Raw genomic sequence first — 57,671 nt, forward strand, 5'->3', positions numbered from 1 at the left:
CGTCCTTCAGACGCGCCCAGCACAGACCGCGCCAGGCGTTGGCCCAGCCGAAGCTCTCCATCCCGCGCGCGGTGAGCAGTGCCGTCGCGCCCTCGACGATCTCAGCGGGCGTCGAGCCGTCCGGGCGGATCCGGTCTCCGGGGAACAACTGGACGAGCGGGGACAGGTGACGGTGGGTGGTCTCCCCCAGGTTGTCGGGGGACATCCACTCCTCCAACCAGCCGGTCTTCGGGCTCACTTGGGGCAGGTAGAGCCGTTTCTGCAGGCCGGCGACGGTCCGGGCGTACGTGCCGTCCTCGCCCAACACGGCACACGCCGTGCGGTAGTTGTCGAACAGGGCCCAGACCAGTTCCTGGGCGTAGGTGATGCCCTTGGCGTCGAGCGGGCCGTGTTCGGGCGACCAGTCGCTGTCGGCGACGAGGACCTCCTGCTTCTCGCCGGTGACCGGGTCCGTGACCGTCGTCGTCAGCAGTCTCGCCTCCCAGAACTCACAGGCGCCCTTGAGCATCGGGTGGATACGGGCGAGGTGGGCACGGTCCTGGGTGAACTCGTAGTGCTCGTAGAGGGAGTTGCACAGCCAGGCGTTGCCGGCGGGATGCCACCACCAGCCCATGCCGCCGTGGATGCCGGTGGAGATGGCGACGGTCCAGCCCGCGATCCTCCCGGTGGAGTTGCGGTAGCGGTTGCGGGGGTCGTTGAAGTGGGTGCGGGTGAGTTCGGTCCACGAGGGCAGCTGGGCCAGGCAGTAGTCGGTGAAGGCGTCGAAGCAGTCGGAGAGGGCGGCCCGGTCGGCCATCCAGTAGTTCATCTGGAGGTTGATGTCCGTGTGGTAATCGCCCATCCAGTCGGGGTCGTTGCCGTCGAGCCACAGACCCTGGAGGTTCAGGGGCAGACTGCCGCGTGATCCGGCGATCATGAGATAGCGCCCGAACTGCAGGTAGGACGCCTCAAGTTCGGGATCGGGGGTGTCGTCCGTGTGACGCGCCCGGATCCGCTCCCAGGTGTCCATGCCCCGTTGCTGCGCGGTCGAGGTGCCGAGCGACACGTCCATGCGCTCGAACAGCCTTCGGTGGTCGGCGACATGGGTGTGCAGCAGGGTGGTCGCGGAGTGCCCGGCGGCATCGAGGACCTTGGTGCGGGCGAGCTTTCGGGGGTCGAGCGCCGGGTCTCGGTAACCCTTGGCCGCGTCGGGCGCGTAGTCGGTGCCGCCCGTGACGATCACCGTGAGGCGTCCGCAGCCGCGGAAGGAGATCCGCGACCCGTCGACGGCGACGGTTCCCCCGCTGCCGTAGGCGGTGACGGCCGCCCCGTACCGCAGTCGGTTGGGCAACTCCGCGCCGAAGGACGCGTATCGGAGCGCCGGTACTCCCGTGGTGGTCTCGCCGTGGGTGCCGTCCAGGCTGATCTCGCCGGTGTAGTGTCCGCCGCCGTCCTGGGTGAAGTGCAGGACGAGGACGTCGTCGGGGGCGCTGGCGAACACCTGCCGCCGGTACGTCACACCGGAGCGCACATAGGAGGCGGTGACCAGTCCCTGATGGAGGTCGAGGGCGCGTCGGTAGCCGGAGACCGTCGAGAGGTCGTGGTCGGGTATGTCGACGGTCAGCTTGCCCAGCAGGGTGAACGACCCGAAGTTCTCGCGGGCGTAGGGGAATTGGCCGTCGTCGTCGAGGGTGGCGTTGGTGCCTCCGGTCCACATGGTGGCGTCGGTGATGAACAGCCGTTCCCGGCCCGGGTCGTTGCTCACCAGCGCCCCGAGCCGGCCGTTGCCGACCGGGAGGCCCTGAGTGATCATCGAGCCGTCGTCGGCGGGGGCCTGCCACCACAGTTCGCTGGAGGCGCGGTCCGGCAGCATCGGGGAGTCGGCAGGTCTCGCGGGTGCGGCGGAGGCGGTGAAGGCGGGCGCCCCGCCGAGGGCGGCGAGGGCTCCGGAAACCGTGGCGAAGGAGAGAAGGCCGCGTCGGCTGGGGAGGGTTCGCGGCGAATCGGGGCGTGGGGTGTCCATGGATGCGCTCCCTTGCGAGTCGGCCGTCAGGACAGGTTCGGTACGGCGATCCGGTCGATGTCCGGGGCGTAGCCGTCGCCGCTGTCGAAGGTGACGGTGTTGGCGCCGGCCTTGAGGCTGAGCGGCACACTCACCGTTTCGACGGTCCCCCAGTCGCCGGTGGAGGGGAACTTGTGGCTGGTGGCACCTCCACCGTTCGCGGAGATCCGCACGGATCGCGCGTCGCCGCTGACGTAGGCGATGTCGACGACGTATCGTCCCGCCTTCGCGACCCTGACGCCGTTCACTGTGAGCTTTCCGCCGACATAGAGGTTGCCGACCTTCTTGCCTCCGGAGCAGGCGCCGCAGTCGGCCACCGAGGCGTTGCCGCCGAGGGTGTTGGTCCCCGACTCCGCCTCGTAGACCGTCTTCGTCAGGGCCGGGCCCTGCGGGACGACGGTGAACAGCCGCGAGCCGTGCGTGGGCAACGCCTGGGTGACCTTCTCCTTGTACGTGCCGAGGTTCTCGTGGTTCCACAGGTCGCGGACCTTGGCCTTGCCGGAGAACCCGAGGGTGGACCAGTCGGCGGTCACGGACGCGGGCGCGTTCCCGAGGTTGAACAGGGCGACCGTGAAGCTGCCGTCGGGGTTCCCGGCCGCCCAGACCTGCTGGTCGTCGGAGGGTGTGAGGGGCCTGGCGGGCGGGGTGGTGCCCTGGTTGACCGCGATGACCTCCTTGTTGGTGAGCAGGGAGAGCCCGTAGGAGTCGAGGCGCGTCAGGTCGTCACCGGTGTACAGGGGTGACTTGGCGATGGCCCACAAGGTGGCGTAGCTCTGCCGTTCGGCCTTGGTGAGCCCGTCCATCTCGCCGTTTCCGACGTTGAGGGAGTCCAGGTCGTTCCAGCCGCCGGGACCGGCGTGACGGGTCCAGGCAGGGGTGTCGTCCCAGCGGTCCTCGACGGAGTTCTCCCAGGTGACCAGCGTGTTGCAGTAGCACTCGACGTCGGTGTCGATGCGCCAGCCGCCCGAGTACCGCTTCCAGTCGGCGACATGGCCGATGTCGAGGGACCAGGACAGTTCGAGGCGGATCGGCCGACCGGTGGCGGCGATCGCCTTCTGCCAGGCGGCGACGTCGGCAACGTTGTCGTAGTTGTCCCCGCTCTTGAACGAGCCGGGACCGACGCCGTCCAGTTTGAGGAAGTCGTAGCCCCAGTCGGCGAACAGACGGGCCTGGGAGTCGATGTACTTCTGGGCGCAGGGACGGGCGAAGTCGATCTTGTACGCGCTGTCCCACCCGTTGGTGGTGCGCAGATCGCCGTGGACGATGTCGGCGGTCGTGCAGCCGTCGGCGTTCCAGAGAGGCACCTTGCCCCCGCCGTACGCCTCCTTCTCCAGCCCGACCGGCAGATAGATGCCCGCCTTGAGTCCCTTGGCGTGGAGGTCGTCGGCGACGGCCCTCATCCCGCGCGGAAAGCGCCCGGGGTCGGCGGCCTGTCTGCCGTACTCGTCGAAGCGGGGCTTCCAGTCCATGTCGCGCCACCAGCCGGCGTCGATGTTGACGTACTCGTAGCCGTACGGCTTGAGCTTGGCGGCGAGGGCGTCGGCCTGCTTCAGGACGTTCCTCTCGGTCAGGTAGCTGTAGTCGCCGTCCGGGTTGAGCCCCGGATACCTGGACGACTGCATGCTCCAGCTCGTCCAGCCCATGTACGGCTCGGCCGCGGGCACCGGGACGGCGTCCACGGCCGGGGTGGAGTCGTCGGCCGTGGCGGCGGGGGTGAACGCGGCGAGGCTCGCGGTCAGGGCGAGAACGAGCAGGGTGCTGGTGGTGCGACGGACACGGCGGGGGGACAACCGCATGGGGGCAAACCTCCGGATCAATGAAGGGGCGTTGAAGGGCCGTTGAAGGGTTGTGGGGGCGATAGAGATTTATGGCGTGCGCGAGATGCATGGCGTGCGCATGACATGCGAAAGGTGTGGTCGGATCTCAGCCTGTTGCGGCTCCGCGGCGTCATACCCGCTCCATGGGAGTGTCGGATCGGGTTCGCGAGATGAAGGACTGGATGGCGGTGGCCGCCGCACCACGGGCCCACTCCTCGAAGGGCAGCGGACGCGTTCTGACGTCGCACCGCGCGGCAGCCCCGAAGGCGGAGGCGGCGAAGGAGTCCCTGATCCGCTCGGCGAACAGGTCGTAGGCGGCGAGCCCTTCGCCGGAGATGATCACACGTTCGGGTCCGAGCAGATTGACCACGGATCCGATGGCCCGCCCGATGGCCGCGCCCGCGCGTGCGTACACCTCACGGGCTCCGGGGTCGCCGCGGTGGGCGAGTTCCAGGGCCTCGGCCGCGTCGGCCACGTCGATCCCGGTCTCCGCCCGTACGTCGCGCACGATCGCCGAGTCGGAGGCGATGGCCTCCACACAGCCCCGGTTGCCGCAGTGGCACAGCGGGCCCGCGGGGTCGAGGGAGAGATGCCCGATCTCACCGGCCACACCGTGCGCACCCGAGACCACCCGGCCGCCCACGACGAGACCGCAGCCGATACCGGCACCCACCGTCACCAGCGCGAAGTCGGACAGGCCCACGCCCGCGCCGAACCACTGCTCGGCGACGGTGAGCGCGCGGACGTCGTTGTCGACGGTGACCGGCAGACCGATGGTCATGGCGGCGAGGCTGGCGAGCGGAACGTCCCGCCAGTCGAGAAACGGGGAGTACCGCACCATGCCCTCCGCGCGGTCCACCTCACCGGAGACGGCGATTCCCACGCCCCTGACCGGCACCCCGAACCCTTCGGCGTCGGTGAGCAGTTCGAGGACGAGACCGCCCAGGGTGGCGAGAACACCCCCGGGCCGTCGGTCACCGAGCGGGGTGTGCCGGGCGACCCTGATACGGCAGCACAGATCCGTCAGCACGGCGATGATCTCGTCGCCCGTCACTTTGACCCCGATGAACAGCGCCCGGTCGCCGTCGACCCGCACCGGGTTGGCGGGCCTGCCCAGCGCCCGCCTGTGCTCCTCGTCGACGTCCTCCAGCAGGTATCCCGTCTCGATCAGCGGCCGGACGGCCTTGGTCACCGCCGCGGGAGACAGTGCGGCCCGCCGTGCGATCTCCGCCCGCGTGAGCGGACCGTGGGAGAGCACGATGGTGAAGATCTGGGCAGCGGCGGGCGTATGGGCCGGAAACGTCTCGGAGGCCGGGAACTCCTCGGAGGGCAAGGGCGAGCGCATGGGCGGAACGTACGGTTCATTCTTTTCTGTTGTCAATAAAAGAAGCACGATTGCTGTGAAGTCGCTGTACGCCCTGTGGCGAGAGTGCTGGCCGCGCCGTTCAGGCACACCTGGGCCGCGTCGCATTGTCAGTGGTCTGCTGCATGATCGGCACATCAGTTCGTCTACCGGGTTGGGGAGCTATGCCGATCACGAACAAGCAGGTGGCGGGGCACGCGTTTCTGCGGCTGCTGTACGCGGACACGTACTACCCGGATCACGTCGTCGACAGAGGCACGGCGATTCTGCTGCGGCTGTGCGAGCGGATCGAGGCTGAGCAACCGTCGGATCTGACGGCCCTGTACGTGCTCACGCAGGCCGCGACGGAGGAGTTCAACCTGCTGGAGGCGGAGTTCGATGCGGCCGGGAGCGAGATCGAGACGGTGGCGCGCGAGGAGATCGCCGAGGACTTCGGGTTCGTCGCGTCGGCCTACGGCTTCGCCGACGCGGACGTGGAGGAGCTGATCGCCACCCGGAATTGGTGAGCGACGATGCCGCGTTCGACCGTGTGGCGCTCGCGCTGGTCGCCTTTGCCGAACTGCCGAACCCGTCAAGGGACGGCATCTCCCGACAGCCCATGACTGTCATGGACCTCTCGGGTGCCCCGAAGCAGCGAACGGTGGGTAGCTCCACGGCGGAGGTCGCATCGCCGCCCGCCCCCTGGTGCGGGCCGTGATCGCTGGGACAGTCCCTACGACCGACGGCATCCGCGACCTGTGGACCGTGCCGGCGAACGGCGGGGGCAGCCCCCGGCTGCTGATCGCGGGGGCTTCTCGCCGGCGCCGCTGTGGCCGTCGAGGAAGGGACCACAGACGTGTTCGTCCGGTTCGAGGGATGCCGCGATGGCAGGAGCGGTCCTTCGTCCGCCCACGGCGGCGGTGCGGTTCAGCCGAGGAACGACAACCGCACCTTGTGGTTCGCGTTGCCGACGTCCGTGTCCGCCAACCTCCGCAGGACAGTCTTCACCGTGGTCGAGCGGTTCCGAGCACGGATGTCCGTCGAGGGGCACATAGGGGCGCATAGGGACCTCGGCGGTTATCCGATGAAGTTGTTGACGACGGTGGCCTTCCCCGCTTCGAGTGCTCGGTCCATCACGTAGCTGCCGACCGCGATGTCGAGCACGCCCAGTCCGAACGGGGAGAAGATGACGGGCTTCCCACTCGGGACGTCGACCGTCCCGTTCAGCAGTCCGCCCAGCGTGCCGCGGATGAACTCCCGGCTGCCGGTCGCCTGTTCGGCCAGGTGCGGGGAGGTGTTCGCCTTCAGGCAGTGCTCGACGTCATCGACGATATTGGTCGAAGCCAGGATGACCTCGGGCGGCAGGTCGCGCAGCGAGATGTTGAGGACTGTCTGGTCCGGCGTGAACCGGTGATCGGTGTCCACGTACGGCTCGCCCGCTGTGGTGGCGAAGACCACCAGGTCCGCCTTCAGGACCGCGTCGAGTCCGACCGGGTCGACACCAAGGCCGGTGTCCGCGCGCACCCGCTCCGCGAATCCCGCGATCCGCTCGTGGTCGAGGTCGTGGGCGATGACGTTCGCGATGTCGACAGTGGAACTGTGCAGGTGGTCGAGGACGGTGGACGCGATCACCCCGGTGCCGACGACCCCCACCGTGATGCCGGCCCCCGTGCACAGCCGCTCCGCCGCCACCGCCGCCGACGCGGCCGTACGGGCGGCGCTGATGTGCGCGGACTCCAGGCACGCCAACGGGCGGCCCGTCTCGAAGTCGTTGAGGATCAGCACCGCCGAGGCCCGCGGGATACCGCGCGACAGGTTGTCCGGGAAGCTGGAGATCCACTTGATGCCCATCCGGTTGACATCGGCCCCGATGTAGGCGGGCAGAGCGATGACCCTCGAATTGGGCTTGTGCGGGAAACGGAGGAAGTAGCTGTCCGGGTTGATGGTGTCGCCGGCATCGTGAAGGCGGTAGGTCGATGCGACGATTTCCCGCACCTTCGCCTTGTCGCCGCCGAGGATGTCGGCGATGTCCGGGCCGGCGACGACGATGAAGTCAGACATTGCTGTGCTCCTTTATCAGGGTGGGGTGCGCCTTCAACCACTGTTCCGAGTAGATGGTGGAGAGGTACTTGTCCCCCAGATCAGGGGATATGACGACGACCCGGGAGCCGCGGGGAATCTCGTCCCGCATTCTTCGCACCGCCGCGAGCACCGTGCCGGTCGAACCCCCGACGAGAAGGCCGTACGCGCGGGCGGCGTGGTGGCACAGGGCAACGCTCTCGTGCTCCGGGATGAGCACCTTGTGGAAGCTGCCGTCGTCGGAGTAGATCTCCGGCAGCCGACTGGCGCCGAGGCCGGGGACATAGCGGCGCTTGGAACTGCCGCCGAAGGTTATCGATCCCTCGGCGTCGACTCCGACGACACGGTGGGACAGGCGGTTCTCACGGCGGTACTCCAGGCAGCCCATCAGTGTTCCCGACGTACCGACGCCAACGAAGAGGTAGTCAATGGGGCCGAGTTCCCGGTCGATCGACCGGGCCGTGGTGTCCTTGTGCGCCTCCACGTTGGCCCGGCTCTTGTACTGGTTCAGCCATACCAGGTGTGGATCGGCTTTCAGCATGTCACCGACGAAGGCCAGGCGTTTGTGGAGGAAACCCCCGTTCGCGTCGGGCTCCTCGATGATGACGACGTCCGCTCCCAGGGCCTCCATCGCCAGCACCGCCGACTCGACCGTGTTCACGTCGGCGACGATGGTCAGCGGATATCCCTTGATCGCGCAGACAATGCCGAGCGCGACCCCGAGGTTCCCCGACGAGGACTCGATGACCCGGCTTGTGCCGGGTACCAGGGACCCCTCTTCCTCAGCCCGCTCAACGAGGTTGAGCGCGGCCTTGAATTTTATGGAGCCCGCGGGGTTCAGTCCCTCGATCTTCAGGAAGACTTCCGAGCCGGGGAGAAAATCGGCGAGCTCCAGGAACACGTCATCATGGATGATTTCGTTCACGCTCCGATAAATCAATCGAATATCCTTCCAATCGGCGTCTGCAGAGTGACCGAACGGTCGGGCTTCAATAATTGACAAAGCGTCATATTCCATGCCACGCATGCCGAAGACCACGCGGTCGGAGATCTCGGGACTGCCGAGGAGAATGGACTCCGGTTCGACCGGAAGGGCCTTCTCGGTGACGGTCTGGTTCGAGTGGTGGGGTGTCCGAAGAACTGGGTCCTGTCCGCAACTGGAGCGCGCCGTCGACGATCCGGTACTCGGAGTCGTCGTCCTCGAACCGGAAGGGGCCCTTCGCTGGATTGAGGTGTCGAAGCCGGAGGGTGGGCGCCCGACGCTCAGGAGGTCACTTCGGGCGACGGCAAGCCGGCCTTGGGCGATCCCGCGGCGGGCGATCCGGGCGGCACCGCCGCCGTCGACTCGGAGCGCGCCAGCCTGCTGCCGACCGCCATGATCAGACCGGCCGCAACGGCGAAGAGCGATGCGAGGACGACCATTCCCGATGCTCCCCAGGTGATGAGTACGGCGACCAGAGCGGGTCCCACGATGTTCGCGATGGAGCCGCCGAGACTGAACACGGCCAGGTACTCGGCCTTCTTGGAGTCCGGCGCGTGGCGGATAGACAGCTCCCACGCGCCCGCGCCCTGGAGAAGCTCGCCGCAGGTGAGCAGGACGGTCGCCACCACCAGGATCGTGATGCTCAGCCAGACGTCGGTGTACATCGTCGGGATCAGCACCAGGCTGAAGAGGCCGAGCGCCAGGCCGGACCGCAGAAGGGAGCGGGTGCCGTCCGCGGTGCTCTTGATGTTCTTCGCGAAGTGCACCTGGAAGACGATCGCGAGGACGGTGTTGAGGAAGAGGAGCGCGCTGAGCAGGGCCTCGGGTGCGTTCGTCGCCTCGACGAGCCACAGCGGGATGGCCACGCCGAGGAGAACAGGGTGCAGGAAGAGGATGCCGTTGACGGCGGAGAGGGCCAGATAGCTGCGGTCCTTCGCGACGTCGACGAGCCCGGCGTACCACTTCTGCGTGGCCGGCTCCGAGGGCGGGGTGTCGACGTCCACGAAGCGGAAGACCACCGACGACAGCACGCTGCACGCGGCTCCGGCCAGGATGACCGACCGCAGCCAAGGCAGCCCGCCCATCGAGATCAGCGGTGCGGCGGCCAGGGTGCCGATCGACATCCCGACGTTGATGACGGAGCTGATCACGCCGAGCATCCGGGTGCGGTCGGCGCTGCCTGCGGTCGTGTTGACCAGGATCTGGACCATGGGAAAGATCGGCCCCTGCGACACCAGGACCATGGAGGCGCACAGGGTGAACGTGACCATGTCCTCGGAGAAGGCCAGCGCCACCAGCCAGGTCGCACGCCACAGTTGGAGCGACCGCAGCAGGGTGAGCGGGCCGAAACGCTTCGCGAGGAGCGTGACGGGGACCGTGGTCAGGAAGCCGACGAGACCGGCGATGGTCAGGCCGAGCCCGACCTGGGCCGCCGTCAGGCCTATGCCCTTCAGGAAGTACAGCGTGCTGCCGGCCAGGTAGAACCCGCTGCCGGAGGCGTTGACGACGACTCCGACGGCGATGACGCGGTGGTTCCGGCCGGGGAGCGAGTAGTCACTGACCAGTTTCTTGAATGAGTTCTTGATCATCACTCGGCCGCCGGTGACGAGAACGGGGTGAGCCGGATGTCGATGAGCGACTCCGCCTTGTCGAGGATGTGTCGGCACTCCTCGGGGCTGTCGCCGGTGACGATGACGGCAAGCACCCGTGGCTCCAGACCGCGTGGCGGCAGCCGGAGCGGAATGGGCGGTTTGATCAGGCGCACCACCTCCACGACCCCGTCGAGCAGTTCGGCGGCGGCGGTGTCGACGGACTCCACGGTCCCGTCCTCGGCCGGGAAGAGGAACCTGATCTCGACGCACCGGTCGCGTACCTGCTCGGTGTCGGGCCGGTGCCCCAGCGCGATCGACACCGCGGCGGACGTCAGGTCGACACCGATGGCGAGGTGGCCGAGGAGGGGGATGAAGTCGCCGCCGAGCCGTCCGTTGAGCTCGATCAGCTTCGGTCCCGACGGCGACAGCCGGACCTCGGCGTGCGTCACGCCATCGGTGATGCCCAGGTCACGGTGGGTCTGGACGAGCATGCTCCGCACCGCGTCCGCCCACTCCTCGTCGCGCCACGGGGCGACGAGGTGCCCCACCTCCTGGCAGTAGGGCTCGAAGCCGAGGCGTTTGCGCGCCACGTTCACCGGCTGCACCTCGCCCTCGAAGACCACGGAGTCGATGCTGATCTCCGGGCCGTCGACGTACTCCTCCACGATCGAGCCGCTGAGCGGGGTCAGTCCGGGGAAGCTGCTCGCCGAGGTCATGGCGAAGTGCTCGACGAGTTCGTCCCGGTTGTTGGCCTGGGCCACGCCCACGCTGCCCGCGAGCGAGCGCGGCTTGATGACGACCGGGTAGCCGAAGGACTCGGCGGCCTCCAGGGCCTGCTCCTCGGTTTCGACACGTGCGAACCGGACGAGGCCGGTGGTCTGCCGGGTCCGGGTGGAGAGCTTGTCCCGGCAGTTCGCGGCGGCCGCCGGCGACATGTGGCGCATGCCGAGCCGCGCGGCCGCGGCCGCGGTGTCCTCCAGGAGAACCTCGGCCCACGTCATGACGCCGACGTTGCCGTCGTGCTCCGCGAAGAGGTCGCCGATCGCCTCCACCAGCGAATCGGGCTTGGTGTCGGGAACCCTCCGGTGAGCCGTGATGTATTCGTGCTCCCAGGTCGCCTCCGAGGTGCTGACAAGGGCGATCCGGGTGCCTCCGGCGACCGCCTTGTACGCGTACTCCCGGTAGACGCGCTCACCGGAGCCGACGAAGACGACCAGCTCGGGGGCGGCCGGGTCGACGGGGCGGCAGCGGAAGTCGTAGGCACCGACGGTCCGTTCGACCTTCGCCAGCACCTCTGCGCTGGAGCGCCCGCGGAACCGGAAGCGCGCCCCGGAGTTCTCGTAGCCGTGCTCGTATCCGGGAGTGGCGACGATCGTCTGTCCGCGGATCGGGCTGACTGTCTCGTACGGGCCGTCCTCGGCGGAGAGGGCGAGCTCGGACGCGACGACGCGGCACGGCCGGACCTCCGGCGTCTTCATCAGCAGCCAGCCGACGCGCTCGGTCTCCTCGACGGGCGGCAGCGACCGCGCCTCATCGGGAACCGTGTCTCCGACCTGGAGCGCGAAGGTGACCTTCATGAGGTCGATGCCGTGGACCTCACGCCACAGGAAGGGGACTTCGGCACCTCCGGGGCGGGCTCCGATCTCCAGGAACTGCACCTCCGGCGCGTCCTGCGGCCCGGAGACGAAGAGTTCCAGGTGGAAGACGACGGGACCGGCGCCGAGGGCGGCGGTGGTCCGGGTGGTGAAGTCCTCGACGCGGGACAGGAGCACCGGGTCGTCGATCTCGACCGACCCCAGCGGCTCGCCCTTGGTGTAGCCGAAGCAGGTGTTGACATACCGCGACGCCCGCCAGGCCCCGAGCCCTGGCCCGCCCCCCAGGCTGACCCCGTCGACGTGCAGGATCTCGTACGGGAGGTAGGGCTGTATCAGGAGGATCTCGTCGGGCGGGAAGACGAACGCGGCGAGGTCGTCGGCGGAGTCGAGGCGTGTGACGCCGATGCTGGACGTGCCGCTCACCGGCTTGAGCAGGACGGGCCAGCCGTGCTCGTCGGCGAACGAGCGCACCACCTGGTGGTCGACCGCGTGCGCGGTCGCGGGCACGGCGACACCGGCTTCGGTCAGGCGTTCCGCCATGACCAACTTGTCGCGGAAGGGCGCGAGTTCCGGCGGGGTCTGACCGGGGACACCGAGTTCCTCGCGGAGGACGGCGGCGAGGTCGAGGTCCGATTCGTTGAGCGCGACTATGCGGTCGGGTACCCCGTACTGGGCGATGAGCTCATCGACAGCGCCCCTCAACAGAGGCTCGTCCTCCGTGCTGGCGATCTGCTTGACCGCGGCCGCCGTATCGGGAATCGAACCGAGCGACCATGGCGCGGCAATGTACGTGACCGTGTTGGAGGCGTGGTCGATGTACGACTCGTACTCCGCGAAACGATCGGTCCATTGATGCAGGATCATGACATGCTTCGACACTATTCCTCCAAGACAGCGCAACAGGTGAATTCACAACTGGCGGCTCGACCAGTCGGCGGTTCATCAGACGGGAGCGGGCGATTCGGCGCGACTGTCCAATAGCCAGGGATTCGCGCGAACTCCACCCGATCACGGCCGGAAGGGGTGCAGGGCGTGTCACCCGGCAACCCGGCGACAGAGGCCGCATGACCGGCGGCCGCATCACTCGATCCGGGAATCCGTCTCATGGGCGGCGGCGAGGAGGATCTCCTCGATCAGGCGGAGAACGCCGGTGATCCTCTTGTAACCGGTCGCCGAGGAATTCTCCTGGAGCGTCGAGGTGAGCACCTCGCCCTCCTGTACCTGGAGGTAGAGAGGCGCGCCGATGTTGCGGCCGGTGGTGCCGGTCTCCAGGCCCTCGGGGATGGACAACTGGTCCTTCTGATATTCACCCATGTAATTGAAGAAGTAGGTGAAGAGCCCGCTCACAGATCCATCGAAGCAGCCGTTCACCGTGCCCGTGAAGCCGTGTTCGGCCGCGATCTCCAGCATGTCGTCGACGTTGTGCTCGCCATGTCGGTAGGACCTGAACAGCTCCCAGTGGACCTTGGTGGCGAAGGCACCGAACGGCTCACCCGGCTCGGTGCGGACGACAAGGGGAATCAACTGGTCCTGCGTCGTGAGCAGCTTTTCCCAGCGCGGGTCACTGCGGTTGTTGGTGAAGACCGCGACCATGATCTCGTCCAGGCCGTCGTACTGCGCGGCGGCGCGGCAGTAGGCACTGAGGACGACCGAGGGAAGCGAGATCTGGTGGGCCCGGGCGATCCGGCGAACGGCGTCGGTCTGTTCCGCGGTGCCGTAACGGCCCCAACGCCCGTGGACCGACTCGGGCGCCTCGTCGCGGACCATGGCCGGCGCCCTGTCGAAGATTTTCTGCCAGTGCTTGCGGGCCGAGTTTCGGCGCGTCTCTTTGGCCGCGGACCACTGCTCCTCCGCCAGAGACCGGCACGTCGGAGCCTCACCCCCCAGGGCGCCCGCGGAGAGAAGTGTCAGGAACTCCCGCTGCAACTGATTGACCGACCAGCCGTCCGTCGCGATGTGGTGGAGACAGATGGCCAGCCAACGGAGTTCACCGTCCTTGGCCACCAGCGTCATCCGCCAGGGCGGTTCGGTCGCGAGGTCGAAGGGCTCGCGACCGAGGGAATCCGCCGCCTGCACCGGCTCGGTCTCCTGCGGCGGGCCGGCGACGACAACCGGTTGCGGGGGGAGAATGATCTGCGTGGGCTTCTTGCTGCCGAGGTCCTCGTAGCGTGTACGCAGAGCCTCGTGTCGCTCCTGCAGGACGGTCAAGGCCTCTTCGACCTGCTGGGAGGTGGTCGCTGCGGGCAGTTTCCACACCTGGGGGAGATTGGCAGCCAGCGGGTCAATGTTCTGGATGGAACGTAAAAGCGACAGTTGGCCAAAAGTGATGGGTGCCCTGGCGACTTCATTCGCTTGCATATGCAATAACCCATTCATGCCGTGACGTTGGTTGAACCTATCGCGATGCCAGTTACCGACTCGGCCGCCGTGATCGCGCTCTCGTCGCAGGCTTGACCGACCCACCCTGACACCCGTCGTGCAGGCAGCACCCCAAGGCCCCGGAGAGTCCTTCTCGAGATCTGAACAGATACCCGAGGCCTGACGTGGCGCCGTTGACACGTGAGCACACGTCACAGCAGGACCAGCCTCAAGGCATCACTAAAGCGAAGTAAAGTTAATCCCCCAGATTCGGCACTCACACGCGATCGCCATTGATCGGAGCCCTGGTCAAGGGTGCGCAGACACCGGTAACCGTTTCAATCCAGCTTCGTTGCATGACTCGATGGTGCGAAGAGAGTCAACATGAAATATGTCGCTGCCAATGTCCTGAACTTAAATCCACCAGCGGATTGCGGTCAAGGGGTGCTCACTTTCCGAGACAGTTGCCCGGTGGGCGCGGATAGCGGAACCATTCCCTCCAACCGAGGGCGGACATGTCCAGTTCGCATTCGGCCTGCGGTATTTGTTCCTTAGTACTCCATTCATAGTTCGCTATCACTGCTGGTCAGAGCCGCGTCTTGAGTGCACTCGGCTGACGTCACGTCAGGTTGTGTGACTGCTGCGCCGCGGGTGTGTCACTGAGGGACGGTCAGCTGCCAGGCGTAGCCCGGATTTCAGCCACGGTGAGCGGCGCGAGACCGCCGGAACCGTTTCTTCCACTCCCCTTTTCGGCTGCCGCTGAGGCCATGTTCGGCCGACTGCCAGCGGATCTTCCGGTCCACCGGATCGATCAGGCCGCACACGTGGGCGCGCGTCCTCCGCCGCGGATCCACCCGACCGACGCCTCGTTGTGAGGCGGTTCGATCAACGCCCACTCATCCCCCTGAGCTCCTTGCGCGCCATGCCCGACTTTCACCCACCACCGCGCAGCCCCCGGAACGGGCGTCCGGCGCCCTGGTCACGTCCCGTCCGGAGCGAAGAAGGCGGAGAGTGCTGCCGCGACCGCCTTGGCGTCGTTCTCCATCGGGATGTGGCCCGCGTTCGGGACGCGAACCAGGTCGGTGTTCAGCATCTCCTCGGCGAAGCGTTCGGCGTACGCGATGCCCTGGAAGGTGTCGTCCTCTCCCCACACCAGCAGCTTCGGCACCTCCGAGCGGCGCAGCGCCGGAACCAGGTCAAGGGTGTATCGGCTGTCCGCCGCGCCGGCCAGCGCCATCCAGGAACGGCCGACGCGCCGACTGCGCCAGGGATCGAGGTACTCGGAGATCTCCTCCTCGGCGGCCGGCCGTCCCAGCGCGGCGGTGATCGCCGTGCGCCGGGCAGCAAGGAGTCCCTCCACGCTCGTGGCGGCCACCACCTCGGGGTTCCGGAACCGCTCCACGCCCGGCACCGGCCACGAGTCGTAGGTCACCGAGTTGACCAGGGCCAGCCGGGCCACCTCGGTGTTCCCTGCGACCGCGAGATGCTGAGCAATGGCTCCGCCGATGTCATGGCCCGCCACCCTCAGCGGCTCATCGGCGCCCACAGCGGCGGCGAAGCGCCGCACCCAGTCGGCAAGCGCCGGCACGGTGGCGGATTCGGCGTCCAGCTCCCCGGCCGACCGGCCGAGTCCGGGCAGGTCGACGGCAATGGGCCGCAGCCCTGCCGCTGCCAGCTCCGTCAGCACCGGCAGCCATACCCGGCTCCAGTAGGTCCCGTGCAGCAGCAGGACGGGCGGACGGTCCGCGCCGGCGTCCGTTCCAGCCGCGGTGAGGTAACTGGCGGGCCGACCGTCCACGTCGACGGCCTTGCGAGTGATGGTTGTCGACGACATGCCGCCTCCGGAGTCGTGTCCTCAACATTGGAGGACACGACCTTCCTGCCCTGGAGACAGGCCCGTCAAATATCATTTCCGGCATGGGGGCATAGGTCGTCCGCATAGCTGCTGGTGAACGGCCGGGGCACAGGGGGTGGGCAGGTTGCGACTGTCGCAGTTGCGGGTCTTGCTGGCCGTTGCCGAGCACGGGGGGTTCACCGCCGCGGCGGAGCGGACCGGTATGTCCCAACCGCACGTCAGCCGGTCGATCGCCGCACTGGAGGCCGATCTGGGCGCGGTGTTGCTGGTGCGGCGCCGAGACGGTGTCACCCTCACCGAGGCCGGGCAGCGGGCCGTCTCCCGGGCCCGGGAGACGGTACGACACTTCGACCTGATCCGCCCGGACGTAGCTGCTGCCGTCGGGCAGGTGACAGGACCCCTGCGGCTTGCGAGTCTGCCGAGCACCACCGGGACGCTGATCGCCGCCCGACTGCGCACGTTCAGCGACCGTTACCCCCAGGTCAGCGTGCGTCTTCTGGAGGGCTACAGCCCGGAGATACGCGGATGGCTCGAGAACGGAGCCGCGGAGATAGGCGTGGTGATCCTCCCGGAATCCGGGATGCACACCGTGCCGCTCGGGGCGGACACGATGGTCGCACTGCTGCCGCGGGGGCACGCTCTCGCCTCGGCGGAGACGGTCTCCGTGCGAGCGCTGGCGCGCGAACCGTTCGTCCTGACGACCGGCGGGTGCAGGCCGGTCATCCTGGACGGTGTTCGCCGGGCCGACAGCGTCCTCGACGTCGCCTACGAGGCCGGCGAACTGTCAGCCATCATCGCGATGGTGGACGCGGGTCTGGGAGTCAGCATCGTGCCCACCCTGGGCCTGCCCACAGATCTCGGCAATGCCGTCACCCGCCCACTGGACGTGCCGATCTCCAGGGCCCTCGCCCTGGCTGTGCCCTCCCTCGACAGCTGCACTCCGGCCGCCCGTGCGTTCCTGGACCACGTGCCTGTCACGTGAGGTGGTGCGGGATTCCACACCGTCACCCAACTCGATCAGCCCAGGAAGCTCAATCGCACCTGACGGTTGGCGTTGTCCTTATTGGTGTCCACCAGGCACACCGACTGCCAAGTCCCCAGCTCCAGTTGCCCGCTCACCACCGGCAAGGTGGCGTGCGGTGGGACGAGCGCCGGGAGTACGTGGTCGCGGCCGTGGCCGGGGGTGCCGTGGCGGTGCTGCCAGCGGTCGTCGGCGGGGAGCAGGGTGTGCAGCGCGGCGAGGAGGTCGCTGTCGCTGCCCGCACCCGTTTCGATGACCGCGATTCCGGCGGTGGCGTGCGGGACGAAGACGTTGAGCAGACCGTCCCGGCCGCCCGCCACCTCCCTCAGGAAGGACTCGCAGTCATGGGTGAGGTCGACGACCGTCTCCTGGGTGCCGGAGACGATGTTCAGGACGTGAGTGGTGAAGGCATGGGACATGCGCCCCATCATCACCCGGCCGCCGGGAGCCACGCCCGGCAAGGCTCCCGCCCCTTGATACGAGTGGTCCATTCCGCGAGACACCATTGACCGTGGCCACGCCACCTGGCTACTTTCAGCGGCATGTTGCGTTCAGCCATGCTCACCACGCGCGGTCATATCGACCTGCTGCGGGTGGCCTCCGCCGCGTGTCGTCGCGGCTGCTGACGCCCTTTTCCCCTCCCTTCACGCCCGCCTGGGCACCGCCCAACCCGCACGTCCGCGATCTGCCCTGAACCGTCCCGGACGCGGCGGCGCCGAGGCACACCCCCACCCCGGTCGCTCTCCTCCTCGTGGAGCACTCATGAGCATCAGCCATGCCCCACCGGGCTCCTCCGAGCCCGATATATCGGTCAAATCCAGTTCTGGTACGTCCGAGGCCGCCGCCGGTGACGCCGAACGCACCCTTCCCGACCTCGAACCCATCGTCCCCAGCTCCACGCGCCGCACCCGTGTCCCCCGCTGGCTGCGCCGCACCTCGGGCCCACTGCTGCTCCTCGCGCTCTGGCAACTCCTCAGCAGTACGGGCGTGTTGACCTCCGACATCCTCGCCTCACCCGGCCGGATCGCCGAGGTCGGCAGTGATCTGATCGCCGATGGTTCACTGGGCAACGCGATGGCCACCTCGCTCCAACGGGTCGCCCTCGGACTGCTCCTCGGCACTGTCATCGGCACCGGACTCGCCCTCGTCTCGGGCCTGTTCCGGGTCGGCGAGGACCTCGTCGACGCGCCCGTCCAGATGCTGCGGACCGTACCGTTCGTCGGTCTGATCCCGCTGTTCATCATCTGGTTCGGCATCGGTGAGGCACCGAAGGTAGCGATCATCACCCTCGGTGTGACCTTCCCGCTCTACCTCAACGTCTACGCCGGAATCCGGGGTGTGGACGCCCAGTTGATCGAGGCCGGGGAGTCGCTGGGGCTGTCCCGGTGGGGTCTGGTCCGGCATGTCGTGCTGCCGGGCGCGCTGCCCGGGGCGATGACCGGGCTGCGCTACTCGCTCGGCATCGCCTGGCTCGCGCTCGTCTTCGCCGAGCAGATCAACGCGGACGCCGGTATCGGCTTCCTCATGGTGCAGGCACGGGACTTCCTGCGGACCGACGTGATCGTGGTCTGCCTCATCGTCTACGCGTTCCTCGGCCTGCTGGCCGACTTCGTCGTCCGCTCCCTCGAAAGGCTGCTGCTGCAATGGCGACCCACCTTCACCGGACGGTGACCTCACCGGCCGTACGGGTCGAGGGGCTGACCCGGTCCTTCGACGGCCGCGCCGTCATCGACAACCTCCATCTGGACGTCCGGCCCGGCGAGTTCGTGGCCCTGCTCGGCCGCAGCGGCTGCGGCAAGTCGACGCTGCTGCGCATCCTCGCCGGGCTCGACCGCGACATCGCCGGCACCGTCCTCGTACCGCGCCGCAAGGCCGTCGCCTTTCAGGCTCCCCGGCTGATGCCGTGGAAGAAGGTGTGGCGCAACGTCCTGCTGGGGCTGCCCGGCAAGCCCGGACGTGAGGTCGCCGAGCAGGCGCTCACCGAGGTCGGCCTCAGTCACCGTTCCGACGCCTGGCCCAAGACGCTTTCCGGCGGCGAGGCCCAACGTGCCTCGCTGGCCCGGGCGTTGGTGCGCGAGCCCGATCTCCTGCTGCTCGACGAGCCGTTCGGCGCGCTGGACGCGCTCACCCGTATCAAGGCGCAGCGCCTGGTCGGCGAACTCTGGCAACGCCGGGGCTGCGCGGTCCTGTTGGTGACGCACGACGTCGAGGAGGCGGTTCTGCTCGCCGACCGCGTCCTGGTGATGGACGAGGGAGTCATCGCGTACGAGACGACGGTCGACCTCGACCGCCCCCGCGACATCACCGACCCACGCTTCGCCGAACTGCGCGGCCGGCTCCTGGAACGCCTGGGCGTCGACACCGCCGCCGAGGCGGCCTGAGCCCGAGCCCTCGCAACTCCCCTTCCTCCTCCCCTGATTCGCCCTCCCCGCCGCACAGAAACGATCGGAACGAACGACCATGCGACGACACCTCGTCCCCGCCGCTCTGCTCCTCCCCCTCGCCCTCCTCGCCTCGGCCTGCGGCGGGAACTCGGCCGCCAGCTCCTCCATCGGCTCCGGCAGCGGTACCGACGGCAAGGGGTCCCTCACGCTCAACGTCGGTGACCAGAAGGGCGGTTCGGAGGCCGTGCTGCGGGCCGCAGGGGAGCTCAAGAACCTGGACTACAAGATCAAGTGGTCCACCTTCACCTCCGGCCCGCCGCTTCTCGAAGCCGTCAACGCCAAGGCCGTCGACATCGGCAGCGTGGGCAACACCCCGCCGGTCTTCGCGGCCGGCGCCGGTTCCAAGATCACTGTGGTGGGCGCCCTGCGCGGCGGATCCCAGGGTGAGGCCATCCTGGTGCCCAAGGACTCCAGGCTCAAGAAGGCCTCCGACCTCAAGGGCAAGTCCGTTGCCGTGGCGCAGGGTTCGTCCGCGCACTACCAGCTGATCGCCTCCCTCAAGCAGGCCGGGCTCACCCTCGACGACATCAAGGTCAAGTACCTCCAGCCCGCCGACGCCCTGGCCGCGTACACCAGCGGCAGCGTCGACGCGTGGGCGGTGTGGGACCCGTACACCTCACAGGTGCTCAAGGGCGGCCAGGGGCGCGTCCTGGCCGACGGCGAGGGTGTGGTCAACGGGCTCAACTTCCAGGTGGCCGCGCCCGCCGCGCTCAGGGACGCCAAGAAGGCGGCCGCCGTCAAGGACTTCGTGGAGCGGCTGCGGCGCGCCCAGGACTGGGTGTACGCGCACCCCGACGCCTGGGCCAAGGTGTGGGCGAAGGACACCGGGCTGCCGTACGACGTTGCGCTCGCGTCGGTGAACCGGTCCAACGCGACCCGTATCCCGGTGGCGATCGACGACGCGCTCGTCGCCTCCGAGCAGCAGATCGCGGACACGTTCACCAGCCTCAAGCTCATCCCGAACAAGGTCGACTTCGCGAAGTACGTGGACCGGCGCTTCAACGACGACCTGCCCCCGTCCACCACCGCCCCGCGACCCAGCAAGGAGTCGTGAACGCTCGATGAGCATCCAGCGCGTGGTCGCCCTGCACGGCGGCTCTCGCGACAAGCTGGAGATCTGTCCGAACCTGTGGGCGGGCGTCGGTCTCGTCCGGGGCGGCGCGGGCACGGCGCTCGTGGGCAGCCATGCCGAGGTCGCGGAGCGGATCGAGGAGTACCACGCGCTGGGGGTGGAGCATTTCGTGCTCTCCGGCCATCCGTATCTGGAGGAGGCGTACTGGTTCGGCGAGGGTGTGATTCCCGAGCTGGCGGCGCGCGGGCTGCTGGAGCGTACGCCGAGGGCGGCCGGGGGTTCGCCGCCGCTGGTGGCGAGCGGGCGCTGAACGCTTCGGCTGCGTCGCGGGAAGATCCTCGCCCCTCTCCCGGTTAGTAGAAGCGTGAACGATACCGGGATGCGCGAGGGCGTACGAGAAGTCGATGTCGTCGTCATCGGCGCCGGCCAGGCAGGTCTGTCCAGCGCCTATCACCTGCAGCGCACCGGCTTCGCGACGGAGCGTGACTTCGTCGTGCTCGATCACGCCCCGCATCCCGGTGGCGCCTGGCAGTTCCGCTGGCCGTCGCTCACCTACGGCAAGGTGCACGGGATGCACGCGCTGCCCGGCATGGAGCTGACGAACGCCGATCCGACGCGGCCGTCCGCCGAGGTCATCGGCGAGTACTTCGACACGTACGAGCGCGCCTTCGATCTGAAGGTACGGAGGCCGGTGGAGGTACGGGCCGTGCGCGAGGGCGACGGAGACGGGCGGCTGCTCGTCGAGACCTCGGACGGTGACTGGTCGGCGCGGGCGCTGATCAACGCCACCGGCACCTGGGACCGGCCGTTCTGGCCGCGCTATCCGGGCCAGGAGACCTTCCGGGGACGGCAGTTGCACACCGCGCAGTACCCGGGGCCCGAGGAGTTCGCCGGGCAGCGGGTGGTCGTCGTGGGCGGAGGGGCGTCCGGCACCCAGCACCTGATGGAGATCGCTCCGTACGCGGCCGAGACCACGTGGGTGACCCGGCGTCCGCCGGTCTTCCGCGAGGGGCCCTTCACCGAGGAGTTCGGGCGCGAGGCCGTCGCCCTCGTCGAGGAACGGGTCCGCCAGGGGCTGCCGCCGAAGAGTGTCGTGTCGGTCACCGGCCTGCCCCTCAACGACGCGATCCGGCAGGCACTCGCCGACGGCGTCCTCGACCGGCGCCCCATGTTCGACCGGATCACCCCGGAGGGCGTCGAGTGGGCCGACGGACAGCGCGTCGACGCCGACGTGATCCTCTGGGCGACCGGATTCCGGGCCGCGATCGACCATCTGGCACCGCTCAGACTGCGCGAACCCGGCGGCGGGATCCGCGTCGAGGGGACGCGCGTGGTCACCGATCCGCGCGTCCATCTGGTCGGCTACGGCCCGTCGGCGAGCACGATCGGCGCCAACCGCGCAGGGCGGACGGCCGTACGGGACATCAGGCGGCTGCTCGACCAGGAGCCGGCCACTGTCTGACGTCCCGTAGGGCCGCATGGCCCGTCAGTTCACTTGGCGGGCTGCCCGCTCCGCTGCCCCTGGCCCGGACTCTTCCGGTCCTTCTGCTCTTTCTGGTTCTGGTTGAACTCGGCGACGTTGCGCTGGTGTTCGGCGTAGTCGGCCGTGAAGCGGGTGTCCCCCGGCTTGACGGTGACGAAGTACAGCCAGTCGCCCGGCGTCGGGTTGATGGCGGCGCGCATCGCCTCCTCGCCGGGGTTGGCGATCGGCGTGGGCGGCAGGCCCATGCGCTGATAGGAGTTGTACGGGCTGTTCAGGCGGGTGTCGTTCGCCGTCGTCCTGAGCGTGGACCTGTTCAGCGCGTAGTTGATGGTCGAGTCCATCTGCAGCGGCATCCCGCGTTCGAGCCGGTTGAAGACGACCCGGGCCACCTTTCCCATGTCCTGCTTGCCGGCGGCCTCGGCCTGGACGATGCTCGCGATGGTGACGGCCTGGTAGACGTTCATGGCGTTGCGCTGCGCCCCGGCGGTGACCGGCGGACCGCCGAACTTCCGGTTGGCGGTGTCGACCATGAACGACAGCAGGGATTCCGGTGTGGCCTTCTCCTTCAGCGGATAGGTCGCCGGGAAGAGATAGCCCTCGGGGTTGCCCTCGGCATCGGTGGGGAGTTTCAGCCGGGCCTTGGCGAGCGACTTCTTCGTGCTCCCGGCCGGCAGGGCGAGGGCCTTGTCGACAGCCTCGTACACCTGCATGGAGCGCCAGCCCTCCGGGATCAGGAGGGAGGTCGGCCGGGGGTCCCCTTCGCTGTCGACGCTCAGCAGCGGCACCGCCACGGCGGTGGCCGCGACAACGGCACCGGTCGCGATGAGGACGGCCCGGCCACGGCGCGTCAGGCGAATCGTGCTCCGTGACGGAGTGTTCATCTGCATGCGGGCACGGTAACCCGCAGAACGTCACAAACCCGGCATATATTCATCTTGTCCGACCACACATGTCACCCGGTCGGCTCCAGTTGGGCATCACGGCGCACCAGCGCCGCGTACCGCCCGTCCTGCCGCAGCAGTTCCTCGTGCGTACCCCGTTCGACCGCGCGCCCGGAGTCCAGGACCACGATCTGGTCGGCGCCCCGAACGGTGGACAGCCGGTGCGCGATGGTGAGCGTGGTGCGGTTGGCCGACAGGGCGTCGATGGCTTCCTGGACGGCCGCTTCGGTACGGGTGTCCAGGGCGCTGGTCGCCTCGTCCAGGATGAGGACGGGCGGGTCGCGCAGGATCGTACGGGCGATGGCGAGGCGCTGTTTCTCACCGCCGGAGAAGCGGTGACCGCGCTCACCGACGACCGTGTCGTACCCGTCGGGCAGGGACGAGATGTGGTCGTGGATCTGCGCCGCCCGCGCCGCCGCGTGCAGTTCCTCGTCGGTGGCGTCCGGCTTGGCGAAGCGCAGGTTGTCGGCGACCGTGGCGTGGAAGAGGTACGTCTCCTGGGAGACGACGCCTACCGCGCGGGCGAGCGTGTCGAAGTCGAGGTCGCGGACGTCCACGCCGTCGATGGTGACCCGGCCGCCCGTCACGTCGTACAGACGGGGCACGAGGTGGCCCAGCGTGGACTTGCCGGCGCCGGTGGGGCCGACGATCGCCAGGCTGCCGCCCGCCGGGACGGCGATGTCGACCCCGTCGAGGATCGGGCGGCTCTTGTCGTCGTAGCGGAACTCGACGCCCTCCAGCCGGACTTCACCCTTGACCGTGTCGAGGTGGACCGGGTTCTCGGGCTCGGTGATGTCGATGGGCAGGTCGAGATACTCGAAGATGCGCTGGAAGAGCGCGAGCGAGGCCTGGATCTGGACGCCGGTGCTCAGCAGGCTGACGGCCGGCCGGAACAGGCCCTGCTGGAGCGAGACGAAGGCGACGAGCGTGCCGATCGAGACGGTCGGGCCGCCGAACTGGAGGGCGAGGCCCGCGGCCCAGTAGATGACGGCGGGCATGGCGGACATGACGATGCCGATGACGGCCATCCGCCAGCGACCGGCCATGCTGGAGCGCACTTCGAGGTCGACCAGCCCCTCGGACTCCGCGGCGAAGGACCGGGTGAGCGAGTCGGCGCGGCCCATCGTCCGGCCGAGCAGGATGCCGCTGACCGACAGCGACTCGGTGACCGTGGCGGCCATCGCGGCCATCTGCTTCTGGCGCTGGGTGGTGATCCGCTTGCGTTCGTTGCCCACGCGGCGGCTGATCCAGACGAACACCGGCAGCAGGAGCAGCGACACGGCGGTCAGGCGCCAGTCGAGGGCGACCATCGCGACGATCGTGGCGACGACGCTGGTGAAGTTGGAGACCAGGGAGGTCGCGGTGGAGGTGACAGTGGCCTGCATACCGCCGATGTCGTTGGCGATGCGCGACTGGACCTCGCCCGTGCGGGTGCGGGTGAAGAAGGCGAGCGACATGTTCTGCAGACGGCCGTAGACGGCGGTGCGCAGGTCGTGCATGACGCGCTGGCCGACGGTCGTGGAGATCAGCGTCTGCAGCACACCGAGGACGCCGCCGAGGACGGCGCTGACGATCATCCCGAGGGCGAGCAGGCTGAGCAGTCCGGTGCGGCCCTCGGGGATCGCGACGTCGAGGATCTCCTTCAGGAGAAAGGGGGTGGCGACGGACACGAGGGACGCTGCGGCCACCAGCAGGCCCACCACGGCGAGCCGGCCGCGGTAGGGACGGAAGAGCTTCAGGATGCGACGGACCTGGCGCGGCTGGTCCGCCGAGTCGGCGGACGGGGTCCAGGCGGGTTGACGGTCGGGTTTCATGGGCTCCTTCGGGAGACTTGGTGAGGACGACTGGCGGAGCATAGCTCATTGTTACCTATACTCACAATGAACTGCATCCTGATATTGTTCCCCCATGAGTTCCCCCGACGCCGACGGTCCGCTCGCCGACCAGTTGCTGAACCTGACCCGCCGTCTGCACCGCAGCCACAAGCACCAGCTGGAACAGCGCGGAGTCGGCATCACCCCGGCCCAGTCCCGGCTGCTGCGCACTCTCTCGCACCACCTCCAGCATCACGGTTCTCCGCCGCGGATGGCAGATCTCGCGGAGCGCCTGGAGGTCGTACCCCGGGCGGTGACGACACTGGTGGACGCGCTGGAGGCGAGCGGCAAGGTGCGCCGGGTGCCCGATCCCGACAACCGCCGGGTGATCCGGATCGAGCTCACGGACGACGGACGCCAGGCGCTGAGCGAGCTGCGCGGAGCGCGCAGGGCGGCGGCGGAGGAGATTCTCGCGCCGCTGACGGACGAGCAGCGCACACTGCTGGGCGGGCTGCTGGACACGCTGATGGACGGGGGCGGAGCGCCGCCCGAGCGGCGCTGCTGACCGGAGCGCCACTGTTTCTTCACATTCGACCGGGCCGTGGGTCCGCCCCCTGGAGCACTGGGGCGGACCCACGGCCCGGTCGAATGTCGGAGGTACCGCAGATCAGCTCGCGGGCTCCTTGGCCTCGGCCACCTGGGCCGGAACCACCACCTCCGCGGATCCCTCCGCGTCCGCCGCGTCGTCCTCCTCCGAGATCACGATCTCCCGGTCCAGCACCTTCTTCGCGCGCTCCAGATCCAGAGCCCCCTCCCAGCGGGAGACCGCGAAGACGGCGACGCAGTTGCCGAGCAGGTTCGTGACGACGCGCATCGAGTCCATGATGCGGTCGACGCCGAGCAGCAGTGCGACGGCCCCGGCCGGGATGGCCCCGAGCGAGGAGGCGGTCGCGGACAGGGCGAGGAAGGCCGAACCGGGGATGCCGGCCATGCCCTTGCTGGTGAGCATGAGCACCAGGATCACGGTGATCTGCTGACCGAGGCTGAGGTCCACGCCCACGGCCTGGGCGATGAACAGGGTGCCGATCGAGAGATAGAGCGACGCGCCGTCGAGGTTGAAGGAGTACCCGGTGGGCAGCACCAGACCCACCGCGTCGTCGCGGGCGCCGGCCTTGCGCAGCTTCAGCATCACGCGCGGCATCACGGACTCGGTGGAGGCGGTGCCGAGCGCGAGGAGCATCTCCTCACGGATGTAGCGGAGGAACTTCCAGAGGCTGAGCCCGGTGACCATCTTGAGAGCGACGGCGAGCAGCGCGATGAAGAGCGCGGCAGCCGCATAGCAGAGAATGATCAGCTTGGCGTACGTCTCGATCACGCCGAGTCCGTACTGGCCGATCAGGACGGCCATCGCGCCGAACACCGCGATCGGGGCGAGCCGCATGATGAAGCCGACGACCGCGAAGATGATCTCCTGGGCCTGCTCGATGGCGGGCAGCACCTTCGGCACCTTGGTGTGGCCGAGGTGGAGCAGCGCCGCGCCCACCAGGCAGGCCAGGATCAGCACCTGGAGGAGTTCGTTCTCGGCGAAGGCACCGATGAAGCTGGTGGGTATCGCGTTGACGATGAACTCGGTGGTCGAGGGCAGCGAGCCGCCACCCGTCTTCGCGTCGATCGCCGAGGTGTCGAGCGTGGACGGGTCGACGTTCATGCCCGAGCCGGGCTGGACGATGTTGGCGGCGAGGAGCCCGATGACCAGGGCGAGCGTGCTCGCCACCTCGAACCAGATCAGGGCCTTGAGCCCGATCCGGCCGAACGCCTTGAGATCTCCGGCCTTGGCGATGCCGACGACGACCACACAGAAGACGAGCGGCGAGATGATCGTCTTGATCAGCCGGGTGAACCCGTCGCCGAGCGGCTTGAGATCCGTGGCCACGTCGGGCCAGAGCTTGCCGACGACGATGCCGAGCACAAGCGCGACGGCAACCTGCGCGAACAGTGAGGTACGCAGTATGCGTGCGACGCGTCGCGGCAGGGACGGTACGGACTGCGGCACGAGCACTCCTCCAAGAAGCTTCTGGGATGCGGAAAAGCGATTCCGCGTCGCACACTATTGAGGAGTCGTGGATCCCGACTGCAACCTGCGTATTTCAGCGGTGTAAATCATCGGCCGTCCCCACCGCACGCACCGCTCTCTCAGCAGCGGTCGCGGTCCTCCGTGAGCACCCCCTGCACGGTCACCAGCGAACGGTCGTGGCATCCGGCCGAGCCGTACAGCCGGTGGCGCTCACTCGTCTTCCCGACGGCGTGACGCTGGTCGCGCGGCACGTTCGCCGTATACGTCGCGTCGCCCGTGTACGCGTCGTCGAGCCACGACCACGCCGTACGCCGCCCCCCGAACGTCTCGGCGACCGCCTCCCGGTCGCCGAGCGTGAGCACGGTCCGCAGCCGGTCGCCCGCGCCGAGTGTGGTCGTGCCGTCCATCGTGTACGTCCGCTGCGTGCGGACGGTCCTGGCCGGCCCGCGTCCGTCGACGGTGACGTTCTCGGCGTCCGTCCAGGTGGCGGTGAGGCCGTCGGTGTTCTCGCCGTCGGTCCAGCGGTGCACGGAGGTGTTGGCGAGGGCGCGGCCGACCGTGGTGACAACCCGGCCGTGCGAGGTGTCGACATACCCGGTGACGGTCAGACGGTGACCGCCATCGGTGTCGAGACGGTTCTGCCCGTCGGCCGAACCAGGTGTGTATGTCGAGGAGTTGGCGAGGCCACTCGCATGGCGGGAGGTGAGCCTGCCGGTGACCCGAGCGCGCTCGGCGTCCTGCCAGACGAGGACGTTGACGGGGGTGCTCCAGCCCGCCTGCCCTTCCGGCACGCCGACGACGGAGACCTCCACGTCGTGCGGCCGGCCGTCGTTGAGGAGCCCGGCGAAGGGGGTCAGATCGTATTCGATCGGTTTGATGTCGAAGGCGCGCGGTCCCGGAATCACGTACCAGAGAAAGGGGTTGGACCAGCCACCGGTCCACACGGTCGGGAACGGGGCGGCGATTCCGGCCAGTTGGCCGTCTACCTTGATCTGCACCTCGCGGTACGGGCCGTCCGTGGCCTTGCAGGAGTAGGGGGCCGCGTCGGGGACGGTGAGGTACCAGTACTCCTCGCAGCCTCCGCCGGAGCCGGTCGCGTACACCTCGGCGACGATGCGTTCACTGTTGCGCGGAGTGGTGAGGGTGCCGTCCTGGAGGGTGAGGACGCGGTCCGGAGTGTCCTTCGCAGCGGGGGTCCCAGCCGGCTCGTCGTAGAACGTCAGCGTGACCTTGACGTCGAGGATGCCGGTGTAGGTGTCGTTGACAACGTTTCCGATGAGCATCTCGACGGGCCGGGCCTTGCTCAGGGTGTCGCTGTAGCGCGTGACGTCCTTCTCGACGGACCAGGAGATGCCGTCGGGTGAGGGCTGCGGAGTGGAGGTACGGAGGACTTCGACGCCGCCGATGTGCAGGTAGCCGAGGCGGTCGTACTGACGTCCCTTCACCTTGCCGTCCATCCGCAGAACGACCTTGCCCCAACTCGTGCCGCAGCCGCTCGGGGGCTCGTATGTGCCCTGGTAGGGCGTGAAGTCCTTGAACTGGGCCTCGGCGACGACGACTTCGCAGGACTTGGAGCCCACCGGCCGCGTGACCGCGGGCGCGGCGGTGACCGGGTCGTGCCAGTCGGTGCCGAACTCCGCGGGGACATCGACGGACCGGGCCGCCGCCTCGGCCGACCGAGCGGGGTCCGCTCCTAGGAGGGTGCTCGCCAGGAGGGTCGCTCCGGCAAGCATGGACATGATGATCCGGCTTCTCATGGCCGGTGTTCTACGGGCAGTCGGCCCCACGCGGCAATGAGGCGATCAACCGCCAATCGGGCCGAAACCACGCCTCTCGCCGGAAAACCGTTTGCCTCCGACCACGCGGTGACGCGAACCTTTCACGGCCCGTTGTCGGCCTTCCCGGCCCCTCCCACCCCCACATCCACCCCCTCATGCGAGATGCGAGTCACTGGGACGTCATGAAGATCCAAGACCTTCCGTATCGAGACCCGGGTGTACCGGACGCACGCTCGGGCCCCAGATTTCTGTGGTGGCTCTTCCGCAACCAGCTCGGCGGGCAGCTCACCGCCCTCGCCTGGGGACTGGTGCACTTCGTGGCCGTCTCCGGGCTGCCGTTCGGCGTCGGGTTCGCCGTGCAGGCCGTCGTCGACCGCTCGGGCGAACGGCTGGCCCTCGCGGGCGGGCTGATGGTGCTGTGCGGTGTGGCCATCGCACTCGGCGACAGCATGCTGCACCGGGCCGCGGTCACCAACTGGATCACAGCGGCGGCCCGCGTCCAGCAACTGCTGGCCCGCAGGACCGCCCAGCTGGGCTCGGCCCTGACACGGCGGGTCGCGGCCGGCGAGATCGTCTCGGTCTCCACGGGTGACGTGGAGAAGATCGGCTGGTTCGTGGAGGCCCTCTCCCGGTTCACCGCCGCGGCGGTGACCGTCGTACTGGTCTGCGCCGGCCTGTACGTCTACCAGCCGGAACTCGGCATCGTGGTCGCCGTGGGCATCCCGGTCCTCGCCATCGCCGTGCTGCCGCTGCTACCGCGGGCCACCCGGCGGGCCGACTTCCAGCGTGAGAAGGCGGGCCGCGCGACCGAACTGGCCTCGGACACCGTCGCGGGACTGCGGGTGCTGCGTGGCATCGGCGGCGAGGAACTCTTTCTCGACCGCTATCGGCGGGCCTCGCAGGAAGTCCGCCACGCGGCCGTGCGCAGCGCCCGTATGTGGGCGCTGATCTCGGCGATCCAGGTGCTGCTGCCGGGTCTGCTGATGATCGCGGTCGTCTGGCACGGCGTGCACCTGGCCCGGCAGGGCCGGATCGCCGTCGGCGAACTGGTCACCGTGTACAGCGCGGTCATGCTGCTGACGTATCCCCTCCGGCACTTCGAGGAGATCGCCATGGCGTACTCCTTCTCCCGGCCCTCCGCGAAACGCGCCGCGCGGGTGCTGTCACTGGAGCGCGCCACGGACACGGCGGGCTCGCGCGAGGCCGTGGTGCCGACCGGGGATCTGTACGACCCCGCGACCGGGCTGCTGGCACCCGCCGGGTGTCTGACCGCCGTGGTGTGCGGCGATCCGGACACGGCGGGTCTGCTGGCGGAGCGGCTCGGCGGCCATCCTTCCGAGAAGGGCACATCGGCACTCCTCGGTGGTGTGCCGCTGGACGAACTGCCGCTCTCCAGCACCCGCACGGCCGTTCTCGTCCAGGACAAGGACCCGGTACTGCTCTCCGGTTCGCTGCGCGAGCTGCTCGACGTGCCCGCCTCGGGTGCGGTGAGCGCCACCGAGGCGCTGGCCGCGGCACAGTGCGGCGACGTCCTGGAGGCGCTCGTGCAGGGGTCGTTGGACGCCGAGGACCCGCTGGACGCGCGGATCACCGAGCGCGGGCGGTCGTTGTCGGGCGGCCAGCGCCAGAGGCTGGCGCTGGCACGGTCACTGATCACGGACCCCGAGGTGCTCGTGCTCGACGAACCGACCTCGGCCGTCGACTCGCACACGGAGGCCCGGATCGCCGACGGGGTACGGGAGTTGCGCACCGGCCGCACGACGGTCGTGTTCACCTCCTCGCCGCTTCTCCTGGACCACGCCGACCGGGTCGTGCTGATCCACGAGGGCGAGGTCGCGGCGGTCGGTGTCCACCGCGAACTGGTGCACAAGGAACCTCGGTACCGGGCCGTCGTGACCAGGGAGACCGAGGACGAGGAAGCCATCGGCCGCGAGCTGGACGACCTGGACGACCTGGAAGAACTGGAAGCATTCAAGGAAATCGGAGAGACGGCATGATCGGCGTGGCGCCACCGGCGTACGACCCGGCGGCCCCGACGACGGCGAGCACCCTGCCGGTCGGTGCCCCCGCGACCGTACGCGCCTACGTGGGCGAACTGTTCCGCAGGCACCGGCGTGCCTTCCTGCTCCTGGTCACCGTCAACACGGTCTCCGTGGTGGCCTCCATGGTCGGCCCGTACCTGCTGGGCGACCTCGTCGAGCGGGTCTCGGACGACGCCCGTGAACTCCATCTGGAGCTCACCGTCGGCCTGTTCGCCGTCGCGCTGGTCGTGCAGGCCGTGTTCGTACGGCAGGTGCGGCTGCGCGGCGCGATGCTCGGCGAGCGGATGCTGGCCGACCTGCGCGAGGACTTCCTCGTCCGGGCGGTCGGGCTGCCGCCGGGTGTCCTGGAACGGGCGGGCACGGGTGACCTGCTCTCCCGCATCACCACCGACATCGACCGGCTCGCCAACGCGATGCGCGAGGCGGTGCCGCAGCTCGCCATCGGCGTGGTGTGGGCGGCGCTGCTGCTCGGCGGTCTCGTCGTCACGGCACCGCCGCTGGCGCCGGCCGTGCTCCTCGCGGTGCCGCTGCTGGTGGTCGGCTGTCGCTGGTACTTCCGGCGCGCACCCTCCGGCTACCGATCGGAAGCCGCCGGATACGCCGCCGTCGCCGCCGTGCTCGCGGAGACCGTGGACGCCGGGCGGACCATCGAGGCCCACCGCCTCGGCGACCGCCGGATCGAACTGTCGGACCGGCGGGTCAGGGAGTGGACGGCCTGGGAGCGCTACACGCTGTGGCTGCGGTGTGTGCTCTTCCCGGTCATCAACGCCACCCATGTGACGGTGCTGTGCTCGGTGCTGATGGTCGGCGGGGTCTTCGTGCTCCAGGGCTGGATCGACGTGGGCCAGCTGACCACGAGCGCACTGCTGGCCCAGATGCTCGTCGACCCGGTGGGGATCATCCTGCGCTGGTACGACGAGCTCCAGGTCGCCCAGGTGTCGCTGGCCCGGCTGGTCGGGGTCCGGGACATCGAACCGGACGCCGGTGACCCCTCGCTGGCCCCGGACGGGCGGGACGTGCACGCGGACCAGGTCCACTTCGGCTACCGGGAGGGCGTGGACGTGCTGCGCAAGGTGTCCCTGGAGGTCGCGCCGGGCACCCGGCTGGCCCTGGTGGGCCCCTCGGGCGCGGGCAAGTCCACGCTGGGCAGACTGCTCGCCGGGATCTACGCACCCCGGACGGGCCGTATCACCCTGGGCGGCGCCGAGCTGTCCAGGATGCCCGCCGAGGAGGTCCGCTCGCACGTCGCGCTGGTCAACCAGGAGCACCACGTCTTCGTCGGTTCCCTGCGCGACAACCTTCTGCTGGCCCGCACGGACGCCGGGGACGCCGAGCTGTGGGCGGCGCTGGGCGCGGTCGACGCGGACGGCTGGGGCCGGGCGCTGGACGAGGGTCTGGACACCGAGGTCGGCTCGGGCGGCTTCGCGCTCACCCCGGCGCAGGCCCAGCAGATCGCGCTGGCCCGGCTGGTTCTGGCCGACCCGCACACCCTGGTCCTGGACGAGGCGACCTCGCTCCTCGACCCGCGCGCGGCCCGTCATCTGGAGCGGTCCCTGGCCCGGGTCCTGGACGGCCGCACGGTAGTCGCCATCGCCCACCGGCTGCACACGGCCCATGACGCGGACGTCATCGCCGTCGTGGAGAGCGGCCGGATCACCGAGCTGGGCAGCCACGACGAGCTGGTCGCGGCGGACGGGGCGTACGCGGCCCTGTGGCGGTCGTGGCACGGGTGACGCACCGGTGATCGGGCAGCGGGGCGGGGCCGGGTCGGCTCCGTCCCGTTGCGCGGTCCCGGCGGTGGGTGGAACGCTGGAGGCGGCTGCCCGCCCATCCGGGCGGCGCCGGGGCCGGTCCCCACCCACCTGGAGGTACCCGTGGACAGTGACGAGGGATGGGGAGACGACGTCTACCAGCCCGACGGATCCGAGGTACAGGACGACGCGGGCCTCCTGGACGCCGAGGACACCCTGGTCACCGACGGGGTGAGTGACCCCCTCGACCGTGGCTGGTCCCCTCCGGACCGTCCCTGGGCGGTGGAACGCACCGGTGTGACGGCGGCGGAGCGCCGGCAGGGAGAGACCCTGGACCAGCGCCTCGCCGAGGAACTGCCGGACATCGCGGCACCGGACGGCGACGGCATCGGCGACTGCGCGGGCACGGACGGCGAGCCACTGGACAACGAGGTGGGCACCGCCCGCTCCGGTCGTCTGGTGGCCCCCAACGAGGGCGCGCACGAGGACGGGGAGAGCGGGCTGATCGCCACCGACGTGGGTATCGACGGCGCTGCGGCCTCGGCCGAGGAGGCCGCGATGCACATCGTCGACGAGGACGCCCTGTCCGGCTGAACGTCCCCCTGACCGAGCGAGGAGAACACGCATGCAGCAGGACAAGCAGCTCGCCTACCAGCCGGTCGTCTTCCGGGACCGGACCGCCGGATACGCCTTCCTGACCCGGTCCACCGCGACGAGCGAGCAGACCATCGAGTGGGACGACGGCGAGACGTACCCGGTCGTGGACGTGGAGATCTCCTCGGAGAGCCACCCGTTCTACACCGGCAAGGCCCGGACGGTGGACACCGAGGGCCGCGTCGCCGCCTTCGAGCGGCGATACGGCGCCGGGGAGGGCCAGAACTGAGACGCCTGTCTCAGTATCCGGCCTCAGATGAGGTTGAGCGCCGCAGCGCAGCCCACTCCGCCGAGCAGCATGAACGCGGGCATGAGCACCTTCAGCTCGACCCAGCTGCCCGCCCGGAACCGCAGCGCCTTCGGCGGGCCGATCGGGTACCAGCGCTTGCGGCCGATCGGGATGGGCCACAGGACCGGGCAGCCCGACACCGTCAACGCGTCCCCGATGTCGTGCACCAGCGCGCCGAGCACGATCGGCAGCCCGAGCCACAGATACGTCTGCCCCGGGTCGGTGAACAGCCAGTCCGCGCCGTTGCCGGGCTTGTCCAGGACGCCGGCCAGGATCCAGGCGCTGGTCGCCGCCAGCAGCCAGACCAGGACGTCGGCACTGGAGCCACGCGTCGCCCGCCACAGCAGGCCTTCGATGGCGAGCACGATGTGCACGAAGAGGATCGCCAGCACCGCCCAACGGCCCCCGGCGATCGCCACCGCGGAGGCACCCCCACCGGTCAGAACCGCCCACAGCCAGGTGTGCGTCAGTGTCCGGTGCCCGCCCGAGCGGCGCGGGTCGCCCTGCTTCTTCGTCGCCTTGTAGACGGCATAGGAGAGCTTGTCGACGATCTCGCACAGGCCGCGCGAGATCGGGCCGAAGGCGTTCGAAATGGTCGCCGCCTTGTGGTCGAGGTCCGGGGCAAGCGCGGCACCTGCGCAGATCAGGGCACCGACCAGGAGCACCGGCCAGGGCATCGGCTTGCCCGCCGCGGCCGCGGCGGCTCCCACACCGAGCCAGGCTGCGGCCCCCGAGAGTGAGTGTGCTGGTCCCATCATGGCCGTGTTCCGCCCTATTCCTCGTACGCCGCTGTCCAGTTGACCGGGTGCGCTGACGCTCCGTCGGCGACACAGCGTAGCGGCCGTGATCTTCGGACGGGCATCCGATTCCCCCTTCACCTGGGATCACAGGCAAGATGGGGGCGTGACCCTCATCGATCAGCTGCCGCAGACCGCAGACCCCGACGCCCTCTACGAAGCCTTCGAGTCGTGGGCCCAGGAGCGCGGTCTCACGCTCTACCCGCACCAGGAGGAGGCGCTGATCGAGGCGGTCTCGGGTGCGAACGTGATCGTGTCGACGCCCACCGGCTCCGGCAAGAGCATGATCGCGGCAGGTGCGCACTTCGCCGCGCTGGCCCGGGACGAGGTCACCTTCTACACCGCGCCGATCAAGGCCCTGGTCTCGGAGAAGTTCTTCGAGCTGTGCAAGATCTTCGGCACGGAGAACGTGGGGATGCTGACCGGCGACGCCTCGGTCAACTCCGATGCTCCCGTCATCTGCTGCACGGCCGAGGTGCTGGCCTCCATCGCGCTGCGCGACGGCAAGCAGGCTGATGTCGGCCAGGTGGTGATGGACGAGTTCCACTTCTACGCCGAGGCCGACCGCGGCTGGGCCTGGCAGATCCCGATCCTGGAGCTGCCCCAGGCGCAGTTCATCCTGATGTCGGCGACGCTGGGCGACGTCTCGATGTTCGAGAAGGACCTGACCCGCCGCACCGGCCGCCCGACCTCGGTGGTCCGCTCGGCGATCCGCCCGGTCCCGCTGTCGTACGAGTACAAGCTGACCCCGATGACCGAGACGCTGACGGAGCTGTTGGAGACCCGGCAGGCCCCCGTCTACATCGTGCACTTCACGCAGGCGCAGGCGGTGGAGCGGGCTCAGGCGCTGATGAGCATCAACATGTGCACGCGCGAGGAGAAGGACAGGATCGCCGAGCTGATCGGCGGCTTCCGCTTCACCACCAAGTTCGGCCAGAACCTCTCCCGTTACGTCCGGCACGGCATCGGCGTCCACCACGCCGGCATGCTTCCCAAATACCGCCGCCTGGTCGAGAAGCTGGCCCAGGCAGGCCTGTTGAAGGTCATCTGCGGCACGGACACGCTCGGCGTCGGCGTCAACGTGCCCATCCGCACGGTGCTGTTCACGGCGCTGACGAAGTACGACGGCAATCGCGTACGGACCCTGCGTGCGCGTGAGTTCCACCAGATCGCCGGCCGGGCGGGCCGCGCGGGCTTCGACACAGCGGGCTTCGTCGTCGCGCAGGCGCCCGAGCACGTCATCGAGAACGAGAAGTCGCTCGCCAAAGCGGGCGACGACCCGAAGAAGCGCCGCAAGGTGGTCCGCAAGAAGGCGCCCGAGGGGTTTGTCGGCTGGACCGAGAGCACCTTCGACAAGCTGATCACCTCCGATCCGGAGCCGCTGACATCCCGTTTCCGGGTGACCCACACGATGCTGTTGTCGGTGATCGCCCGCCCCGGCAACGCCTTCGACGCGATGCGGCACCTGCTGGAGGACAACCACGAGCCGCGCAAGCAGCAGCTGCGGCACATCCGGCGCGCGATCGCCATCTACCGCTCGCTGCTGGACGGCGGCGTGGTCGAGAAGCTGGACGAGCCGGACGCGACCGGACGCATCGTGCGCCTGACCGTGGATCTCCAGCAGGACTTCGCGCTGAACCAGCCGCTGTCCACCTTCGCGCTGGCCTCGTTCGACCTCCTGGACCCGGAGTCGCCGTCGTACGCGCTGGACATGGTGTCGGTGGTCGAGTCCACGCTGGACGATCCGCGCCAGATTCTCGCGGCCCAGCAGAACAAGGCGCGCGGCGAGGCCATCGGGGCGATGAAGGCGGACGGTGTCGAGTACGAGGAGCGTATGGAGCGCCTCCAGGACGTCTCGTACCCGAAGCCCTTGGAAGAGTTGCTCTTCCACGCCTACGACACCTACCGCAAGAGCCACCCGTGGGTCGGCGATCATCCTCTCTCCCCCAAGTCCGTCATCCGTGACATGTACGAACGCGCCATGACCTTCACCGAGTTGGTGTCCCACTACGATCTGGCCCGCACCGAGGGCATCGTGCTGCGCTATCTCGCCGGCGCCTTCAAGGCTCTCGACCACACCGTCCCCGACGACCTCAAGTCCGAGGATCTGCAGGATCTGATCGCCTGGCTGGGCGAGATGGTGCGCCAGGTCGACTCCAGCCTTCTGGACGAGTGGGAGCAGCTCGCCAACCCGGAGGTGATGACCGCCGAGGAGGCCCAGGAGAAGGCGGACCAGGTCAAGCCGGTCACGGCCAACGCGCGGGCCTTCCGTGTCCTCGTCCGTAACGCCATGTTCCGCCGTGTCGAGCTGGCCGCCCTCGACCAGGTGGACGCCCTGGCCGAGCTGGACGCGGAAGCCGGCTGGGACGCCGACGCGTGGGGCGAGGCGATGGACAAGTACTGGGACGAGTACGAGGACCTCGGCACCGGCCCCGACGCCCGCGGCCCCCGGCTGCTGATGATCGAGGAGGAGCCGCAGAACAGGCTGTGGCGCGTCCGGCAGGCCTTCGCCGACCCGAACGGTGACCACGACTGGGGCATCAGCGCGGAGGTCGACCTCGTGGCCTCCGACGCGGAGGGCCGCGCAGTCATCAAGGTCACCGACGTCGGCCAGTTGTGAGCACAGGAGAATCGCACCCATGACGAACGCAGCCGAGAGACTTGTCGACCTGCTGGACCTGGAGCAGATCGAGGTCAACATCTTCCGTGGCCGCAGCCCCGACGAATCCCTCCAGCGGGTCTTCGGCGGCCAGGTGGCGGGCCAGGCACTGGTCGCCGCCGGGCGCACCACGGACGGCGAGCGTCCGGTGCATTCGCTGCACGCGTACTTCCTGCGCCCGGGCCGCCCGGGCGTGCCGATCGTGTACCAGGTCGAACGGGTCCGTGACGGCCGGTCGTTCACGACCCGGCGGGTCACGGCAGTGCAGCAGGGCCGCACGATCTTCAATCTCACCGCCTCCTTTCACAAGCCCGAGGAAGGCAGCTTCGAACACCAGCTGCCGCCGGCCCGGAAGGTCCCCGACCCGGAGTCCCTGCCGAACGTCACCCAGGAGATCAAGGAGCATCTCGGCACGCTGCCCGAGCAGTTCGAGCGAATGGCGCGCCGTCAGCCCTTCGACATCCGTTATGTGGACCGATTGCTCTGGACCGCCGAGGAGGTCCAGCAGTTGGAACCGCGCAGCGCGGTGTGGATGCGCACGGTCGGCCGGCTGGGGGACGACCCGCTCGTCCACACGTGCGCACTGACGTACGCCAGCGACATGACGCTGCTCGACGCCGTCCGCCTTCCGGTGGAGCCCCTGTTCGGCCCGCGGACCTTCGACATGGCCTCGCTGGACCACGCCATGTGGTTCCACCGGCCGTTTCGCGCGGACGAGTGGTTCCTGTACGACCAGGAGTCCCCCATCGCCACCGGCGGGCGCGGGCTGGCCCGCGGCCGGATCTACGACGTCGAGGGCAGACTGCTCGTCTCCGTCGTCCAGGAGGGGCTGTTCCGGAAGCTGGGCTGAGGAGCCTCGTCCGGTCAGACTCGTGCGGCGGCGCGCTTCCGGTCCCGTGCGGGGCGTGGGTTTCTGCCGCGCAGGCGGCTCAACAGACCGCGGGTTCGCTCAGGTGCCTCGGGGTGGCTGTCCTGCTGCGGGGGCAGGAACCGGGCAGCCTCCTGTTCGAGCTCTCCGCAGGAGGGTGGGGCCTGTTCCGACCTCGGGCGCGGTGCGGGACGGTGGTCGCGGGCCTCGGCCAGGGTTCCGGTCAGGTCTGCGCGGAGCCAGCCGATCTCGTCCGGGTCGTCCGCCGTCATGATCCGTTCCGCGAGACGGGCTGCGGGCGAACCCGGCACCCCATGGGCCGGCAACTCCGGCCGGAGTCGGTTCAAGTAAGCGCGTTCGTACGGGTCGTTGACGATTTCCGCGATATGGGCGGGGTCGAGGAAGGACGCCACCACTGCGGCCCGTGCCCACGGTTCGTCGGCCGGTCGGAGCAGGAATCCCAGTTGTCGTCCCCGCCAGTTGCGAGGCCGCAGGTCAAGGCCTGCTTCGAGTTGGTCCCGCAGGCTCCGGGTGGTGCGGCCGGTCAGCAGCGGGGCAGTGTCCTTGCCTGCGGCGAACTGCCGTAGTTCGTCGGCGAGATACAGCCAGACCACGGCCCTGTAGCGGTTGACATAGAAGGTCACCGGCGTCACCAGGCCCTGGCGCGCCAGGCGGGTGAACCGGGTGGGCGTCACGTCCATGAGCTTCGCGCCGTCGGCCGTGCCCACCGTCCGGACGCGTTCACGCAGCGTCTCGGGAAAGTGTGCGTCCTTGCGCAGCCGGTCGACCTCGTCACGACCGACGCGGCGGCCGCCGCCCCCTTCGTCGGGAACGGTCCGGACACACCCGAGTTGGACCGCGAGGTCGAACTCGCGCCGTTTCAGCCCCAGTTCGCGTGCGGCACGGCTCGATGCGAAGGGCGTGCCGGAGGGGTGGAGCGTGCCGGTGGCCGGTGCGGTGGCCGTCTGGGTGGGTTTCGCGATGCTGACGCCGGACATGGTCGGTCTCCCCCGTGGAGTGGTTGGCCCGCGCCGTGTGCGCCGGCCTCGGGAAAAACCGTAGCCGGTTCCGCGCCCGGACCTGCGAGCCTGTGGATAACTCTGTCCGCGAGGCAGTATCCGCAGGTCAGATATCTGATGCCGAATTCTGCTCCGGTTGCCTGGCATCCACGTCGAGGTGTTCGCCGACCCGGTTGACGAGCAGTGTCATCTCGTACGCGATCTGGCCGATGTCGGCCTCGGCGGCGCTGAGTACGCACAGACAGCTGCCGGTACCGGCCGCCGTGACGAACAGCACCGCATCGTCGAACTCGATCATCGTCTGACGCACCTTGCCCGCACCGAAGTGGCGTCCCGAGCCTTTCGCCAAGCTGTGCAGGCCCGAGGACACGGCGGCGAGGTGCTCGGCGTCCTCGCGTCGAAGTCCTGTGCTGGCGCCTGTCACCAGCCCGTCGTTCGACAGGACCATCGCATGCCGTATGTGTTCGACACGCTCGGTCAGATCGTCCAGCAGCCAGCCAAGTCCTTGGTTCTGCGCCATGTTTCAGATCTCCCCGTGCGGCAGGTCCTCCAAGCCGAAGGATCCGGTCAGCCACACTTCCCCACGGCCGCCCTCCGAGCAAGGAGGATGGGTGCATGGCAGAGAAGATGACTGACGAGGAATGGCGTGCCTTCCTCTCGCACGGCACCCGTACCGGAAAGCTTTCGACCGTCCGAGCCGACGGGAGCCCTCATGTGGCCCCGATCTGGTTCCTGCTCGACGGTGACGACCTTGTCTTCAACACCGGGAAGGACACGGTGAAGGGACGCAACCTGGCCCGTGACGGCCGGGTCGCCCTCTGTGTGGACGACGACCGGCCGCCGTTCGCCTACGTGGTGATTCAGGGCCGGGCGACACTGTCGGAAGAACTCGACGACGTCCGGCACTGGGCCGGGCGCATAGCCGCGCGCTACATGGGCGAGGAACGGGCCGAGGAGTTCGGCGCCCGCAACGGCGTTCCGGGGGAACTGCTCGTCCGCGTGCACATCGAGAAGGTGCTGGCGCAGACCGCCGTCGCCCACTGAGGGAGGACGCGGCTCAGCCGCGTCCTCCCTCGCGTCAGCTCACAGAGTCGAGCAGCCGGGCGGTGTGCATCCGGCCGGCGTACTCGACCAGCCGGATCAGCACTTCCTTGCCCGAGTCCCGGTTGCGGGCGTCGCAGAGCACCACGGGCGTGCCCTGGTCGAGGTCCAGGGCACGCGACACGTCCTGGGCGCCGTATGCGCGGGAGCCCGCGAAGCAGTTGACGGCCACCACGAACGGGATGTGCCGGTGCTCGAAGTAGTCCACAGCGGGGAAGCAGTCCTCCAGTCTGCGGGTGTCGGCGAGGACGACCGCACCCAGGGCGCCCTGCGAGAGTTCGTCCCACAGAAACCAGAAACGGTCCTGGCCCGGCGTGCCGAACAGATACAGGGAAAGGCCTGAGCGGATGGTGATGCGGCCGAAGTCCATGGCTACGGTCGTGGTGACCTTCTGGTCCACGCCGTCCGTGTCGTCCACCAACTGACCTGCCTCGCTCAGCAGTTCCTCGGTGCGCAGCGGTCTGATCTCGCTGACCGCGCCCACCATGGTGGTCTTGCCCACGCCGAACCCGCCGGCGACCAGTATCTTCAACGCCAGGGGCGACGTCTCGTCGTCCGTGGCGTCGGAGTGCTCGGAGACCATCGATCACTTCTCTCGGGAGGGCCGGCAACGGTCGACGTCGATAGGTGCGTGCCGCGTCCTCGCGGTGGGTCCGCGCGCGGCGTCGCTGCGTGTGTGCGAGGTCAGCATCATGACAACTCCCGGCCCCTTCCGGGGGTTTGGACCGCTAATAGACCGATGTGACCGGCTCGCACCCGTTCGGTGTCCGGAAGGATGCACAACTCGGCGGGGTCCGGCTGGTTCCGCGTCAATCATCTACAGCGCCCTCAGTCCTTCGATCACCTCGCGCAGAATGCGTTCGTCGGGCAGTTGTGCGGGCGGCACCGGACGACTGACGGTGACGCAGCCCAACTCCAGCAGGTCGCCGAGCAAAACCCTCACCACTCCCACGGGGAGATCGGCATCCGCGGCGAGTTCGGCGACGGACTGCGTCTCCGTACGGCACAGGTCGATGAGCGTCCGGTGCTCGGGACCGAGCGCGGTGTCGTCGTCCATACCGGGCGCACCCGGGTCGAGCGTGACGAGCGCGATCAGGTCGAAGCGCACCCCCGTGGGGCCGGATCTCGTGCGTCCGCCCGTCATGGCATAGGGGCGGACCAGGGGCCCGGCCTCGTTGTCGTACCACTGGCTGCCCGGCTCCTGCATGGTGCCTGTCGTGTCCTCGGTCATCTGTGCGGACCGCCCTCTCGCCTCATCCGGCGGCGGGCGGGCGGCCCGCTGCCCGCGGGGCCGTGTGGAGGTGCTCGCCCACTCGTTTCACCAGCCGCGCCATCTCGTATGCCACAAGGCCTATGTCGGCGGTCGCGGCGGTGAGCACCGCGAGGCAGGAGCCGTCACCCGCGGCGGCGACGAACAGGAAGCCGTCATCCATCTCCACCATGGTCTGACGCACGCCGCCGGCGCCGAAGTGCCGGCCTGTGCCCTTGGCCAGGCTGTGGAAGCCGGAGGCGACCGCGGCGAGGTGCTCCGCGTCCTCACGTCGGAGATCGGTGGAGGCGCCCACCGCGAGACCGTCGTTGGACAGCACCACCGCGTGCCGTACATCGCTGACGCGCAGTACGAGGTCGTCCAGCAGCCAGTCGAGTTCGCCGGACCGCCGATCCGCCCTCGTGCTCGGGTCCTTGATCATGCGGGGTCTCCTTCACTGCTGTCTCTGCCGGTTTCGGGCCCTCGGGTGACCCCGCTGCCGGGTGACCTGCCGCCACCGCGCACCCAGCCGTCGCGGTAGGCCACCATGCGGTCGCGTACGGCCTCGGGGGTGCGCTTCTCCTCGCTCCGCGAACCCTGCGGCCGGGTCGGCTCCTCGGGGCGCTGTTCGCGCAGTTGGGGGGCGAGGTGGGCCTGCCGCACGCGCCGTGGGAGGTCGTCGGAATCCTCCGCGTCGCCGGGTTCCTCGGGCGGGCGGTGCAGCCGCAAAGCGGTGACTCCTCGCGGTGGGGTTTCGGGGACGGTCTCCGCGGGGGTCTGTGTGTGAGCCACCAGCGCGGGGCGGTCCGCCGAGGCCTGGACAGGTTCCTGGTGCGGGACGGCGGCAGCGGGCACGCGCGCGTACTCGCGTTCGGCAGCCGGCTCCCGGTCCACTGCCGCGCGGGGGGAGCGTTCCGTCCCGCCACCGTGCAGCAGAGCCGTGGGCAGCAGCACGACCGCGGTGGTTCCGCCGTAGGGCGAGGTCCGCAGGTGCACCTTGATGCCGTGGCGCGCGGCGAGTCTGCTGACCACGAAGAGGCCGAGCCGGTCGCTGTCGAACAGGTCGAGCGTTTCGGACTGTTCGATGCGACGGTTCGCCTCGGTGAGGGTCTCCTTGCCCATCCCGAGGCCCCGGTCCTCGACCTCCACCGCGTAGCCGTTGCCGACGGGTTCGCCGGTGATGCGCACCCTGGTGTGCGGGGGTGAGAACTGGGCGGCGTTCTCGACGATCTCGGCCAGGAGGTGTGTGAGGTCGGCGACGGCTGCGCCGGTGACGGACGCCTCGGGGAATTGACGTACCTCCACGCGCGCGTAGTCCTCGACTTCGGAGACCGCGGCGCGGACCACGTTCGTCAGGGAGACCGGCAGCCGCCAGGCCCGGCCGGGTGCCGCTCCGGAGAGGATGATCAGGCTCTCCGCGTGGCGCCGCATACGGGTGGTGAGGTGGTCGAGCCGGAACAGGTCGCTGAGTTCGTTCGGGTCGTCGGACCTGCGCTCCATGCTGTCGAGGAGGCTCAGTTGGCGGTGGACGAGGACCTGGCTGCGTCGCGCGAGGTTGACGAAGACCCCGGAGATTCCGCTGGCCAGTTCCGCACGTTCCACTGCGGCGCGCAGGGCCGCGCGGTGCACGGTACCGAGGGCCTCCGCGACCTGTTCGGTCTCGTCCTCGGCGGGTGGCCCGGGCGGTGCCTCGGCCCGGATGTCGATCTCCTCTCCCGCACGCAGCTTCAGCATGGCCTGCGGAAGTTTGTGGCGGGCGATCTCCAGAGCGGTGTTGCGCAGACTCACCAGTTCGACGACGAGACCGCGTCCGATGCGTACGGAGATCACCAGGGATGCGACGACGGAGGCCAGGCCGAACAGCACCGCGGCGCCGGCCGGCGTGAGCAGGCCCCGGGTGAAGGGGTCGGCCCGGTCCGCGACGTCGTGGCCCGCGTCCGTCTCGATGGCCCGCATGCCGCCCTGCACGCGTGCGTGCGCCTTCGCCCAGCCGGCTTCGGGCGCGGCTGCGATCGCCTTGACGCCCGGGCGGCTGGCGAGAACCTTGTCCTCGACGGCGGCCACAGTGGCGTACGCGGTGCCGGCCGCGATGTTCTGCCAGGTGGCGCGTTCCGGGCCGCGCAGGTCCGAGGCGGTGGCTTCGAGGAGGGTGCGTCGGGTGTCGACGGCCCCGGTGAACAGCCGCAGCCGCGGTCCGTCGAGGCGCCCGGCGAGCCGCGCCGCGGCGAGCAGGGTGTCCTCCTGGGCCAACGCCTCTCCCGCGCGGGAGAACTCGAGCAGTACGCGCGCGTCGGAGCCGAGTTCGGCGTCCTGGATGCCGGTGAGCGCGCCGCCCACGGCGAAGGCCGCCGAAATGCTCCTGGTGTACTGCGCGTACGTCTCGGCCCATCCGGTACGGCGGTCGAGCACCGAGGCCCGCAGGGTGCGCAGTTGTTCGACGCCGGCGACGAAGGTCTCCAGGCGCTCCGCGACTCCGGCGGGCAGTTCCTCACCGTCGGCGACGGTGTTGCTGTCGCCGAGGCGCAGCTTCGCCACGGACCTGTCGGTGCGCGCGCCGAGCGTCCTGAGGTCGACGGCCGGAACGGCCGCCGGATCGGTGGCGTGGCGTACGGCGGCCGTGCGTTCGGCCTGGAGCGCGGCGACGGCGGCGGCGACCGGCGCGCGCACCTGGGAGTCGACGCGCTGCAACTGCCGCAGCCGGGCGACGTCCTGGGCTGTGGTGACGGTGGCGTACGCCCACAGCGCGAGCAGGGAGACCACCGGCACCATCAGGAGGCAGACGATCTTGGCGCGGACGCTTCCCGGCCGCACTCGCCAGCGTCCCGCGCGCGTGGGCACCTCGTCGGGCAGGGCTCCGAAGGATTCCTCGGAGTCTTCGTCGGCCGGCGGACCGGCGTGCGCGCGACGTCCGCGCGGCGGGGGCGCCGTCCCGGCGCCGGGTATCGGGGTCCTACGGGGTGTGCGCATGGCCTCCTCGCTCGTAGTGGTTCGGGGTGTGCTCGCGGGCGTCGCCGCCCCGGGGCGTGCCCCTAGCGGGCCGCGACACTGTCGACCGGCCGCTGGGCGGCCGCGGATGCCTCGCGTTCCCCGGCCGTCGGCGACAACGCGACGAACGCCGAGGTCAGGAAGAGGTAGGACCCGAGGCCGACGGCGAGGGGGAAGATGAACTGCATCGCCGTGGCCCCGGGCAGTGTCTCGCCGGATGGCGTGACGTCCACGTGCACCGCGAACATCCCGGTGTAGTGCATGCTGCTGACGGCCGCTCCCATGACCAGCGAGGCGACCGTCACCGCTATCGGCGACTTGATGTTGAGAGCCGCCCACAGGGCGGCGGTGGCCGCGACGACGGCGATCACCACGGAGAGAGCGACGAGCGCCGGGTCGTACTTCACATCACCGTGCAGCCGGACCGCGGCCATGCCGAGGTAGTGCATGCTCGCCACACCCAGCCCGGTGGTGAGTCCACCGACGAAGAGCGCGCGGGCACGGTCGTGGCCGTAGCCGACGGCGAAGACTCCGGTGGAGACGACGGCCATGGCGACGAGGAGGCTGAGGATGGTCAACGGCACGTCGTAGCGGATGTCGGTGCCGCGGACACTGAAGCCGAGCATGGCCACGAAGTGCATGGTCCAGATGCCGGTGCCGATCGCGGAGGCCGCGGTGACGAGCCAGTTGCGGCGCGAGCGGCCGGTCGCGCCGAGCGCACGGACGGTGCAGCGCAGCCCGAGGGCGGCGCCGATGCAGGCCATCACGTACGACAGTACGGGTGTCAGCCAGCCGAAGGTGGCGTGGTCCAGGTGTCCCATGACCACGGGACGCTAGTGGGGGCACAGGAGCACAAAGGGGGCGCATTTCGAAAGGTATTGAAATATGGCAGGGAATTGCGCCTGAACGATCGCGTCCCGCTCGAACATGTGCGCTGTGGGGTACTTCTCGTCCGTGCGGGATCATGCGGAACATGAGCGACGACCACACACACGTCCAGGAGTTCTTCGCCGCCCGCGCGTCCGACTGGGACAGCAGGTTCCCGGACGACGGGCCCGCCTACGCCGCCGCGGTGGCCGAGTTGCGGCTGTGCGAGGGGGCCCGCGTGCTGGACGCGGGCTGCGGTACCGGGCGGGCCCTGGCGCCGCTGCGTACTGCCGTAGGGCCCTCGGGAGTGGTCCTGGGAGTGGATCTGACCCCGGCCATGCTGGAGGCCGCGACACGAGCCGGACGAGGCCTCGACGGGCAGTTGCTGCTCGCCGACGCTGCCGCTCTTCCGCTGCGTCCGGAGTCACTCGACGCCGTGTTCGCGGCGGGCCTGATCGCGCATCTGCCGCATCCCGGCGAGAATCTGCGGGAACTCGCGCGCGTGGTACGTCCCGGCGGCACCCTGGCGCTGTTCCACCCGATCGGCAGGGCCGCTCTGGCCGCCCGGCAGGGCCGGCGGATCACCCCGGAGGATCTGCGCGCGGAGGCCAACCTCGGTCCGCTGCTGACCGGGTCCGGGTGGCACATGACCTCGTACGTGGACGAGGACGCACGGTTTCTCGCACTGGCCGTGCGACAGGCCTGACCGGGTCGTTCGTCGACGTACGGGCCGCCTCACCGCACCTGCCCTCTTCTGCCGCCCGAACTCCGTCTCTACGTTGGACAGCAGCAGATGAACGATCAACCATGCCAACCACACAGGGGGACGGTGGTCCGCGTGTTCGGCGGTATCCGGAAATCGTTGACCAGTTTTCTCCGATCCCGGCGCTCGGAAGCGAGCGTGGGGCGGGAGAAGCGCACGCACAATCTCTTCGAGGCCGCCGCCGTGTATGTGTCGGCGTGCGCGGAGGACGACCAGGACCAGATGGACGAGGCCGTGGCCTGGGTGTCCCCGGAGGCGCTGTCGTTCGGTGTGAACGAGCTGGCCTGCCGTGCCGTCATCGCGCTGGCCAGAGAGCGCGACGAGTCGCCGCAGACGGTCGCCCGGGAACTCCTTGGACTGCCGACGACCTGACCGAAGCGGGTACATCCGGTCGATTCCCCCCTGTCCGACAGGAAAACAGCAGCTCCGGGTGGGGTGGGAGTCGTGACAACGACCTTCGGATCGGATTAGGGTGCGCGCCGATGGACGAACCGATGGGGAGGCTGTGATGGCAGAGACGGACGAGGGAGCCGTCGCCACCGCGGACGACGCGCTCTATGTGCTCACGGCGATGCTGCTGACGCCCGCGCAGTTCCCGAGTGTGCTGGGCGACGACTATCCGGAGGCATGTGCGGCGCTCGGACTCGCGCCTCTCGCCGACGGGTACGGGCTGGTGCTCGGCCAGGACGGGGACGGCGCGCGGTGGACGGTCGTCATCGACGATGTCTCCCTGGTAGCGGTCGCGATCGCGTCGTGGGACTGCGGCATGGAGTACGACCTGTCGCCGGAGGAACACACGGTCGTCGCGGCTCTGCCCGGCTGGCCTCTCGCGGTCGCCGTCGCGGCTCCCGACGTACCCGCCCCGCACGACCCGGGTCCCGAACTCACGGACCGGCCGCCGCTCGCTCCGCCGGACACCTCGTCGTGGGGCCCGGCACAGCGGCGTCTCGGTGCCGACGAGATCGCGCGCCAGTGGGTGGTCTGGCGGGAGCAGCTCAGCGACGACGACTTCACACCTCCGGGTGGCAGGTCAGCGGCGCCCGAGGACGAGCCGGACGTGGCTGGCGCGGACACGGATCGGGCTGTGGACGCCACAGACCCGGTCGAGGGCGGGGCATCCTCGACCGAGGACGCCCCGGGCCGGGCCGAGGGCACCGAGAGCGGGCCCCGTGCCGGCATTCGGCGCGTCCTCGCGGAGGTACGCGCATACGTGGAGACTCCTCCGCCGCTCGGCCGCGTCCGCTCCTCCTTCGCTCCGGGTGACGCGCGGACACTGCGCGCCGACGGTCCCGGCTGGTCGATGGTGGCCAGGACGGACGACATCGCCTTCGTCCTGCTCGACGAGGAGCCCGGAGAGGTACTGCCGGTGGGCCGGGGCCCGGAGCTGCCCGGTCTCCTCGAAGCGCTCGACAGGATGGCCGTACGCCCCAGCTGAGCCCCGCCGACCGACGCCGCCCGGATCCTTGTGGTCCGGGCGGCGTCGGCACGCCGAGGCGCTCCGCGGGAACTCGGGGTGTCAGCCGGAGTAGGGCACGCGCGGCATCGAACGGCGCCGCCTCAGCGGCCGATCTCCTTGCGTGTGACGCGACGCAGCCTGCGCCGCTGTGCGGGGTCCAGTGCGAGATAGGCAGCCGCCGGGACTCCCAGCACTATCAGCATTGCGGCCCACCAGGGCAACCAGATCCACAGGATGATCCCGGCTGCCACGCCCCCTGCGGCGATCTTCGCGTTCCTCGACATGAGTGTCGCCTCCTTCGCGGCCAGTGCCGCTCTCTGCCATGAAAACGGGTCCGCGCCTCCCACGGTTCCGGACCGCGACCCTGAGACGTCCCTGAGACTCGACCCCTACTCGCCCCTGAGAGGCGCTCCCACGTCGTACATGTGCCGCAGGGCCTGCCGGTACGAGTCGACGAGCCCCGTCTCCGTATAGGGAATACCCACCTCACGGCAGTAGGCGCGCACCGTCGGCTGGGCGAGCCGCAGATGAGGGCGGGGCATGCTCGGGAAGAGGTGGTGTTCGACCTGGTAGTTGAGGCCGCCGAGAAACCAGTCGGTCAGGGCGCTGCCTCGGACGTTGCGCGAGGTGAGCACCTGGCGGCGCAGATGGCCCCAACGCTCCCCCTCGGGGTCGGGCATCTCCATGCCCTTGTGGTTGGGGGCGAAGGCCATGCCCAGGTGGAGACCGAGCAGAGCCTGGTGGAGCGCGGCGAAGGCGAGTGCCCGGCCCGGAGTGAGGGTGGTCAGCAGCAGTGTCGCGTACGAGGCGACATGGGTCAGCAGCAGCGCGGCTTCCACGGCTCGTTCCCGGGGCGCCTGTCGGCGCAGGTCCCTGAAGCCGGAGATCTTCAGAGCGATGCCTTCGAGAAGGGTGAGCGGGAAGAAGAGCCATGCCTGATTTCGGGTCAGCCGGCGCCGAAAGCCGGTGCGATGCCGCGCCTGTTCGCCCGTGAACACCAGGACGTCGGCGACGACGTCGGGGTCCTTGTCGATGTGGTTGGGGTTGGCGTGGTGGCGGTTGTGCTTGTCGATCCACCAGGAATAGCTCATCCCCAGCAGCAGGTCGGCGTGGAGCAGGCCGATCGCACGGCTCATGGCCCTGTTGCCGGTGATCTGGGCGTGGCCCGCGTCGTGGCCCAGGAAGGCCGTGCGGGCGCAGAACACGGCGAGCGGCGGGGCGAGGAGCAGGACCCACCAGGAGCTGCCGATCAGCACGATGCCCGTGACGACGGCGGCCAGGGCGAGCAGGTTGCCGACGATCCCGAGGGCGTACCAGGTGTACCGCCGCTCCAGAAGCCCTTGCCCCTTGATGGCGCGCAGGAGGGGGGCGAAGTCGCTGCCGCCGGGCTGCGCTGCTGGGGTTCCCGGAGGTTCGGCGAGGGCGGCGGTCTGAGGCATGGTCGGTCTCCGGGTCTCTTCGGGGATCGGGCTGACCTCAGGAAACGTACGAAACGGTCACCCCTTGCGGCCATGGCGCCACCACCCGTGTCCATCCGGGGGAAAGCCCCGCCGTCATGAGGGGGTTGAGGACACCTCCGGGAAAAGTGACCTGGGTCACGGCTCAGTCATGGCGGGCGGGTCACCCCGGTGCTGTACCCTCGGCGACTCGAACCTCCGGTAGTCAAATTTGAGGAATGCGGCCATCGCTGTGCAGAGGATTCCCGCGGCAACCCCCTCCGAGATCTCCGAACTGGCCCGCTGCTGTGCCGTGTTCGTGCCCGGCGAGCCGGCCCGCACCGGCCTGGTCGCGTTCTGGCGGCCCGACGGCGAGGCGCCGCCCGCCGTGGCCGCCGGAACCGTCGACGACCTGACCGTGATCCTGCCGGGCGACCTTGGCGTCGAACGGACACAGGTGACCGCCGTCCTGATCCCGGTGCGTGCGGCGTTGCCGGTCCTCACGCGGGCGCGTGGCGCCGCGCAGGGCCACAGGGCGACGGCGTTCTGGGGTACGGCCGCCGTTCTCGCGCTGCAACTGGCCGCGCGCGGCCTGCTGTTGCCCGGGCTCTCCACGGGGGACCACGACGCCTGGCGGGCCGGGCCGCTCGCCGCGCCGGACGTGGAACGTGTCCGTGAACTCGCCGCCGCGATGCCCCCGGAAGCGCACGCCGTGCCGCTGGAGGGCACGGAGCCGCCGCGACTGCCCGACCCGGAGCGGCTGTTGCGCGCCTTCCTGGACGCGGTGGCCGACGCACTGCCCCGCTCCCCCGCCGCCTCGCTCGCCACAGGCGGGGCCGCCTACGCGGTACGGGAACCTCAGCACGTGCCGGAGCAGCGTGAATGGGCCGCCGAGGTGGCCGCCGGGCACGACGCGGGTGTACGGATCTCACTGCGGGTGGAGGTACCGGGGCTGGCGTCGGCCGGGCCGGACGAGACCGCCCTTCGGTTCCGAGCCGTGCTCCAGGTCCACAGTGTGAGCGAGCCCGGGCTGATGGCGGACGCGGCCGAGGTGTGGGCTTCGGCCGGCGCCCCCGGTCGCGCCTTCGGCCCGCGCGCGCGGATGGACGCCCTGCTCGCGCTGCGCCGCGCGGCCCGGACCTGGCCGCCGCTCACGCCCCTGCTCTCGGCAGCCGTTCCGGACGCGGTCGAACTCGCCGACGAAGAGGTCACGGAACTGCTCGGGGAAGGCGCCCGCGCCCTGTCCGCCGCCGGGGTCGAGGTGCACTGGCCCAAGGAGCTGGCCCGCAAACTGACGGCCCGTGCGGTCGTCGGCCCACCCGAGGAGGGCATGGGCCCGGGGAAGACTCCTTCGGACACGCCGTCGTTCCTGTCCGCCGACGCGCTCCTCGCCTTCAACTGGTGGTTCGCACTGGGCGACCAGCAGCTCACGCGCGAGGAGCTGGACCGTCTCGCCGAGGCGAACCGCCCAGTGGTGCGGCTGCGTGACCAGTGGGTCCTCGTCGACCCTCGGGAGGTACGCCGCGCTCACGCACAGCAGGACCGCAAGATCACCCCCGTAGACGCCCTCAGCGCCGCCCTGACGGGCTCCACGGAGGTCGACGGCCGCTCGGTCGAGGTACGGCCCACCGGGTGGCTGGCGGCCCTGCGGGACCGCATCTCGGACCCGGACACGCAGGACCCCGTGGGTCAGCCGGCCGCGCTCGACGCCACACTGCGCGACTACCAGCTGCGGGGCCTCAACTGGCTGGCCCGGATGACGTCCCTGGGTCTCGGCTGCTGTCTGGCCGACGACATGGGCCTCGGCAAGACGATCACGCTGATCGCGTTGCATCTGCACCGGCAGACCGACGCGTCGGCGGCAGGGCCCACTCTCGTCGTCTGCCCGACGTCCCTGATGGGCAACTGGCAGCGCGAGATCGAGCGGTTCGCGCCCGGTACGCCCGTACGCCGCTTCCACGGGTCGCGGCGCAGCCTGGAGGCCCTGGCCTACGGCGAGTTCGTGCTCACCACGTACGGCACGATGCGCCTGGACGCGCGGCGGCTGGCCGAGGCGCCTTGGGGCCTGCTCGTGGCGGACGAGGCACAGCACGTCAAGAACCCGTACTCGGAGACGGCCCGGGAACTGCGTTCCATCGGCGCACGCGCACGCGTGGCGCTCACCGGCACGCCGGTGGAGAACAACCTGTCGGAACTGTGGGCGATCCTGGACTGGACGACCCCGGGACTGCTGGGCCGGCTCGGCACCTTCCGCTCGCGGTACGCGCAGTCCGTCGAGGGCGGTCAGGACCCGGCCGCAGCCGAGCGTCTGGCCCGGCTCGTACGCCCGTTCCTGCTGCGGCGGCGCAAGTCGGACCCGGGCATCGCTCCCGAGCTGCCGCCGAAGACGGAGACCGACCGTGCCGTGTCGCTCACCAAGGAGCAGACAGGGCTGTACGAGGCGGTGGTACGGGAGACGCTCGCGGAGATCTCCGGCGCCGACAACATGGTGCGGCGCGGGCTGATCGTGAAGCTGCTGACCGGTCTGAAGCAGATCTGCAACCATCCGGCGCAGTTCCTCAAGGAGGACCGACCGCACATCGCGGGACGCTCCGGGAAGCTGGAACTGCTGGACGAGTTGCTCGACACCATCCTCTCCGAGGGAGCGAGCGTTCTGGTCTTCACCCAGTACGTCCAGATGGCGCGGCTCCTGGAACGGCATCTGGCGGCACGCGGCGTGCCCACGCAGTTCCTCCACGGCGGCACGCCCGTCGGGGAACGCGAGGCGATGGTCGAGCGTTTCCAGGAGGGTGGGGTTCCCGTCTTCCTGCTGTCGTTGAAGGCCGCCGGCACCGGCCTGAACCTGACCAGGGCCGAGCATGTCGTGCACTACGACCGCTGGTGGAACCCCGCGGTCGAGGCCCAGGCCACGGACCGCGCGTACCGCATCGGCCAGAACCGTCCGGTGCAGGTGCACCGGCTGATCGCCGAGGGCACGATCGAGGACCGCATCGCCGAGATGCTGAACCGCAAGCGGGCGCTGGCCGACTCGGTGCTCGGCTCCGGCGAGGCCGCGCTCACGGAACTCACGGACACCGAACTGGCCGACCTGGTGCGACTGCGAGGGGGCGCGTGATGAATCAGCACAACGGTGACCGGTACAACGGCGACGAACAGAACGGCGACGACTACGACGACGAGGCGTACGGGAGGGACGCGTCCGGCGCCGACCTGGAGCGCACGTTCGCCGCGCTGCCTCCCCCACAGGGGCGCGGTTTCGCGGAGACGTGGTGGGGGCGTGCCTGGCTCAAGTCGCTTGAGGACGCGGCACTGGACTCCGAGCAGGTGCGGGCGGGCCGCCGGCTCGCGCGCGCGGGAGCCGTGGGCGCGGTGTCGGTGCGGCCGGGGCGCATCACCGCCGTCGTCCAGGACCGCGACCTGTCCACGCACCGCTCCGACGTCCTGCTGCAGGAGCTGTCCGACGAACAGTGGGACCGCTTTCTGGACATGGCGGTCGAGCGGGCCGGTCACATCGCGGCCCTGCTGGACCGGGACATGCCCCCGCACCTGGTGGAGGACTCCGCTGCCGCCGGAGTCGAACTCCTGCCCGGCATGGGTGATCTGGAGCCGGAGTGCGACTGCGGCGCCTGGGACCACTGCGGTCATACGGCCGCGCTCTGCTATCAGGTGGCGCGACTGCTGGACCAGGACCCCTTCGTCCTGCTGCTGATGCGGGGACGCGGCGAACGTGCCCTGCTGGACGACGTCCAGAGCCGTGGCGCCGTACTCGCCGACGAGGAGGCCGGGCCGGAGGGCGTGGACGCGGCCGAGACGTACGCGGCCGGGGACATCCTCCCGGCGCTGCCTCCCCTGCCCCTGCTGCCCGACGCGCCCGGGACACCGCCGGCGCTGGACACCGACGTCCCGCCCGCGCCCGGGGTGGATCCTGGCGCGCTGGAGTTCCTGGCCGCGCGGACGGCCGTGGAGGCGCATCGCCTGCTTGCCGAGGCGCTCGGTGCCGGTCATGGACGGCGGCCGGTCGAGGCGGAGTTGACGATGGCCCAGGACGCGGTGCGACTGGCTGCGGGCAACCCTTCGGGGGCCGTTTCCGACCGGCTCGCGGAGGGGTCGGGACGCGGCCGGGACCAGTTGGCGTCCGCCGTCTGCGCCTGGCGGTTCGGTGGCTCGGCGGCGTTGTCGGTCCTGGAGGAGGAGTGGACTGTCGAGGGCGATGTGCTCGCACGCGCGCGTGCCGCGCTCGACTCGGCCTGGGACGAGGACGAGCGGCCGATACTGCAGGCGGCGCGCAACCGGTGGACGGTGGTCGGCACGGGCAGTCAACTGCGCCTGGGGCGGGACGGCCGCTGGTGGCCGTACCGCAAGCAGGGCGGCCGTTGGGTGCCCGCCGGGCAGGCGGCCCAGGACCCGGGGACCGCGCTGGCCCTGATGGAGCGGACAGCCGAGGCGAGCGAGGGCAGGTGATCAGGCCCAGGGGCTGACCGCCTTGAAGGAGCTGTCGGCGCGGAAGGTGACGGTCTCCTGGTAGGGGTCGATGCGCAGCTCGTAGTTGTGGTGGCGGAGGTAGCGGCCGGGGTAGTTGTACGACTCCAGGCCGACCGAGCCGGTGGCCGAACCGGGCCGGGCGCAGTAGGTGGCGTCGCTGTTGAAGGTCGTCGAGCCGTTGCTCGCGTCGAAGCGGATCCGGTAGTCCTTGTGGCGGAGGTAGCGGCCGGAGGAGTCACGGAACGAGTAGCAGGTGGGCTCCGCCAGGCCGGGTACGACGGTGAATGTGGCGCTCTGCTTGACCTCCGTGGTGCTGGAGGAGGTCACCGGGTCGAGGTGGCCGAGGCTGTCGGAGCGGACGGCGGCATAGCGGCCGGTGAAGTTGACCGACCGGAGCGAGCGGGTGGTGTTCGTCGGCAGAGTGGGGAGCGCGGCGATGCTCCCCAGGGTGGGGACGACCTTCTTGATCAGGCCGCTCGAGTCGAACTCCAGCTTGTCGATGGTGGTTTCGCGGTGGGTGCCGTCGCCGCCGGGGAGGGCGAAGCGGTGGTAGGCGATGTACCAGTCGTCGGTGTTCGGCACCTGCACCACGGAGTGGTGGCCGGGGCCCTTGATGCCGAGGGCGAGGTCCTTTTCCAGGAGCGGGCCCCGGTTGGTCCAGGGACCGGTGGGCGAGGGGCCGGTGGCGTAGGCGACCCGGTAGTTCTCGTCGCGTGTGTCGCCCTCCGACCACATGAAGTAGTAGGTGCCCTTGCGCTTGATGACAAACGTGCCCTCGGTGTAGCCGCTGGGGGTGATGTTGACGACCTTGGAGGTGTCGAAGGAGACCATGTCGTCGTTCAGAGGGACCACGTACGCCCGGCCGTTGCCCCAGTAGAGGTACTGCTTCCCGTCGTCGTCGGTGAAGACCGCCGGGTCGATCATCTGGCCGGTGTAGGCGCCGCGGGCGATCAGGGGTTTGCCGAGCGGGTCCCTGAACGGGCCGGTGGGTGAGTCGGAGACCGCGACACCGATGTTCGTGTCGGCGGAGTAGTAGAGGTAGTACTTCCCGTTCCTCTCGGCCGCCGTCGGGGCCCAGGCCCGGGTGTCGGCCCAGCTGACGTCGGGTCCGAGGTCGAGGATGACTCCGTGGTCCTGCCAGTGGACCAGGTCCTTGGAGGAGTACGCCTTGAACTGCGTACCGCTCCAGCCCGCGAAGCCGTCGGTGGTCGGGGAGATGTAGTAGGTGTCGCCGAACCGGACGATGTTCGGGTCGGCGGTGAGCCCCGGCAGGACTGGGCTGTTCATGATCAGCGCCGAGACCGTCCAGGTGCGCTTCTGGCCGTCGGAGCCGGTCACCTCGTACGTGAGCGGCTCGGTGAAGTCGCGCGAGGTACCCGAGGCCGGGCTGATGGACGCGCCCTCGACGAGGGAGAACTGCGGGGCGAGCGTGGTGAGGTCGGTGCCCTCCGTCAAAGGGAGGGTGATTCTGCTGTGCGCGTCGTCGACGATGGCGGCGATCTTCAGCGCGGGGTGGGTGGCCGTGGTGATGCCCGTGGTGTTCCCGCTGAGTTGGACGACCTCGCCGGGAGCCAGCGCCCGGTTGTAGACACGGAAGTCGCGGAGCTTGCCCTTGAAGAGCTTGTCGCCGGTGTAGAGCGACTTGCCTATGTGGTTGGCCGTGGTGCTGCCGGACCCGATGGAACCCGGGGTGACGGTGACCGACGTGTTGCGGGCCACCTCGACGCCGTCCTGGTAGAGGATGCCCGTGGTGCCGGTCTGGGTGTAGGTGACGTGCTTCCAGACCGAGCGCTGCAGTGGGGCGGAGGTCCGGGTGTTCTGCTCGGTGGTCCAGTTCCCGGAAGCGATGCCGGTCCGCAACGGGTCGCCGGTGCTGAACAGGTACCCGTTGCCGCTGCCGTCGGTGGTGTTGCCGAAGCCGTAGAGGAAGTACGGCGTGGTCTGCGTGGCGTCGATCTGCACGTCCATCGAGACGGTGATCGAGTTCATGCCGGTCATGATGTTGTCCGGCACCTTGATGTAGGTGCTCGACCCGTTGAACGAGAGCCCTTCGCCGGCACCCGACCAGCTCGCGGTGCCGTTGACGGTGCCGTTCCGGCCGTGGCCCGAGGCGTCCGCCGCCACGGTGCCCGAGGTGGCGTCGAGTTTGTACCAGAGAGCCAGGCCGTCGGTGATCTCCGCCGCCCGGGCGGGGGCCGCCGGACCGACGATGCCCGCCAGGATCGAGGCGACGGCCACGGCGGCCAGAGCGCCCGGCCGGGATCTTCGGCGGTCCCGAGGTCTCACGCTGCGCATGAACTCACATCCCTGAAGAAGACTTTGAGGCCGGGGCGAGAACGCACCGGGGCGGGGAGAGCGACCGAGGGGCGGGGGCCGCGCCGCAGTGGCACGACCCCCTGACCGGCACACGGTCACAGGGCGACGAGCTGCCAGTCCTGGTTGGGGCCGTCGGTGGTGGGCCACTGGATGACCTTGACACCGTCCGTGGTGGCGGCGTCCTTGACGTCGGCGCACCATCCGTTACGGACGTTGACGAGCCGGTAGTAGCCACCGGCCTGTGAGGGGACCAGGTTCCACCACTGGTTGTCGCCACCGTCGTCGGTCGACTGGTCCAGGATCGCGCCCTTGAGCGAGTTGTCCGGGCTCTCCAGGAGTTTGCCGCTGCGGACGTTGGCCAGTCGGTAGGAGCCGTCGGCGTTCGGCAGCAGCTTCCACTGCTGGTTGGTGCCGCCGGTCGAGGGCCACTGGATGATGGCGGCGCCGTCGGCGCCGGAGGCGTCGCTGACGTCCATGACCTTGCCGCTCTTGCGGTTCACCAGCCGGAAGGTGCCCAGGTCCGCGGTGAAGGGCCGGTCGTAGATCTCCAGGTTGCGGATGGACGCCCAGACCCCGGCGGGCAGTCCGGTGACCGTCACCCGTACGTAGCGTGCCTGTCCACTGAGTACGACGGTCTGCACCTGGCTGGTGCTGGTGGTGTCGGTACGGTCGGCGAGCGTGGTCCAGGTGGCGCTGTCGGTGGAACCCTCGATCCGGTAGCGGTAGTTGGTGGCGTCCAGCTCCCATGCGATCCGGGCGCCGGTGAGGGACTTGGCCGCTCCCAGATCGACCTTGAGCCAGTTCCCGGTGTTGCCGTTGTTCGCGCACCAGCGGGTGACGGTGGCCCCGTCGACAGACATGGCCGCGGTGTTGCCCTTGGACGTCTCCTGGCTGCTGGCGGTGGCTGCCTTGCCCACGGCGATGTCGGCCGGCTGCACCGTCCGGTCCAGGGCCACGCCGACCACGCTGTCCTCGGGGATGCGGGTCCGATCGATCCCGGTGACCGTCACCTTGCCGTCCGCGCCGACGGAGTACGGCAGGTCGGTACCCGAGGCCACGTCGTAGACGCGTGTGACCTGGGCGTCCCCTATCGAGGGGGTGGTGAAAGAGGTGCCGCTGTAGCCGGGCAACAGGTGGAGGTAGAAGGTGCTCCCCTTGTACGTGTAGCCGTACTTGCCGTCGAGAGGCTGCCAGGGGCCGCCGGTGGTGCCGTAGACGGCCTCGCCGCAGGTGGTCATGAAGGAACCGATCCTGCGCACCAGGTCCGCCTGGGCGGTGGGGACCGCACCGGTGCGGTCCGGACCGACGTTGACCAGGCAGGTCATGTTCCGCACCCAGGCGTTGACCAGGATGTTCATGGCCGTGCCGAAGCCCATCACGCTCGCGCCGGCCTTGTAGCCCCAGGCACCACCGATGGTGAAGCACTTCTCCGCCACCTTGCCGGTACGGATCGCACCGGACGGAACGGAAGGGCCCTCCTCGCTGGTGAAGTCGCCGATCCAGCCGGAGCGCAGGGTGGTGACGATGTCCGGCTGATGCTTGCGCACGAGTCCGGTCAGGCCCAGCGGCTTGCCGGTGGCGGGGTCGGTCTCGCTGTGGGCGGAGTCCACCGGCCACTCGTTCGCCGGGTCGCGGAACCTGCCCGGTTCCCAGAAGAACGCGGCGGACGCGTCGGAGCCCTGCTGGCCGAGCCAGCCGCCGTCCCACCACAGGTCGTCGATCTTGCCGTACTGGGTGACCAACTCCCTGACCTGCTGGTACAGCTCGTTCTTCATGATCCGCGCGTTCTCCTTGTGCGCGGGATCGGTGGTGTAACCCCACTTGTTGGCCAGACAGTTGGTGCCGTTGACGTCGTAGTAGCCCGGGTAGCGCCAGCTCAGCGGCGAGATGTACAGGCCCACCTTCAGGCCGGCATCGCGTACGGCGGTGACGTACCGGCCGATGAAGTCCGCCTGGAGCGGGGCCTGTCCCGCGTGCCAGGCGTTCGGGTGGGTGGAGGGCCACAGCGCGAAGCCGTCGTGGTGGCGGGCCGTGAGCACCGTGTACTTCGCGCCCATGTCCTTGGCCAGTTGGGCCCAGTCGGCCGGGTTGTAGGCGGTGGCGGTGAACTGTTCGCCGGTGGCGTCGGTGACGTACTTCCGGTAGTTCTCCGGGGTGACGGCGGCGTTCTCCATGAACCACTCGCCCTTGGCCGGGCCGGAGTAGACGCCCCAGTGGATGAACATGCCGAGCTTGGCATCCCGCAACCACTGGATCTTCTCGTCGGACTGCTGCTCCACGCCCATGTCGATCTTGGGGATCCGCAGCGGCGGGAGCGGCAACGGCTCACCGGCGGCAGCAGCATGGGCGGGTACCGCCAGTGTCGGGGTGACGGCGGCGGCGACCGTCATGGCCGCCATACCGGCCAGCACTCTTCGTCGAGTGATCGGCTGTGACAAGGTCCTTCTCCTGACTGTCCACAAGACAGCACACAGGTGCTGCGACTCGGCGTCGGGTCGAACAGATCGGATACGTCACCGCAGGGACGGCGAGACACAGGGGAGCCGCACAGGAACATGCGTTTCGCCGGGTGACATCGGATGTATTAATCAGCAACAGAGCTTGCCATGTCTAGAGGTCGGCCGAAAATTCGCATAATCGCTCAGGTCA

The 57,671-nt window shown here is 69.4% G+C and carries 47 protein-coding genes and 1 pseudogene (1 of these 48 only partly in view); 22 read left to right on the plus strand and 26 right to left on the minus strand.

What is annotated here, in order from left to right; all coding sequences use genetic code 11:
• From OHN74_RS04095 to OHN74_RS04105, 3 genes are all read right to left on the minus strand, one after another.
• Positions 1–2,002, minus strand: the 5' portion of a protein-coding gene (locus OHN74_RS04095) for a glycosyl hydrolase family 95 catalytic domain-containing protein (protein WP_327693139.1). It extends 416 nt beyond the left edge of the window; the window shows 2,002 of its 2,418 coding nt (coding positions 1–2,002); its start codon is at positions 2,000–2,002; the stop codon falls past the left edge of the window.
• A 26-nt stretch (positions 2,003–2,028) separates the two neighbouring features.
• Positions 2,029–3,837, minus strand: coding sequence for an alpha-galactosidase D (locus OHN74_RS04100; RefSeq protein WP_327693140.1), 1,809 nt, complete (start codon positions 3,835–3,837; stop codon positions 2,029–2,031).
• A 151-nt stretch (positions 3,838–3,988) separates the two neighbouring features.
• Complete coding sequence (locus tag OHN74_RS04105; RefSeq protein ID WP_327693141.1) at positions 3,989–5,203, minus strand: ROK family transcriptional regulator; 1,215 nt, start codon at positions 5,201–5,203, stop codon at positions 3,989–3,991.
• Positions 5,204–5,385: 182 nt separating this feature from the next.
• Between OHN74_RS04105 and OHN74_RS04110 the strand changes: the two genes are divergently transcribed.
• Together OHN74_RS04110 and OHN74_RS04115 are read left to right on the plus strand one after the other, a co-directional pair.
• Positions 5,386–5,727, plus strand: a complete 342-nt coding sequence (locus tag OHN74_RS04110; protein WP_327693142.1) for a DUF5713 family protein — start codon at positions 5,386–5,388, stop codon at positions 5,725–5,727.
• A complete protein-coding gene (locus OHN74_RS04115; RefSeq protein WP_327693143.1) occupies positions 5,724–5,918 on the plus strand; it encodes a hypothetical protein in 195 nt (64 codons plus the stop codon). The genes OHN74_RS04110 and OHN74_RS04115 overlap by 4 nt, the downstream gene beginning before the upstream one ends.
• A 359-nt stretch (positions 5,919–6,277) precedes the next feature.
• Here the strand turns inward: OHN74_RS04115 and sbnB are convergent, their stop codons facing one another.
• From sbnB to OHN74_RS04145, 6 genes are all read right to left on the minus strand, one after another.
• Complete coding sequence (sbnB, locus tag OHN74_RS04120) at positions 6,278–7,261, minus strand: 2,3-diaminopropionate biosynthesis protein SbnB (protein ID WP_327693144.1); 984 nt, start codon at positions 7,259–7,261, stop codon at positions 6,278–6,280.
• Positions 7,254–8,297 carry a 2,3-diaminopropionate biosynthesis protein SbnA gene (sbnA, locus tag OHN74_RS04125; protein ID WP_327693145.1) on the minus strand — a complete coding sequence of 348 codons (1,044 nt, stop codon included), beginning with the start codon at positions 8,295–8,297 and terminating at the stop codon, positions 7,254–7,256. The genes sbnB and sbnA overlap by 8 nt, the downstream gene beginning before the upstream one ends.
• A gap of 245 nt (positions 8,298–8,542) precedes the next feature.
• Complete coding sequence (locus tag OHN74_RS04130; RefSeq protein ID WP_327693146.1) at positions 8,543–9,850, minus strand: MFS transporter; 1,308 nt, start codon at positions 9,848–9,850, stop codon at positions 8,543–8,545.
• Positions 9,850–12,327 carry an ATP-grasp domain-containing protein gene (locus OHN74_RS04135; protein ID WP_327693147.1) on the minus strand — a complete coding sequence of 826 codons (2,478 nt, stop codon included), beginning with the start codon at positions 12,325–12,327 and terminating at the stop codon, positions 9,850–9,852. The genes OHN74_RS04130 and OHN74_RS04135 overlap by 1 nt, the downstream gene beginning before the upstream one ends.
• Before the next feature lie 201 nt (positions 12,328–12,528).
• A complete protein-coding gene (locus OHN74_RS04140) occupies positions 12,529–13,824 on the minus strand; it encodes a condensation domain-containing protein (protein WP_327693148.1) in 1,296 nt (431 codons plus the stop codon).
• Positions 13,825–14,785: 961 nt separating this feature from the next.
• Positions 14,786–15,640 (minus strand): alpha/beta fold hydrolase, encoded by an 855-nt coding sequence (locus OHN74_RS04145; RefSeq protein ID WP_327693149.1) that lies wholly within the window; start codon positions 15,638–15,640, stop codon positions 14,786–14,788.
• Between the two features lie 136 nt (positions 15,641–15,776).
• On the opposite strand from OHN74_RS04145, the gene OHN74_RS04150 reads away from it, so the two are divergent.
• Entirely contained in the window at positions 15,777–16,643 is an 867-nt protein-coding gene (locus OHN74_RS04150) for a LysR family transcriptional regulator (RefSeq protein ID WP_327693150.1), read from the plus strand.
• Positions 16,644–16,678: 35 nt separating this feature from the next.
• Here OHN74_RS04150 and OHN74_RS04155 read toward each other — a convergent pair whose 3' ends face one another.
• Entirely contained in the window at positions 16,679–17,101 is a 423-nt protein-coding gene (locus OHN74_RS04155) for a secondary thiamine-phosphate synthase enzyme YjbQ (RefSeq protein ID WP_327693151.1), read from the minus strand.
• Positions 17,102–17,239: 138 nt separating this feature from the next.
• Here OHN74_RS04155 and OHN74_RS42825 point away from each other — a divergent pair, with 138 nt between their 5' ends.
• The 6 genes and pseudogenes from OHN74_RS42825 to OHN74_RS04180 all read left to right on the plus strand — a co-directional run bounded on the left by OHN74_RS42825 (position 17,240) and on the right by OHN74_RS04180 (position 21,660).
• Positions 17,240–17,308 carry a putative leader peptide gene (locus tag OHN74_RS42825; RefSeq protein ID WP_351286961.1) on the plus strand — a complete coding sequence of 23 codons (69 nt, stop codon included), beginning with the start codon at positions 17,240–17,242 and terminating at the stop codon, positions 17,306–17,308.
• A gap of 136 nt (positions 17,309–17,444) precedes the next feature.
• Positions 17,445–18,353 (plus strand): ABC transporter permease, encoded by a 909-nt coding sequence (locus OHN74_RS04160; protein ID WP_327693152.1) that lies wholly within the window; start codon positions 17,445–17,447, stop codon positions 18,351–18,353.
• Positions 18,326–19,063: an ABC transporter ATP-binding protein gene (locus tag OHN74_RS04165; protein WP_327693153.1), complete on the plus strand. Its 738-nt coding sequence runs from the start codon at positions 18,326–18,328 to the stop codon at positions 19,061–19,063. Before OHN74_RS04160 ends, OHN74_RS04165 begins: the two co-directional genes overlap by 28 nt.
• Positions 19,064–19,142: 79 nt before the next feature.
• Positions 19,143–20,180 (plus strand): ABC transporter substrate-binding protein, encoded by a 1,038-nt coding sequence (locus tag OHN74_RS04170; RefSeq protein ID WP_327693154.1) that lies wholly within the window; start codon positions 19,143–19,145, stop codon positions 20,178–20,180.
• A 16-nt stretch (positions 20,181–20,196) separates the two neighbouring features.
• Positions 20,197–20,508, plus strand: a pseudogene (locus OHN74_RS04175) (alkanesulfonate monooxygenase); the annotation flags it as partial.
• 69 nt (positions 20,509–20,577) lie between these two features.
• Positions 20,578–21,660 carry an NAD(P)-binding domain-containing protein gene (locus OHN74_RS04180; protein WP_327699979.1) on the plus strand — a complete coding sequence of 361 codons (1,083 nt, stop codon included), beginning with the start codon at positions 20,578–20,580 and terminating at the stop codon, positions 21,658–21,660.
• A gap of 29 nt (positions 21,661–21,689) precedes the next feature.
• On the opposite strand, the gene mltG is transcribed toward OHN74_RS04180, so the two are convergent.
• Together mltG and OHN74_RS04190 are read right to left on the minus strand one after the other, a co-directional pair.
• Positions 21,690–22,568 (minus strand): endolytic transglycosylase MltG, encoded by an 879-nt coding sequence (gene mltG, locus OHN74_RS04185; RefSeq protein ID WP_327693155.1) that lies wholly within the window; start codon positions 22,566–22,568, stop codon positions 21,690–21,692.
• A 65-nt stretch (positions 22,569–22,633) separates the two neighbouring features.
• Positions 22,634–24,436 (minus strand): ABC transporter ATP-binding protein, encoded by a 1,803-nt coding sequence (locus OHN74_RS04190; RefSeq protein ID WP_327693156.1) that lies wholly within the window; start codon positions 24,434–24,436, stop codon positions 22,634–22,636.
• 94 nt (positions 24,437–24,530) lie between these two features.
• On the opposite strand from OHN74_RS04190, the gene OHN74_RS04195 reads away from it, so the two are divergent.
• The gene (locus OHN74_RS04195) at positions 24,531–25,001 is read left to right on the plus strand and encodes a MarR family winged helix-turn-helix transcriptional regulator (protein ID WP_327693158.1); all 471 of its coding nucleotides are present in this window, start codon (positions 24,531–24,533) and stop codon (positions 24,999–25,001) included.
• A gap of 102 nt (positions 25,002–25,103) precedes the next feature.
• Here the strand turns inward: OHN74_RS04195 and OHN74_RS04200 are convergent, their stop codons facing one another.
• Together OHN74_RS04200 and OHN74_RS04205 are read right to left on the minus strand one after the other, a co-directional pair.
• Positions 25,104–26,489: a cation:dicarboxylate symporter family transporter gene (locus OHN74_RS04200; protein WP_327693160.1), complete on the minus strand. Its 1,386-nt coding sequence runs from the start codon at positions 26,487–26,489 to the stop codon at positions 25,104–25,106.
• Between the two features lie 140 nt (positions 26,490–26,629).
• Complete coding sequence (locus OHN74_RS04205; RefSeq protein ID WP_327693161.1) at positions 26,630–28,267, minus strand: peptide-N4-asparagine amidase; 1,638 nt, start codon at positions 28,265–28,267, stop codon at positions 26,630–26,632.
• 203 nt (positions 28,268–28,470) lie between these two features.
• Here OHN74_RS04205 and OHN74_RS04210 point away from each other — a divergent pair, with 203 nt between their 5' ends.
• The 4 genes from OHN74_RS04210 to OHN74_RS04225 all read left to right on the plus strand — a co-directional run bounded on the left by OHN74_RS04210 (position 28,471) and on the right by OHN74_RS04225 (position 32,964).
• Positions 28,471–30,285: an ABC transporter ATP-binding protein gene (locus OHN74_RS04210; protein ID WP_327693162.1), complete on the plus strand. Its 1,815-nt coding sequence runs from the start codon at positions 28,471–28,473 to the stop codon at positions 30,283–30,285.
• Positions 30,282–32,063: an ABC transporter ATP-binding protein gene (locus tag OHN74_RS04215; RefSeq protein WP_327693163.1), complete on the plus strand. Its 1,782-nt coding sequence runs from the start codon at positions 30,282–30,284 to the stop codon at positions 32,061–32,063. Before OHN74_RS04210 ends, OHN74_RS04215 begins: the two co-directional genes overlap by 4 nt.
• 141 nt (positions 32,064–32,204) lie before the next feature.
• Positions 32,205–32,675 carry a DUF5709 domain-containing protein gene (locus OHN74_RS04220; RefSeq protein ID WP_327693164.1) on the plus strand — a complete coding sequence of 157 codons (471 nt, stop codon included), beginning with the start codon at positions 32,205–32,207 and terminating at the stop codon, positions 32,673–32,675.
• Positions 32,676–32,706: 31 nt separating this feature from the next.
• A complete protein-coding gene (locus OHN74_RS04225; RefSeq protein WP_327693165.1) occupies positions 32,707–32,964 on the plus strand; it encodes a type B 50S ribosomal protein L31 in 258 nt (85 codons plus the stop codon).
• A gap of 23 nt (positions 32,965–32,987) precedes the next feature.
• Here OHN74_RS04225 and OHN74_RS04230 read toward each other — a convergent pair whose 3' ends face one another.
• Complete coding sequence (locus tag OHN74_RS04230; RefSeq protein ID WP_164316531.1) at positions 32,988–33,782, minus strand: metal-dependent hydrolase; 795 nt, start codon at positions 33,780–33,782, stop codon at positions 32,988–32,990.
• 145 nt (positions 33,783–33,927) lie between these two features.
• Between OHN74_RS04230 and OHN74_RS04235 the strand changes: the two genes are divergently transcribed.
• Together OHN74_RS04235 and OHN74_RS04240 are read left to right on the plus strand one after the other, a co-directional pair.
• Positions 33,928–36,441 (plus strand): DEAD/DEAH box helicase, encoded by a 2,514-nt coding sequence (locus OHN74_RS04235; RefSeq protein ID WP_327693166.1) that lies wholly within the window; start codon positions 33,928–33,930, stop codon positions 36,439–36,441.
• A 19-nt stretch (positions 36,442–36,460) separates the two neighbouring features.
• On the plus strand, positions 36,461–37,330 hold the full coding sequence (locus OHN74_RS04240; protein WP_327693167.1) for an acyl-CoA thioesterase: 870 nt from the start codon (positions 36,461–36,463) through the stop codon (positions 37,328–37,330).
• A 14-nt stretch (positions 37,331–37,344) separates the two neighbouring features.
• On the opposite strand, the gene OHN74_RS04245 is transcribed toward OHN74_RS04240, so the two are convergent.
• Both OHN74_RS04245 and OHN74_RS04250 read right to left on the minus strand, forming a co-directional pair.
• Complete coding sequence (locus OHN74_RS04245; protein ID WP_327693168.1) at positions 37,345–38,346, minus strand: DUF6397 family protein; 1,002 nt, start codon at positions 38,344–38,346, stop codon at positions 37,345–37,347.
• Between the two features lie 127 nt (positions 38,347–38,473).
• Positions 38,474–38,887, minus strand: a complete 414-nt coding sequence (locus OHN74_RS04250) for a roadblock/LC7 domain-containing protein (protein WP_327693169.1) — start codon at positions 38,885–38,887, stop codon at positions 38,474–38,476.
• A 95-nt stretch (positions 38,888–38,982) separates the two neighbouring features.
• Here OHN74_RS04250 and OHN74_RS04255 point away from each other — a divergent pair, with 95 nt between their 5' ends.
• Entirely contained in the window at positions 38,983–39,411 is a 429-nt protein-coding gene (locus tag OHN74_RS04255; protein ID WP_327693170.1) for a PPOX class F420-dependent oxidoreductase, read from the plus strand.
• Positions 39,412–39,445: 34 nt separating this feature from the next.
• Here the strand turns inward: OHN74_RS04255 and OHN74_RS04260 are convergent, their stop codons facing one another.
• From OHN74_RS04260 to OHN74_RS04280, 5 genes are all read right to left on the minus strand, one after another.
• Positions 39,446–40,051: a GTP-binding protein gene (locus tag OHN74_RS04260; protein WP_327693171.1), complete on the minus strand. Its 606-nt coding sequence runs from the start codon at positions 40,049–40,051 to the stop codon at positions 39,446–39,448.
• Positions 40,052–40,285: 234 nt separating this feature from the next.
• On the minus strand, positions 40,286–40,699 hold the full coding sequence (locus OHN74_RS04265; RefSeq protein ID WP_327693172.1) for a DUF742 domain-containing protein: 414 nt from the start codon (positions 40,697–40,699) through the stop codon (positions 40,286–40,288).
• Positions 40,700–40,721: 22 nt separating this feature from the next.
• On the minus strand, positions 40,722–41,159 hold the full coding sequence (locus tag OHN74_RS04270; RefSeq protein WP_327693173.1) for a roadblock/LC7 domain-containing protein: 438 nt from the start codon (positions 41,157–41,159) through the stop codon (positions 40,722–40,724).
• Positions 41,156–43,684, minus strand: a complete 2,529-nt coding sequence (locus OHN74_RS04275; protein ID WP_327693174.1) for a sensor histidine kinase — start codon at positions 43,682–43,684, stop codon at positions 41,156–41,158. Before OHN74_RS04275 ends, OHN74_RS04270 begins: the two co-directional genes overlap by 4 nt.
• A 62-nt stretch (positions 43,685–43,746) precedes the next feature.
• Positions 43,747–44,523, minus strand: a complete 777-nt coding sequence (locus OHN74_RS04280) for an MHYT domain-containing protein (protein ID WP_327693175.1) — start codon at positions 44,521–44,523, stop codon at positions 43,747–43,749.
• A 143-nt stretch (positions 44,524–44,666) separates the two neighbouring features.
• Here OHN74_RS04280 and OHN74_RS04285 point away from each other — a divergent pair, with 143 nt between their 5' ends.
• The 3 genes from OHN74_RS04285 to OHN74_RS04295 all read left to right on the plus strand — a co-directional run bounded on the left by OHN74_RS04285 (position 44,667) and on the right by OHN74_RS04295 (position 46,767).
• Positions 44,667–45,275 (plus strand): class I SAM-dependent methyltransferase, encoded by a 609-nt coding sequence (locus OHN74_RS04285; protein ID WP_327693176.1) that lies wholly within the window; start codon positions 44,667–44,669, stop codon positions 45,273–45,275.
• A gap of 132 nt (positions 45,276–45,407) precedes the next feature.
• Positions 45,408–45,704, plus strand: coding sequence for a hypothetical protein (locus OHN74_RS04290; protein WP_327693177.1), 297 nt, complete (start codon positions 45,408–45,410; stop codon positions 45,702–45,704).
• 136 nt (positions 45,705–45,840) lie between these two features.
• The gene (locus OHN74_RS04295; RefSeq protein ID WP_327693178.1) at positions 45,841–46,767 is read left to right on the plus strand and encodes a hypothetical protein; all 927 of its coding nucleotides are present in this window, start codon (positions 45,841–45,843) and stop codon (positions 46,765–46,767) included.
• Positions 46,768–46,889: 122 nt separating this feature from the next.
• On the opposite strand, the gene OHN74_RS04300 is transcribed toward OHN74_RS04295, so the two are convergent.
• Positions 46,890–47,072, minus strand: coding sequence for a hypothetical protein (locus OHN74_RS04300; RefSeq protein WP_327693179.1), 183 nt, complete (start codon positions 47,070–47,072; stop codon positions 46,890–46,892).
• Between the two features lie 105 nt (positions 47,073–47,177).
• Positions 47,178–48,227 carry an acyl-CoA desaturase gene (locus OHN74_RS04305; protein ID WP_327693180.1) on the minus strand — a complete coding sequence of 350 codons (1,050 nt, stop codon included), beginning with the start codon at positions 48,225–48,227 and terminating at the stop codon, positions 47,178–47,180.
• Positions 48,228–48,477: 250 nt separating this feature from the next.
• On the opposite strand from OHN74_RS04305, the gene OHN74_RS04310 reads away from it, so the two are divergent.
• Positions 48,478–51,339 (plus strand): SNF2-related protein, encoded by a 2,862-nt coding sequence (locus OHN74_RS04310; RefSeq protein WP_327693181.1) that lies wholly within the window; start codon positions 48,478–48,480, stop codon positions 51,337–51,339.
• Complete coding sequence (locus tag OHN74_RS04315) at positions 51,339–52,685, plus strand: SWF or SNF family helicase (protein ID WP_327693182.1); 1,347 nt, start codon at positions 51,339–51,341, stop codon at positions 52,683–52,685. The genes OHN74_RS04310 and OHN74_RS04315 overlap by 1 nt, the downstream gene beginning before the upstream one ends.
• Here OHN74_RS04315 and OHN74_RS04320 read toward each other — a convergent pair whose 3' ends face one another.
• Both OHN74_RS04320 and OHN74_RS04325 read right to left on the minus strand, forming a co-directional pair.
• The gene (locus OHN74_RS04320; RefSeq protein ID WP_443060537.1) at positions 52,686–54,992 is read right to left on the minus strand and encodes a family 43 glycosylhydrolase; all 2,307 of its coding nucleotides are present in this window, start codon (positions 54,990–54,992) and stop codon (positions 52,686–52,688) included.
• 125 nt (positions 54,993–55,117) lie between these two features.
• Positions 55,118–57,460, minus strand: coding sequence for an alpha-L-fucosidase (locus OHN74_RS04325; protein ID WP_327693184.1), 2,343 nt, complete (start codon positions 57,458–57,460; stop codon positions 55,118–55,120).
• Positions 57,461–57,671 lie beyond the last annotated feature (211 nt).

The sequence above is a fragment of the Streptomyces sp. NBC_00459 genome (assembly GCF_036013955.1).
GTDB lineage: Bacteria > Actinomycetota > Actinomycetes > Streptomycetales > Streptomycetaceae > Streptomyces.

Coding starts and splice junctions, on each gene's coding strand:
- OHN74_RS04100 (WP_327693140.1), bottom strand. CDS start 3,837: ATGCGGTTGTCCCCCCGCCGTGTCCGTCGCACCACCAGCACCCTGCTC.
- OHN74_RS04105 (WP_327693141.1), bottom strand. CDS start 5,203: ATGCGCTCGCCCTTGCCCTCCGAGGAGTTCCCGGCCTCCGAGACGTTT.
- OHN74_RS04110 (WP_327693142.1), top strand. CDS start 5,386: ATGCCGATCACGAACAAGCAGGTGGCGGGGCACGCGTTTCTGCGGCTG.
- sbnB (WP_327693144.1), bottom strand. CDS start 7,261: ATGTCTGACTTCATCGTCGTCGCCGGCCCGGACATCGCCGACATCCTC.
- sbnA (WP_327693145.1), bottom strand. CDS start 8,297: ATGGAATATGACGCTTTGTCAATTATTGAAGCCCGACCGTTCGGTCAC.
- OHN74_RS04130 (WP_327693146.1), bottom strand. CDS start 9,850: ATGATCAAGAACTCATTCAAGAAACTGGTCAGTGACTACTCGCTCCCC.
- OHN74_RS04140 (WP_327693148.1), bottom strand. CDS start 13,824: ATGAATGGGTTATTGCATATGCAAGCGAATGAAGTCGCCAGGGCACCC.
- OHN74_RS04145 (WP_327693149.1), bottom strand. CDS start 15,640: ATGTCGTCGACAACCATCACTCGCAAGGCCGTCGACGTGGACGGTCGG.
- OHN74_RS04155 (WP_327693151.1), bottom strand. CDS start 17,101: ATGTCCCATGCCTTCACCACTCACGTCCTGAACATCGTCTCCGGCACC.
- OHN74_RS04160 (WP_327693152.1), top strand. CDS start 17,445: ATGAGCATCAGCCATGCCCCACCGGGCTCCTCCGAGCCCGATATATCG.
- OHN74_RS04165 (WP_327693153.1), top strand. CDS start 18,326: ATGGCGACCCACCTTCACCGGACGGTGACCTCACCGGCCGTACGGGTC.
- OHN74_RS04170 (WP_327693154.1), top strand. CDS start 19,143: ATGCGACGACACCTCGTCCCCGCCGCTCTGCTCCTCCCCCTCGCCCTC.
- OHN74_RS04180 (WP_327699979.1), top strand. CDS start 20,578: ATGCGCGAGGGCGTACGAGAAGTCGATGTCGTCGTCATCGGCGCCGGC.
- mltG (WP_327693155.1), bottom strand. CDS start 22,568: ATGCAGATGAACACTCCGTCACGGAGCACGATTCGCCTGACGCGCCGT.
- OHN74_RS04190 (WP_327693156.1), bottom strand. CDS start 24,436: ATGAAACCCGACCGTCAACCCGCCTGGACCCCGTCCGCCGACTCGGCG.
- OHN74_RS04195 (WP_327693158.1), top strand. CDS start 24,531: ATGAGTTCCCCCGACGCCGACGGTCCGCTCGCCGACCAGTTGCTGAAC.
- OHN74_RS04205 (WP_327693161.1), bottom strand. CDS start 28,267: ATGAGAAGCCGGATCATCATGTCCATGCTTGCCGGAGCGACCCTCCTG.
- OHN74_RS04210 (WP_327693162.1), top strand. CDS start 28,471: ATGAAGATCCAAGACCTTCCGTATCGAGACCCGGGTGTACCGGACGCA.
- OHN74_RS04215 (WP_327693163.1), top strand. CDS start 30,282: ATGATCGGCGTGGCGCCACCGGCGTACGACCCGGCGGCCCCGACGACG.
- OHN74_RS04225 (WP_327693165.1), top strand. CDS start 32,707: ATGCAGCAGGACAAGCAGCTCGCCTACCAGCCGGTCGTCTTCCGGGAC.
- OHN74_RS04230 (WP_164316531.1), bottom strand. CDS start 33,782: ATGATGGGACCAGCACACTCACTCTCGGGGGCCGCAGCCTGGCTCGGT.
- OHN74_RS04240 (WP_327693167.1), top strand. CDS start 36,461: ATGACGAACGCAGCCGAGAGACTTGTCGACCTGCTGGACCTGGAGCAG.
- OHN74_RS04245 (WP_327693168.1), bottom strand. CDS start 38,346: ATGTCCGGCGTCAGCATCGCGAAACCCACCCAGACGGCCACCGCACCG.
- OHN74_RS04250 (WP_327693169.1), bottom strand. CDS start 38,887: ATGGCGCAGAACCAAGGACTTGGCTGGCTGCTGGACGATCTGACCGAG.
- OHN74_RS04255 (WP_327693170.1), top strand. CDS start 38,983: ATGGCAGAGAAGATGACTGACGAGGAATGGCGTGCCTTCCTCTCGCAC.
- OHN74_RS04260 (WP_327693171.1), bottom strand. CDS start 40,051: ATGGTCTCCGAGCACTCCGACGCCACGGACGACGAGACGTCGCCCCTG.
- OHN74_RS04265 (WP_327693172.1), bottom strand. CDS start 40,699: ATGACCGAGGACACGACAGGCACCATGCAGGAGCCGGGCAGCCAGTGG.
- OHN74_RS04270 (WP_327693173.1), bottom strand. CDS start 41,159: ATGATCAAGGACCCGAGCACGAGGGCGGATCGGCGGTCCGGCGAACTC.
- OHN74_RS04275 (WP_327693174.1), bottom strand. CDS start 43,684: ATGCGCACACCCCGTAGGACCCCGATACCCGGCGCCGGGACGGCGCCC.
- OHN74_RS04280 (WP_327693175.1), bottom strand. CDS start 44,523: ATGGGACACCTGGACCACGCCACCTTCGGCTGGCTGACACCCGTACTG.
- OHN74_RS04285 (WP_327693176.1), top strand. CDS start 44,667: ATGCGGAACATGAGCGACGACCACACACACGTCCAGGAGTTCTTCGCC.
- OHN74_RS04295 (WP_327693178.1), top strand. CDS start 45,841: ATGGCAGAGACGGACGAGGGAGCCGTCGCCACCGCGGACGACGCGCTC.
- OHN74_RS04300 (WP_327693179.1), bottom strand. CDS start 47,072: ATGTCGAGGAACGCGAAGATCGCCGCAGGGGGCGTGGCAGCCGGGATC.
- OHN74_RS04305 (WP_327693180.1), bottom strand. CDS start 48,227: ATGCCTCAGACCGCCGCCCTCGCCGAACCTCCGGGAACCCCAGCAGCG.
- OHN74_RS04315 (WP_327693182.1), top strand. CDS start 51,339: ATGAATCAGCACAACGGTGACCGGTACAACGGCGACGAACAGAACGGC.